The sequence below is a fragment of the Thermovirga sp. genome, assembly GCF_017656375.1.
Lineage (GTDB): Bacteria > Synergistota > Synergistia > Synergistales > Thermovirgaceae > Thermovirga.
In genome coordinates this window covers 1-56694 of sequence record NZ_JACDOB010000009.1, presented here as the reverse complement: position 1 = coordinate 56694, position 56694 = coordinate 1, and the positions used below count along the sequence as shown (strand labels likewise).

At 42.5% G+C, this 56694-nt stretch carries 60 protein-coding genes and 1 tRNA gene; 38 read left to right on the top strand and 23 right to left on the bottom strand.

Annotated elements, in window-relative coordinates; translation table 11 throughout:
- A partial coding sequence (locus H0Z23_RS04650; RefSeq protein ID WP_296867807.1) for an NAD(P)-binding domain-containing protein occupies window positions 1-422 on the bottom strand: 422 nt, incomplete at its 3' end.
- Between the two features lie 335 nt (window positions 423-757).
- Between H0Z23_RS04650 and H0Z23_RS04645 the strand changes: the two genes are divergently transcribed.
- Entirely contained in the window at window positions 758-1132 is a 375-nt protein-coding gene (locus H0Z23_RS04645; protein ID WP_296867806.1) for a hypothetical protein, read from the top strand.
- A gap of 126 nt (window positions 1133-1258) precedes the next feature.
- Here H0Z23_RS04645 and H0Z23_RS04640 read toward each other — a convergent pair whose 3' ends face one another.
- On the bottom strand, window positions 1259-2938 hold the full coding sequence (locus H0Z23_RS04640; RefSeq protein ID WP_296867805.1) for a glutamine--tRNA ligase/YqeY domain fusion protein: 1680 nt from the start codon (window positions 2936-2938) through the stop codon (window positions 1259-1261).
- Window positions 2939-3115: 177 nt separating this feature from the next.
- On the opposite strand from H0Z23_RS04640, the gene H0Z23_RS04635 reads away from it, so the two are divergent.
- Window positions 3116-3868, top strand: a complete 753-nt coding sequence (locus H0Z23_RS04635) for an IclR family transcriptional regulator (RefSeq protein ID WP_296867804.1) — start codon at window positions 3116-3118, stop codon at window positions 3866-3868.
- A 4-nt stretch (window positions 3869-3872) separates the two neighbouring features.
- Here H0Z23_RS04635 and H0Z23_RS04630 read toward each other — a convergent pair whose 3' ends face one another.
- Window positions 3873-4706 carry a HesA/MoeB/ThiF family protein gene (locus H0Z23_RS04630; protein WP_296867803.1) on the bottom strand — a complete coding sequence of 278 codons (834 nt, stop codon included), beginning with the start codon at window positions 4704-4706 and terminating at the stop codon, window positions 3873-3875.
- A gap of 102 nt (window positions 4707-4808) precedes the next feature.
- Here H0Z23_RS04630 and H0Z23_RS04625 point away from each other — a divergent pair, with 102 nt between their 5' ends.
- The 8 genes from H0Z23_RS04625 to H0Z23_RS04590 all read left to right on the top strand — a co-directional run bounded on the left by H0Z23_RS04625 (window position 4809) and on the right by H0Z23_RS04590 (window position 12818).
- Window positions 4809-5711 (top strand): hypothetical protein, encoded by a 903-nt coding sequence (locus tag H0Z23_RS04625; protein WP_296867802.1) that lies wholly within the window; start codon window positions 4809-4811, stop codon window positions 5709-5711.
- Window positions 5712-5747: 36 nt separating this feature from the next.
- Window positions 5748-6218 (top strand): CBS domain-containing protein, encoded by a 471-nt coding sequence (locus H0Z23_RS04620; RefSeq protein ID WP_296867801.1) that lies wholly within the window; start codon window positions 5748-5750, stop codon window positions 6216-6218.
- Between the two features lie 35 nt (window positions 6219-6253).
- Entirely contained in the window at window positions 6254-8095 is a 1842-nt protein-coding gene (locus H0Z23_RS04615; RefSeq protein ID WP_296867800.1) for an aldehyde ferredoxin oxidoreductase family protein, read from the top strand.
- Window positions 8096-8241: 146 nt separating this feature from the next.
- Window positions 8242-8502 (top strand): stage V sporulation protein S, encoded by a 261-nt coding sequence (locus H0Z23_RS04610; RefSeq protein WP_296867799.1) that lies wholly within the window; start codon window positions 8242-8244, stop codon window positions 8500-8502.
- A 191-nt stretch (window positions 8503-8693) separates the two neighbouring features.
- Entirely contained in the window at window positions 8694-9962 is a 1269-nt protein-coding gene (gene hisS, locus H0Z23_RS04605; protein WP_296867798.1) for a histidine--tRNA ligase, read from the top strand.
- Window positions 9963-9987: 25 nt separating this feature from the next.
- Window positions 9988-11802 carry an aspartate--tRNA ligase gene (gene aspS, locus H0Z23_RS04600; protein WP_296867797.1) on the top strand — a complete coding sequence of 605 codons (1815 nt, stop codon included), beginning with the start codon at window positions 9988-9990 and terminating at the stop codon, window positions 11800-11802.
- The gene (locus H0Z23_RS04595) at window positions 11796-12089 is read left to right on the top strand and encodes a hypothetical protein (RefSeq protein ID WP_296867796.1); all 294 of its coding nucleotides are present in this window, start codon (window positions 11796-11798) and stop codon (window positions 12087-12089) included. Before aspS ends, H0Z23_RS04595 begins: the two co-directional genes overlap by 7 nt.
- A 45-nt stretch (window positions 12090-12134) precedes the next feature.
- The gene (locus tag H0Z23_RS04590; RefSeq protein WP_296867795.1) at window positions 12135-12818 is read left to right on the top strand and encodes a metal-dependent hydrolase; all 684 of its coding nucleotides are present in this window, start codon (window positions 12135-12137) and stop codon (window positions 12816-12818) included.
- Between the two features lie 69 nt (window positions 12819-12887).
- Here H0Z23_RS04590 and H0Z23_RS04585 read toward each other — a convergent pair whose 3' ends face one another.
- The 5 genes from H0Z23_RS04585 to H0Z23_RS04565 all read right to left on the bottom strand — a co-directional run bounded on the left by H0Z23_RS04585 (window position 12888) and on the right by H0Z23_RS04565 (window position 17508).
- On the bottom strand, window positions 12888-13757 hold the full coding sequence (locus H0Z23_RS04585) for a MurR/RpiR family transcriptional regulator (protein ID WP_296867794.1): 870 nt from the start codon (window positions 13755-13757) through the stop codon (window positions 12888-12890).
- Window positions 13758-13847: 90 nt separating this feature from the next.
- Complete coding sequence (locus H0Z23_RS04580) at window positions 13848-15206, bottom strand: MATE family efflux transporter (protein ID WP_296867793.1); 1359 nt, start codon at window positions 15204-15206, stop codon at window positions 13848-13850.
- Between the two features lie 44 nt (window positions 15207-15250).
- The gene (locus H0Z23_RS04575; protein WP_296867792.1) at window positions 15251-16186 is read right to left on the bottom strand and encodes a radical SAM protein; all 936 of its coding nucleotides are present in this window, start codon (window positions 16184-16186) and stop codon (window positions 15251-15253) included.
- Between the two features lie 26 nt (window positions 16187-16212).
- Window positions 16213-16581: a helix-turn-helix transcriptional regulator gene (locus H0Z23_RS04570; RefSeq protein WP_296867791.1), complete on the bottom strand. Its 369-nt coding sequence runs from the start codon at window positions 16579-16581 to the stop codon at window positions 16213-16215.
- A 45-nt stretch (window positions 16582-16626) separates the two neighbouring features.
- Window positions 16627-17508: a triphosphoribosyl-dephospho-CoA synthase gene (locus H0Z23_RS04565; protein WP_296867790.1), complete on the bottom strand. Its 882-nt coding sequence runs from the start codon at window positions 17506-17508 to the stop codon at window positions 16627-16629.
- A 77-nt stretch (window positions 17509-17585) separates the two neighbouring features.
- Between H0Z23_RS04565 and H0Z23_RS04560 the strand changes: the two genes are divergently transcribed.
- A complete protein-coding gene (locus H0Z23_RS04560; RefSeq protein WP_296867789.1) occupies window positions 17586-18062 on the top strand; it encodes a metal-dependent transcriptional regulator in 477 nt (158 codons plus the stop codon).
- A gap of 42 nt (window positions 18063-18104) precedes the next feature.
- Here the strand turns inward: H0Z23_RS04560 and H0Z23_RS04555 are convergent, their stop codons facing one another.
- Genes H0Z23_RS04555 through H0Z23_RS04540 form a run of 4 tightly spaced genes read right to left on the bottom strand, consistent with a single transcriptional unit; the run spans window position 18105 to window position 22562 of the window.
- The gene (locus H0Z23_RS04555; RefSeq protein WP_296867788.1) at window positions 18105-19310 is read right to left on the bottom strand and encodes an HD domain-containing phosphohydrolase; all 1206 of its coding nucleotides are present in this window, start codon (window positions 19308-19310) and stop codon (window positions 18105-18107) included.
- A 49-nt stretch (window positions 19311-19359) separates the two neighbouring features.
- Window positions 19360-20772: a GGDEF domain-containing protein gene (locus tag H0Z23_RS04550; protein ID WP_296867787.1), complete on the bottom strand. Its 1413-nt coding sequence runs from the start codon at window positions 20770-20772 to the stop codon at window positions 19360-19362.
- Window positions 20773-20783: 11 nt separating this feature from the next.
- Window positions 20784-22190: an ATPase domain-containing protein gene (locus H0Z23_RS04545; protein WP_296867786.1), complete on the bottom strand. Its 1407-nt coding sequence runs from the start codon at window positions 22188-22190 to the stop codon at window positions 20784-20786.
- A 3-nt stretch (window positions 22191-22193) separates the two neighbouring features.
- Complete coding sequence (locus tag H0Z23_RS04540; RefSeq protein WP_296867785.1) at window positions 22194-22562, bottom strand: hypothetical protein; 369 nt, start codon at window positions 22560-22562, stop codon at window positions 22194-22196.
- Window positions 22563-22851: 289 nt separating this feature from the next.
- On the opposite strand from H0Z23_RS04540, the gene H0Z23_RS04535 reads away from it, so the two are divergent.
- Window positions 22852-23334 carry a YbaK/EbsC family protein gene (locus tag H0Z23_RS04535; protein ID WP_296867784.1) on the top strand — a complete coding sequence of 161 codons (483 nt, stop codon included), beginning with the start codon at window positions 22852-22854 and terminating at the stop codon, window positions 23332-23334.
- An 8-nt stretch (window positions 23335-23342) separates the two neighbouring features.
- Here H0Z23_RS04535 and H0Z23_RS04530 read toward each other — a convergent pair whose 3' ends face one another.
- The gene (locus H0Z23_RS04530; protein ID WP_296867783.1) at window positions 23343-23765 is read right to left on the bottom strand and encodes a DUF296 domain-containing protein; all 423 of its coding nucleotides are present in this window, start codon (window positions 23763-23765) and stop codon (window positions 23343-23345) included.
- A gap of 106 nt (window positions 23766-23871) precedes the next feature.
- Between H0Z23_RS04530 and H0Z23_RS04525 the strand changes: the two genes are divergently transcribed.
- Window positions 23872-24624, top strand: coding sequence for a sulfite exporter TauE/SafE family protein (locus H0Z23_RS04525; RefSeq protein WP_296867782.1), 753 nt, complete (start codon window positions 23872-23874; stop codon window positions 24622-24624).
- A gap of 9 nt (window positions 24625-24633) precedes the next feature.
- Here H0Z23_RS04525 and H0Z23_RS04520 read toward each other — a convergent pair whose 3' ends face one another.
- Window positions 24634-25623, bottom strand: coding sequence for an asparaginase (locus H0Z23_RS04520; RefSeq protein WP_296867781.1), 990 nt, complete (start codon window positions 25621-25623; stop codon window positions 24634-24636).
- A 104-nt stretch (window positions 25624-25727) separates the two neighbouring features.
- On the opposite strand from H0Z23_RS04520, the gene trkA reads away from it, so the two are divergent.
- Both trkA and H0Z23_RS04510 read left to right on the top strand, forming a co-directional pair.
- Entirely contained in the window at window positions 25728-27095 is a 1368-nt protein-coding gene (gene trkA, locus H0Z23_RS04515) for a Trk system potassium transporter TrkA (protein WP_366928871.1), read from the top strand.
- On the top strand, window positions 27092-28543 hold the full coding sequence (locus H0Z23_RS04510; protein ID WP_296867779.1) for a TrkH family potassium uptake protein: 1452 nt from the start codon (window positions 27092-27094) through the stop codon (window positions 28541-28543). The genes trkA and H0Z23_RS04510 overlap by 4 nt, the downstream gene beginning before the upstream one ends.
- Window positions 28544-28623: 80 nt before the next feature.
- Here the strand turns inward: H0Z23_RS04510 and H0Z23_RS04505 are convergent, their stop codons facing one another.
- Window positions 28624-29289, bottom strand: coding sequence for a lactate utilization protein (locus H0Z23_RS04505; protein WP_296867778.1), 666 nt, complete (start codon window positions 29287-29289; stop codon window positions 28624-28626).
- Between the two features lie 161 nt (window positions 29290-29450).
- Here H0Z23_RS04505 and H0Z23_RS04500 point away from each other — a divergent pair, with 161 nt between their 5' ends.
- The 10 genes from H0Z23_RS04500 (at window position 29451) to H0Z23_RS04455 (ending at window position 35536) form a co-directional block, all read left to right on the top strand.
- Window positions 29451-29753 carry a hypothetical protein gene (locus H0Z23_RS04500; RefSeq protein ID WP_296867777.1) on the top strand — a complete coding sequence of 101 codons (303 nt, stop codon included), beginning with the start codon at window positions 29451-29453 and terminating at the stop codon, window positions 29751-29753.
- 190 nt (window positions 29754-29943) lie between these two features.
- Window positions 29944-30309: a sigma factor-like helix-turn-helix DNA-binding protein gene (locus H0Z23_RS04495; protein WP_296867776.1), complete on the top strand. Its 366-nt coding sequence runs from the start codon at window positions 29944-29946 to the stop codon at window positions 30307-30309.
- Between the two features lie 4 nt (window positions 30310-30313).
- Window positions 30314-31654 carry a signal recognition particle protein gene (gene ffh / locus H0Z23_RS04490; protein ID WP_296867775.1) on the top strand — a complete coding sequence of 447 codons (1341 nt, stop codon included), beginning with the start codon at window positions 30314-30316 and terminating at the stop codon, window positions 31652-31654.
- 64 nt (window positions 31655-31718) lie between these two features.
- The gene (gene rpsP, locus H0Z23_RS04485) at window positions 31719-31988 is read left to right on the top strand and encodes a 30S ribosomal protein S16 (protein ID WP_296867774.1); all 270 of its coding nucleotides are present in this window, start codon (window positions 31719-31721) and stop codon (window positions 31986-31988) included.
- Between the two features lie 9 nt (window positions 31989-31997).
- Window positions 31998-32243 (top strand): KH domain-containing protein, encoded by a 246-nt coding sequence (locus H0Z23_RS04480; protein ID WP_296867773.1) that lies wholly within the window; start codon window positions 31998-32000, stop codon window positions 32241-32243.
- Between the two features lie 10 nt (window positions 32244-32253).
- Window positions 32254-32784, top strand: coding sequence for a ribosome maturation factor RimM (rimM, locus tag H0Z23_RS04475; RefSeq protein ID WP_296867772.1), 531 nt, complete (start codon window positions 32254-32256; stop codon window positions 32782-32784).
- On the top strand, window positions 32784-34031 hold the full coding sequence (trmD, locus tag H0Z23_RS04470) for a tRNA (guanosine(37)-N1)-methyltransferase TrmD (RefSeq protein ID WP_296867809.1): 1248 nt from the start codon (window positions 32784-32786) through the stop codon (window positions 34029-34031). Before rimM ends, trmD begins: the two co-directional genes overlap by 1 nt.
- Window positions 34031-34378, top strand: coding sequence for a 50S ribosomal protein L19 (gene rplS, locus H0Z23_RS04465; protein WP_296867808.1), 348 nt, complete (start codon window positions 34031-34033; stop codon window positions 34376-34378). The genes trmD and rplS overlap by 1 nt, the downstream gene beginning before the upstream one ends.
- Before the next feature lie 88 nt (window positions 34379-34466).
- A complete protein-coding gene (locus H0Z23_RS04460; RefSeq protein WP_296867771.1) occupies window positions 34467-35393 on the top strand; it encodes an AEC family transporter in 927 nt (308 codons plus the stop codon).
- Window positions 35394-35449: 56 nt separating this feature from the next.
- Window positions 35450-35536, top strand: a tRNA-Leu gene (locus tag H0Z23_RS04455).
- A gap of 65 nt (window positions 35537-35601) precedes the next feature.
- Here the strand turns inward: H0Z23_RS04455 and H0Z23_RS04450 are convergent.
- On the bottom strand, window positions 35602-36378 hold the full coding sequence (locus H0Z23_RS04450; protein WP_296867770.1) for a pseudouridine synthase: 777 nt from the start codon (window positions 36376-36378) through the stop codon (window positions 35602-35604).
- A 517-nt stretch (window positions 36379-36895) separates the two neighbouring features.
- On the opposite strand from H0Z23_RS04450, the gene H0Z23_RS04445 reads away from it, so the two are divergent.
- Window positions 36896-37546 carry a transglycosylase SLT domain-containing protein gene (locus H0Z23_RS04445; RefSeq protein WP_296867769.1) on the top strand — a complete coding sequence of 217 codons (651 nt, stop codon included), beginning with the start codon at window positions 36896-36898 and terminating at the stop codon, window positions 37544-37546.
- Window positions 37547-37621: 75 nt separating this feature from the next.
- Window positions 37622-38692, top strand: a complete 1071-nt coding sequence (locus tag H0Z23_RS04440) for a nitronate monooxygenase family protein (protein WP_296867768.1) — start codon at window positions 37622-37624, stop codon at window positions 38690-38692.
- Window positions 38693-38783: 91 nt separating this feature from the next.
- On the opposite strand, the gene pepF is transcribed toward H0Z23_RS04440, so the two are convergent.
- The gene (gene pepF / locus H0Z23_RS04435) at window positions 38784-40616 is read right to left on the bottom strand and encodes an oligoendopeptidase F (RefSeq protein WP_296867767.1); all 1833 of its coding nucleotides are present in this window, start codon (window positions 40614-40616) and stop codon (window positions 38784-38786) included.
- 32 nt (window positions 40617-40648) lie between these two features.
- A complete protein-coding gene (locus tag H0Z23_RS04430; RefSeq protein WP_296867766.1) occupies window positions 40649-40891 on the bottom strand; it encodes a hypothetical protein in 243 nt (80 codons plus the stop codon).
- Between the two features lie 141 nt (window positions 40892-41032).
- Here H0Z23_RS04430 and H0Z23_RS04425 point away from each other — a divergent pair, with 141 nt between their 5' ends.
- The 10 genes from H0Z23_RS04425 (at window position 41033) to H0Z23_RS04380 (ending at window position 52080) form a co-directional block, all read left to right on the top strand.
- A complete protein-coding gene (locus H0Z23_RS04425) occupies window positions 41033-41620 on the top strand; it encodes a L,D-transpeptidase (protein WP_296867765.1) in 588 nt (195 codons plus the stop codon).
- A 36-nt stretch (window positions 41621-41656) separates the two neighbouring features.
- On the top strand, window positions 41657-42835 hold the full coding sequence (locus tag H0Z23_RS04420) for an iron-containing alcohol dehydrogenase (RefSeq protein WP_296867764.1): 1179 nt from the start codon (window positions 41657-41659) through the stop codon (window positions 42833-42835).
- A gap of 38 nt (window positions 42836-42873) precedes the next feature.
- Window positions 42874-44985, top strand: coding sequence for an acetate--CoA ligase family protein (locus H0Z23_RS04415; protein ID WP_296867763.1), 2112 nt, complete (start codon window positions 42874-42876; stop codon window positions 44983-44985).
- Window positions 44979-45578 (top strand): glycerol-3-phosphate 1-O-acyltransferase PlsY, encoded by a 600-nt coding sequence (gene plsY, locus H0Z23_RS04410; protein WP_296867762.1) that lies wholly within the window; start codon window positions 44979-44981, stop codon window positions 45576-45578. The genes H0Z23_RS04415 and plsY overlap by 7 nt, the downstream gene beginning before the upstream one ends.
- A 72-nt stretch (window positions 45579-45650) precedes the next feature.
- Window positions 45651-46130 (top strand): CtsR family transcriptional regulator, encoded by a 480-nt coding sequence (locus H0Z23_RS04405; RefSeq protein ID WP_296867761.1) that lies wholly within the window; start codon window positions 45651-45653, stop codon window positions 46128-46130.
- 12 nt (window positions 46131-46142) lie between these two features.
- A complete protein-coding gene (locus tag H0Z23_RS04400) occupies window positions 46143-46676 on the top strand; it encodes a UvrB/UvrC motif-containing protein (protein ID WP_296867760.1) in 534 nt (177 codons plus the stop codon).
- A complete protein-coding gene (locus H0Z23_RS04395; RefSeq protein WP_296867759.1) occupies window positions 46663-47748 on the top strand; it encodes a protein arginine kinase in 1086 nt (361 codons plus the stop codon). Before H0Z23_RS04400 ends, H0Z23_RS04395 begins: the two co-directional genes overlap by 14 nt.
- 30 nt (window positions 47749-47778) lie before the next feature.
- Window positions 47779-50235, top strand: coding sequence for an ATP-dependent Clp protease ATP-binding subunit (locus H0Z23_RS04390; protein WP_296867758.1), 2457 nt, complete (start codon window positions 47779-47781; stop codon window positions 50233-50235).
- Between the two features lie 84 nt (window positions 50236-50319).
- Window positions 50320-51153 carry an ATP-dependent Clp protease proteolytic subunit gene (locus H0Z23_RS04385; protein WP_296867757.1) on the top strand — a complete coding sequence of 278 codons (834 nt, stop codon included), beginning with the start codon at window positions 50320-50322 and terminating at the stop codon, window positions 51151-51153.
- A 39-nt stretch (window positions 51154-51192) separates the two neighbouring features.
- Window positions 51193-52080 (top strand): peptidylprolyl isomerase, encoded by an 888-nt coding sequence (locus H0Z23_RS04380; RefSeq protein ID WP_296867756.1) that lies wholly within the window; start codon window positions 51193-51195, stop codon window positions 52078-52080.
- A gap of 59 nt (window positions 52081-52139) precedes the next feature.
- On the opposite strand, the gene H0Z23_RS04375 is transcribed toward H0Z23_RS04380, so the two are convergent.
- Complete coding sequence (locus H0Z23_RS04375) at window positions 52140-52985, bottom strand: PhzF family phenazine biosynthesis protein (protein WP_296867755.1); 846 nt, start codon at window positions 52983-52985, stop codon at window positions 52140-52142.
- A 101-nt stretch (window positions 52986-53086) separates the two neighbouring features.
- Between H0Z23_RS04375 and H0Z23_RS04370 the strand changes: the two genes are divergently transcribed.
- Complete coding sequence (locus tag H0Z23_RS04370) at window positions 53087-53743, top strand: class II aldolase/adducin family protein (protein WP_296867754.1); 657 nt, start codon at window positions 53087-53089, stop codon at window positions 53741-53743.
- A 30-nt stretch (window positions 53744-53773) separates the two neighbouring features.
- On the opposite strand, the gene H0Z23_RS04365 is transcribed toward H0Z23_RS04370, so the two are convergent.
- The 4 genes from H0Z23_RS04365 to H0Z23_RS04350 form a co-directional block, all read right to left on the bottom strand.
- The gene (locus H0Z23_RS04365; RefSeq protein WP_296867753.1) at window positions 53774-55216 is read right to left on the bottom strand and encodes a sodium:solute symporter family protein; all 1443 of its coding nucleotides are present in this window, start codon (window positions 55214-55216) and stop codon (window positions 53774-53776) included.
- The gene (locus H0Z23_RS04360) at window positions 55216-55407 is read right to left on the bottom strand and encodes a hypothetical protein (RefSeq protein WP_296867752.1); all 192 of its coding nucleotides are present in this window, start codon (window positions 55405-55407) and stop codon (window positions 55216-55218) included. The genes H0Z23_RS04365 and H0Z23_RS04360 overlap by 1 nt, the downstream gene beginning before the upstream one ends.
- A 24-nt stretch (window positions 55408-55431) precedes the next feature.
- Window positions 55432-55941, bottom strand: coding sequence for a transcription repressor NadR (locus H0Z23_RS04355; protein ID WP_296867751.1), 510 nt, complete (start codon window positions 55939-55941; stop codon window positions 55432-55434).
- 121 nt (window positions 55942-56062) lie between these two features.
- Complete coding sequence (locus H0Z23_RS04350; RefSeq protein ID WP_296867750.1) at window positions 56063-56473, bottom strand: hypothetical protein; 411 nt, start codon at window positions 56471-56473, stop codon at window positions 56063-56065.
- Window positions 56474-56694 lie beyond the last annotated feature (221 nt).

Here is a 56694-nt window from a genome sequence, read left to right as displayed (position 1 = left end):
AGGGCGACTTCTCTCTCCTCTAGCTCGTCGGAATGGGTGTAGAGGGTGTACCCTTTTCTCACTTTGACGGCGGTATTGGTCATGGCTCTTACTATCTTGCTATCCGATGCCACTTTCTTCATTAGTTCTGTAGGTATAGCTGCGGCAAAGGAGATGATGACCTTTCCCCTTGCCTCCTCTTTGATTTCCTTTAATACGCTGATAACTTGGGATGGTTTCACAGATAAAATTATTATGTCCCCTTTTTGTGCTGCTTCCTTGTTGTTTTGCGAGACCTCAACCCCTTTTTCCTCAAGGCCGTTCAGCTTATGGATCTTTCTTCTTGTCGCTATAACCTTGAAGTGGGGGGCTAGCGCTTCTGCTATGGCTCCTCCTATTATGCCCGCTCCGATGATAGTTACGGTGGTTTCTTTTTCTGGCATCTTCATCCCTCCTCTTTTTTTAAAAAAATAAAAAATGCCGCCGGTCTTCCGAGACCGGCGGCATTTGTCCTGCACCTGGATTTAGACAATCTGGCTCAAGACAAAACCAACCCTCCCCGGAAGATGCATCTTCCAGGCATGACGGTAGGGCAAGGACAAGGGTTGGTATTTCTGGTTACATAAGCCATTTTTTCACCTGCTATACTCATTAATATGGTTAGACTGTAGGATAAACTGTTTTTTATATTTCGTCAATTCTAGAAACCTAAATTGTTCCGTTGATTTATTTTTGGATAAAGTGGTAAACTAATAATAAGGTAGAGGGGGTGGTGAAGATGTTGAAGTTTTGGAGAGTAGAATGTCCCATATGTGGTGCTATTACCAGATATTCAGAGATTGAGGGGCTGGATAGAGGTTGCGATCATTTCGATAGATTCGTGAAATCTGAAAACATGGTTCTTTTTATAGATGATTTGGGTGAAGAAGTTCCAGTATCTTTGGATGATATAGCGGATAGCTGCTGTAATTTTGAGTGCCCTTTGTGTCATGAGCCAGTTGAGGGATGTTTTTCTAGTAGGACGGGGCATTACTCAATTGAGACTAAGTGTAAGCATTTTCTTACCATGTATAAAGATTCATCTGATCGTGTTATTGTTGAGTTTCAGGATGACATGGGAGAAGTTCATTCCATGGATGTTTCAGCCATATAAAAAGAGAAAAGAGCCTTGTGGATATTTAGATATGCTGAGTAGTAGGTGATTGCTCTGTGACGTCAGTATTTAAGAGGGAAGGCGATAAAGCTGAAGCTTTATCGCCTGAGGTGGTCTTATTATATATTATTTTTTTCCTGCTATTTTTGCCCAGGAATCCTTTAATGAAACTATGCGATTAAAGACAGGCCGTTCAGGGGTAGAGTCGTAATCTACACAGAAGTATCCATGGCGCAGGAACTGGAAGCGCTGAAGAGGTTTTAAGTCTTTCAACGTTGGCTCAATGAGTGCATTTGTAATCACTTTTAGGGAGTTGGGGTTTATGTAATCTTTATAGTCCTTTCCTTCTTCCATTTCGTCCATGTTGCGTAGAGTGAATAGATTGTCATATAAACGGACTTCAGCTTTTTGTGCGTGCCTTGCCGATACCCAGTGAATGGTTCCTTTAACTTTTCTTCCATCTGGAGATTCTCCACCTCTTGATGCAGGGTCGTAGGTACACCGCAATTCCACCACTTCTCCATTTTCGTCTTTGATTACTTCTTTGCATGTTATGAAATATGCATGTTTTAATCTAACCTCTCTGCCTGGGGCGAGGCGGAAGTACTTTTTGGGAGGATCTTCCATAAAATCTTCTTTTTCTATATATATTTCTTTACAGAAAGGGACCTTCCTCCATTCAGAATTGGGGTCCTCCGGGTTGTTTAAGGCATCAATCTCTTCCACTAAGTTATCAGGGTAATTTTCTATTACTACTTTCAGGGGATTGAGTACGGCCATTACCCTATTTGTAGTTTTGTTTAGTTCTTCTCTTATGCAATGGTAAAGAAATTCTATATCTACTAGGCTGTTAGTTTTTGATACTCCTATTTCTTCACAAAACTTCCTTATGGATGAAGGAGTGAAGCCCCTTCTCCTAAGGCCACTTAGAGTTGGCATTCGGGGGTCATCCCATCCATTTACATAACCTTTTTCCACCAACTCTAAAAGTTTTCGTTTACTCATTACGGTGTATGAAAGATTCAATCGCGCAAATTCATATTGCCTTGGCCTGTGGGGAACGCTGACATTGTCTAAAAACCAGTCATAAAGAGGCCTGTGGTCTTGAAATTCCAAGGTACATATAGAGTGTGTTACGCCTTCTATGGCATCCTCATATCCATGGGCGAAGTCGTACATTGGATAAATGCACCACTTGTCTTTTGTCCTGTGGTGTTTTTTCTTCAAAATACGGTACATTACGGGGTCACGCATGTTAAGATTGGGGTGCGACATGTCTATTTTTGCTCTCAGTACACACTCTCCCTCTTGAAATTCGCCTTTTCTCATTTTTTCAAAGAGCATTAGGTTTTCCTCTACAGATCTATTCCTGTAGGGAGATTCTATACCTGGTTCTGTTAAGGTACCTCTTGTACGGCGAATCTCCTCGGGCGATTGATGGTCTACGTATGCTTTGCCAGCCTTTATTAACTCTATGGCCCATTCATAGAACTGGTCGAAATAATCGGAGGCAAAACACAACTTTGCCCATTTAAAGCCTAACCACTCTACGTCCCTTATGATTGCATCTACATATTCTTGCTCTTCTTTTGTTGGGTTTGTGTCATCAAATCTCAGGTTACACTCTCCACCAAACTTTTCTGCAAGTCCAAAGTTGATGCATATGGACTTTGCGTGGCCTATATGGAGATACCCATTGGGTTCCGGAGGGAATCGGGTTATAATTTTGTCTACCTTTCCGGATTCAAGGTCGTCAATTATTATCTGCTCCAAGAAATTGTTGGCTTTTCGTGAAGAGTTTTTCATCTTAGAACATCATCCTCCATTCCTTAGAATGCCTCGATACTGAAGCTATTATTGTATTCTACCAAATAAAAAGAAAAACATGCGTAATATGTTATTTGTTGTAATAATAACATGTTGCAAAAAGACACCGGAGAGTTTATTCTAATAGATAAACTTAACTCCTAAGGAGGCAAATCAATGTCTAGTTTGGAAAAAGCATTGAAAATAATGAAAACCCTTGCAGAACCTCCATTTGAATATTCTCTCACGGAGCTTTCGGAGGAATTGTTGCTTGCTAAAAGTGGCCTTTATAAAATTCTTGTGGAGCTGCGCAAGGAGAGTTTTGTAGTGCAAAATCCTTCGACTAAGAAATACCATCTAGGTCCCATATGTCTTAGGTTAGGGAGGGTATACAACAAATATATCGGCTACGAAGAAATTGCTGGCCCCATATTGGATCACTTATTGCAGGTCATAAATGAGACAGTTTATTTGGCTATCTGGGAAGGGGACAGGCCAGTAGTCATATGTAAGAGAACCAGGCCAGGAGCCTTGTACGAATTTAATGATTTTATAGGGCAAGGCCTCCCTATTAATGGAGGGTCTACAGGTAGATTGTTAGCGGCATATCAGGATCCTCAGACCATTGAGAAAATTTTATCGGAAGCCAACTTGGAAAAGCGGACCCCATACACGATAGTGGACAAAGAAGAATTGCTCAAAGATTATGAGGCAATAAGGGTAAATGGATACTGTGTGGAGGACCAAACTTTCAGCTTAGGGGTGATGGGCGTATCGGTTCCCGTATTCGGTAAAGATGGAAAGGTGTTTGCTTGTCTTGCCATGAATGCCCCTAGGACTGACGAAAACATGGAAAAAGTTCCCTTGTGGATCCAGCTTCTTAAAGACGCTGCTAATGATTTTTCCTATAAACTACAGTTTAGGCACTAAATGCCTAGTTTGAAGTTTTTATTTTTTGAAAATCATAGATTTTAAGGTCACAAAAAAGAAGATCTCCAAGGGGGGGCTCAATGCCAGCAAGGTATTTTATTGCCTCCGCTGCTTCTATGGCTGCAATAAATGCTGGAGTAAAGGGCGGATTGCCAGTTTTTACCTCTACGCCCTTCTCTGTTTCTGATTCCATTAATTCCCATGGAGCAGTGTCCTTAGGAGTAATAAGCATTGCCTGCCCCCAAAAACCTCCTATAGCTCCATGTACCATTGGTATGTTCTTTTGCCTGCAGGCATTTAAAAGGGCTTTTCTTGCGCTCATATTGTCTAATGCATCTATTGCTATATCTGCGTCTTCAAGTAGGGCTAAGGCATTTTCCTCCGAAATGCGCGTCAAGTGGCATTTGGTCTCGACCGCTCCGTTTATTGCTTTTATCCTTTTTTGGGCAACTTCGGCCTTAAAGGCACCTAAGTGTTCTTCTGCACAAAGAAGTTGCCTATTTAGGTTGTTGTCATCGAATTTGTCGCCATCTGTTAAAATTATTTTGCCAACACCAGCTCTGGCCAGTAGTTCCACAATAAGGCCACCTAGCCCTCCGCATCCTGCCACGAAAGCGCATGATTTAAGCAATCTAGCTTGCCCCTCTAGCCCTAGAGTCCCAATGGATCGTTCGTATCTTGATGGACAAAGGCCGTTTTGGCAGGCCCACCTTTCCACATCGCGAGATAGGATGCCTTCTTTTACAGCAATTTGTCTACATAATTTCCACGACACCAGAAAATAGTCATCTTTTTTTTCAGCTTTTTCTAGGAGTAGTTTTTGCCAAGGTTTTTGCATTTAAATTCCCTCTCCACGCGTAGCTTTTTTTGTTAACCTTTTTAAAGTATACTAAAAGTATAGCCTAAAAACCATATTAAATAAATTGAAGGGGGATTTAGCGTGGGTATATTCCGTTTTTTGCTGTTTGCGCTGTTATTTTTCGTAGTATTTGTCATTTATGCTTTCATAGATCATAAAAGATTGAAAAACAAAGCTAAGAAATATCTGAGCAAGAAATTGGGCCTTTATAATACCCCTTTTGAGATGACTCGCTACGTGAGAATGGCTAGGATCGTACAGGAAGAAAATAGAACTTTCATGGGGGTGTTTCCAATCCATGATAGGCATATTTCCTTGAAGGATTTCATGCCTAAAAAGGTTTTTGATGTACCTCCAGATGGTGTGATTTTAGGGGATGATGACAAAAACAGCTCTTATATATTCCTTGATAGAGATGGAAAGTTGCATTACGGCAAGATAGAAGGTTTTCTGCCTGAGTTGGGGGGGTACGTAAGAAGGGGAGCAAGAAGTGTGGTGTTTGGGGTACCTGATTTGCCAGGTAGTATAAAAGATTGGTTTGTAGTGGACAGACAAAATGAGAAGACTCTTTTCCCTAGGCATGACGATGGGACAGGCTCTCTTCAATCGAGTTTCTTTTACCTTCTGAATGATTTTATTCCAAGTGTAGGTGATATAGTAAACGATAAAGGAGCTGTAATTTTGTTGGATCAATCTAGGGGGGCTTTCGCTATAAGAGAGAATTTTGGAGAAGATTTCAAGATTTACAGGGGAAAGGATATAGAAAGAGTAGAACTTTTGCCAGATGGGTACAATAATTCAAAGCCCCTTTTAGTTATAAGCTTAAGAGGGGCGAAAGATGCCTTAAGTGTTGGTTTTGATTATGAGAATGAGGCTCATGCATGGAGTGCTAAAATGAAAGAGTTGAAGGAGGAGTCAACGGGAGAAGGAAGTCCAAAAAGAGTTTTTTTGCGTTTGCTTCCTGTTCCTGTCTCTTCGTTATAATATTTTATATTCAATATTGTTTTTGGGGGCGAGTCCATGCGTATAGGCGAGTTAATGGATAGGGATTTAACAGCTTTGTTTCCTGATACAACTATAGCCGAGGCCGTGGAGGTTCTTTCTACTCATAGAGTTTCCGGGTTGCCCGTAGCAGATCAGGAAGGACATCTGGTTGGCTTCATAAGCGAGAAAGACATTATAAGGGCTGCTTTACCAGGATATTTTGATTTTTTGAAAGACCCTTCGTTTTTGCCGGATTTTGGCCAATTTGGCAAAAGGCTTTTGAAGATAAGTAATGACCCTGTAGAGAAATATATGGTAAAGAAAGTTATAGCCTTCGATGAAAATGACAGTGATTTTCAAGTGGCTATGATGATGATGAAATCCAATCTAAAGAGGGCTCCGATCCTTTCTGATGGAATCTTTGTAGGGATGGTTAGCAGGGCAGATTTGTTGGACCACATCCTGCGGAGTGCAAAGGAAGAGGTAGATAGCAACTTTTATAAATAAAAATCAATATAATCAATATAAAGGAGGAGCCCGTTGTGTACGGATACAATGGAAAGGTAGCCTTGGTAGACCTTACTAGTAGGGCTGTTAGGGTAATAAATTACGAGGAAGAATTCGCAAGAAAATTCATAGGCGGTTCTGGTATGGGGAGCTACTTTTTGCTGAAATATTGCACTCCCAAAACAGAGGCTCTTAGCCCGGAAAACCCTCTTATTTACATGGTTGGGCCTTACCAGGGTACGGGCATACCCACATCGGGCAGACATCAAGTAGTGACTAGGTCCCCATTGACAGGCGTTTTTTTAGAATCCGATGCAGGAGGCACCTTTGGATTCCACCTCAAGAGAGCAGGATTTGATGGGGTCATTATAATAGGCAAATCGAAGGAACCTGTATATGTATCTATTTTCAACGGTTCTATCTCTTTCAACGATGCAAATCCGTTGTGGGGATTGGATACTGTAGAGACAGAAGCGTTTTTGAAGAACCTATACGGAAAAACTATAGGGGTTTCCTGCATAGGGCCTGCCGGGGAAAACATGGTTCCACTAGCTGGTATTTTCCACGATGGGCCTGACGCAAGGGCCGCAGGCAGAGGTGGGGCTGGAGCTGTAATGGGTTCCAAAAAGCTGAAAGCCCTTGTAGTTGGTGGGGAGAAAACTGTAGAAGTTTTTGACAGAGACAAATTAATAGCCACCATCAAAGAAAAAGCTAGTATCCTAAAAGACAGGGGTTATGGCTTGAGCCTGTATGGGACAGCTGGGGGTACAGCATTGGCTGAGGAGCTAGGGGACCTGCCTGTCAAGAATTGGAGTTTGGGCTCCTTCAAGGAGAAGGTGTCTTCAATTACAGGGCAGCATATGGCTGAAACAATTTTAGCCGGAAATTATGGATGTATGGCGTGCCCTATAAGGTGTGGAAGGGTCGTCAACCTTAATGGAGATATTTGTGGAGGCCCTGAATATGAGACAGTGGCAATGTTGGGAAGCAACTGCATGGTGGATGACCTGAATGTAATAGCCGAAGCTAATGCCCTGTGCAACAGGTATGGATTGGATACTATATCTACAGGATCAGTTATTGCCTTTGCGATGGAACTTTATGAAAGAGGAATTTTAAAGGATTTCGATCTTCAGGGAACACTTAATTGGGGAGATGGGCAGGCTCTTTTGAGGCTTATTCGCATGATCGCTTTCAAAGAAGGCATAGGTGAGGTGTTAGGACAAGGCGCTAGGAAGGCTTCTGAGAAAATAGGAAAGGGATCGGAACACTTTGCCATTCATGTCAAGGGGTTGGAGCTTCCGGCACATGATCCTAGATGTTTTAAGAGCCTTGCTTCTGGATATGCTACTTCAGTGCGTGGGGCATGCCACCTCAACAGCTATTCTTATCCATGGGAGAGATCTGCTGTATTTCCAGAGCTTGGATATCCCCAGACAGTGGACAGAAAGGCAGATAAGGGAAAGGGAATAATGACTGCTAAATTCCAGAATCTCTGCTCCGTACTGGACTCATTAAAAATTTGCAAATTTGCGGTTCTTTTAGGCGTGGATATTTCAACCATGTGCGAGTGGCTTGAGTATGTTACAAGTTTCCGCCTCTCTAAGGATGATTTTCTAGAGGCTGGCGAAAGGATATATACCATGAAGAAAGTCTTCAATGTTGGGGTTGGTATGACGAGAAAAGATGACATCTTACCTGAAAGAATTCTTAAGGAGCCCAGGGATAGTGGAGGATCTGAAGGATTGCTACCAGATCTGGAAAGTCAGCTAGAAGAGTATTATAATTTCCGCGGTTGGGGAGAGAATGGTATCCCCAATATTGAAGTATTGAAGAAGCTTAAAGTAGAAGAATTTGCGCACTGGCTGCCGGTGTGAGTTTGAGAGAAATATGTTTTGCTAAATTTTCTGAACTTGCGTTACTATATAAAATCAAGGTATACTTAATTGTGCTTTTAGCGGTATTAACATAGAAAAAACCTAGCATGAATCTTGTTGGAATATTAAGAGGAGGGCGAAAAAACATGGAAGTTCTCAAGGTCTCTGCAAACTCTCAACCCAAGTCCGTCGCAGGAGCGATTGCAGCAGTGCTGCGTGAGAAGGGTGCAGTAGAGGTTCAGGCTGTTGGTGCTGGTGCTGTAAATCAGTCGGTGAAGTCTATTGCGATTGCGAGGGGGTATGTGGCTCCTAATGGCATAGACTTGATATGTATACCTGCTTTTGCGAAGATTGATATCGACGGTGAAGAGCGTACCGCAATCAAGTTCCAGTTGGAGAGCAGGTAGGTTAGAGGGTTCTCTGGCCATCAGCTAATATCAATAAAAAATTTATGTGGGCCTGCCGTTATGGCAGGCCTTTTTAACCATTAACAACTTTCCCTTCGGATGGTAGAATCAATCAGATATAGGGTAATAAATTAAAAGGAATAAAATAGAAGGGCCACTAGAGGCTTATGAAGATTTAAGGGGGTTTTTTTATGGTGAGCATTAAGGCTCCTCGTGGTGTGAGAGATATCCTTCCGGAAGAGTCGTGGAAATGGGCTTTTGTGCTTAAGACTGCATCAGAGGTGGCGCAGGATTTCAATTATAAGGAAGTCCATCTCCCCATCTTTGAGCAGACAGAGCTTTTTGCAAGAGGTGTGGGTAGTACCACCGACGTAGTAGAAAAAGAGATGTACATTTTTGAGGACAGGGGAGGCAGAAGCTTGACCTTGCGCCCAGAGCTATCTGCTTCAATGGTTAGGTCTTATCTGGAAAACAGGATGGATCAGAGGCCGCAGCCGGTAAAATTGTGGAGCGCTGGGCCCATGTTTCGTTATGAAAGGCCTCAAAAAGGGCGTTATCGCCAGTTTTGGCAGTTGGATTTTGAGGCTATAGGTTCACAGGACCCCTACGTGGATGTGGAGGTAATAGCCCTATCTGTGGAGTTATTTAAAAGGCTTGGAATGCGAGGTTTGGATGTGGTTATCAATTCTGTGGGGTGCCCGGTATGCAGGCCTGTTCACAAAGAAGCGCTGCAAAAGTTTTTAGAGCCTCATTTAGAAGAGTTGTGCCCTACATGCAGGAGTAGATATAACAGAAATCCTCTCCGTATATTGGATTGTAAGAATCCCACCTGTAGAGCCATAACAGAAAATGCTCCAAAGACGATAAGCTATCTATGTCCCGAATGTAAGGAGCATTTTGAAGGATTGAAGGTAGGGCTTGATGTTTTGGGGTTGCATTATTCCATAGATAATCGGCTTGTGAGGGGTTTGGATTACTATACTAAAACAGCTTATGAGGTTATTTCAGGTGATTTAGGAGCACAAAATGCTGTATGTGGTGGAGGAAGATATGACAACCTTGCGGAGGCAATAGGAGGCAAGCATACTCCTGGAGTGGGTTTTGCTGCGGGATTAGAAAGGATAGTTCTTACTATGGAGCAGCAAGGTTGCTCTTTTGGGAAAGAACCTTCCCTTGAAGTGTTCGTAGTTGCTTTAGGTGACTTTGAACGCAAGGAAGCCTTGAAGTTGATGCAGGAGTTTAGAATAGAAGGAATATCTTCAGATATGGATTTCAATGGAAAAAGCTTTAAAGGCCAGATGAAGCTAGCAAATCAGCTGGGGGCAGCTTGTGTTTGTATTTTAGGCGAAGAAGAAATAAAAGCTAAGAAGATTTCCATAAAGGATATGGTAACTGGCGAACAGGTTGAAGTGCCAAAAGAGGAAGCTGTAACGTTTATAAAGAAGAAATTAACGGAATAGCAAAGAACGTCGGGAGGAAATATGTATGAAAGAAGGCATTTTTGAGGAAAGATGGAGACGTACAAAATATTGTGGGCACGTGAGAGGAACTGATGAGGGAGAAAACATAGTCCTTAACGGTTGGGTGAGAAGGAGAAGGGACCTTGGAGGGCTAATATTCATAGAGTTATGGGATCACACAGGGCTGGTTCAGGTAGTTTTCAACCCCGAGGAAGACCCTAATCTTCATGAAGAAGCCAAATCTCTAAGAAGTGAATATGTTGTGGCAATAAAAGGGAAAGTACGAAGAAGGCCTGAGGGCACAGAGAACCCTTCTCTGGAGACTGGAGAGTGGGAAGTAATAGCAGAAGAGATGGTGATACTTTCGTCTGCAGAGCTACCCCCCTTCGATTTGTGGGATACTGATAAAGTTTACGAAAATTTGCGACTTCAATATCGTTATCTCGACATAAGGCGATCTCAAATGCAGGAGGCCCTGCGCTTGAGAAGTGCTGTTGCGTCCTTTACCAGAAATTTCCTTGGTGCTAGAGGGTTTATAGAGGTAGAAACACCTATGCTTACAAAGTCAACTCCCGAAGGGGCCAGGGATTTTCTTGTTCCAAGCAGGCTAGCGCCGGGGAAATTTTATGCACTGCCCCAGTCACCACAACTTTTCAAGCAGATACTCATGGTGGGTGGGGTGGACAGGTACTACCAAATTGCCAAGTGCTTCAGAGATGAAGATTTGAGAGCAGACAGGCAACCAGAGTTCACTCAGATAGACATAGAGATGAGCTTTATAACGGAAGAGGACGTAATAGAATTGATAGAAGAATATTTGGTTGGCCTTTTTGAGGCGGTGATAGGTGTGGCCTTGGAAAGGCCATTTGTGAGGCTTTCCTATAAGGAAGCTATAGAGCGTTTTGGCTCAGATAAGCCAGATTTAAGAATCCCTCTGGAAATAAAAGACTTAACCCCGATTTTCTCTAGCACTTCCTTTGTTCCTTTTGTTAAGGTCCTAGAGGGTGGTGGAACCATAAGAGGGCTTTTGGTTCCGGGTGGAGGAGAACTTTCGCGGAAAGAATTGGCTGAGCTGGAAGACTATGCAAAAGAATTGGGAGCGAAAGGTATGGTTCCATGTCCTTTTAAAGAGCAGAACATGAAAGGGCCCCTGGCTAAGAAGCTCAGCGACGAAGAAAAACACAATTTGGTAGAGCAGCTCCATATGAAAGATGGAGATTTATTGTTGATAGTGGCAGATACAGATTTTAAGAAAGCTTGCGAGATTCTTGGGCAAATTAGGATAAAAGTGGCTAATAGGCTAGGTTTAATAGAGGAAGACAGTTGGAAGGTCCTGTGGGTGACAGATTTCCCCTTGTTGGAGTGGGACGAGGAAGAAGGGCGATGGGTTTCTATTCACCATCCATTTACAGCTCCTAAAAACGAAGATCTAGAGCTTTTGCCAAAAGATCCTGGAAAGGTGCGATCAAGGGCGTACGATATAGTTTTGAATGGAAATGAGATAGGTGGGGGTTCTATAAGAATCCATGATGCAGGTGTCCAAAGGATGTTATTTGAGGCACTTTCCATAACTCCGGAGAAAGCAAAAGAACGATTTGGATTTCTTCTTGAAGCGTTATCCTATGGTACGCCTCCTCATGGGGGTATAGCTTTGGGGTTGGACAGGCTAGTGATGTTACTTGGCAAGAAGAAATCCATACGTGAAGTTATAGCCTTTCCAAAGACTCAGAGAGGACAGTGCCTTATGACTGGAGCACCTTCAGATGTAGAAGAGAGCCAGCTTGAGGAATTGTTCATAAAATTAAAAGAGGAAGCGAAGGACGGTGCAGATGTTTGTTAGTTGAAGGAAGGGGAGTAATTATCGAGCAGGCTCATTACAGACCTTGGAGATATGCCCTTACTTTGCTTGACAATAACATGGTAGAGGGTCACTTAGTGATGCAAGGTTGGGAAGAGACGCATGATATGAAGGCTTGGTACGAACAAAATAAAAATAAAGATGTAAGATTATTATTGCAAGGTGGCCGTACGTTGGAGGTAACCTTGAAGGGGCTTAGGATTCACGAATCTGGCCATTATTCGCAGGCAGAGATAGAGATTATGGGAACCATCTGTAAGGGGCGATAAAGAAGATAAAAGTTTCTATTGAAGATGTAAAAGGGGGGGATATTTGTGGTAAGCATCAGATTTTTGGGGCATGCGGCTTTTGCGGTTGATGGAGAAGGCCTGAAGGGGCTTATTGACCCCTTTATAACGGGTAGTGGCGTATTAAACGTCCCACTTTCCTCTTTTTATGACAGAAATTATATTTTTGTAACCCACGGACATGGTGACCATATAGGAGATACCATTGAAATTGCCCAAAAAAGTGGGGCTACTGTGGTATCTAACGTTGAAATCTGCCACTACTTGGCAAAAAAGGGAGTTAAGTGCCATTTTATGCAGGTTGGAGGAACCTTTACCTTTCCCTTTGGAAAGGTACGAATGACCCCAGCATGGCATGGTTCTGGAATCCAAGAAGGCGATACCATGCTATACGGCGGTACACCCGGAGGTTTCTTAATAGAAGTTGAAGGCAAGAAAATATATCACGCAGGTGATACGGGCCTTACATATGAGATGAAGTTGCTAGAAGAGGAAAAAGTTGATGTGGCCCTTTTGCCAATAGGTGGGAATTATACCATGGATATCGATGATGCAGTTAGGGCTGTTAGCTTTATAAGACCTCGTATTGTAGTTCCCATGCACTATAACACTTTTGAAGTCATAAAAGCGTCCCCTGAAGTTTTTGCGAAGAAAGCATCGACCCTTGCGGATGTTAAGGTTCTAGCAGTCGGGGAGACTTTAGAAATTTGAGGTTAACGAGCTGATGAGATTTTTGCTAGGGGGAAGGCTAGAAAGTTCTGGTCTTCCCCCTTTAGCTTATTAGGTGTATTTGAGTCCAAAGACGGGGTGGAATATCCTCTCATCGTGTAAAAATTGGGCCTGTTTTTCTAATGCTGATTGCACTTTTTCTCCCATGTTTACCGCGAGGACAGAAGATAGCAAGTGTACTAGAAACAGGGGGCCTAAAATGCTGCTTCCAAACATAGGGCTTGCTGCGCTCACGAAGAACTGCAAGTCGGAATATTTGCATATTGGAGCAGCGGGACTGTCCGTTATCGTTATAATTTTAGATCCCTGCTCTTTAGCTAACACTACTGATTCTGTAACTTCAAGGACGAAACTGGGAAGTTCGCATACTACCACAGCATCATCTGGACCAACGGAACGCGTTTGCTCTTGCAAGGTTAGGCTTGACCTTTTCAGCAAGATGGAACGTATGCCCATTACTCTAAGCCTCATATAAAGAGACTCAGCAACCAATGAGGATATGCCCCACCCCATGCAATAGGTTATAACGGAGTTGCTTATAATATCGCAAAAGGCGCTAACTTTTTCAGGCTCTAACTGCTTCCACGTCCCTTCCAGGTTGGCATGTTCCACTTGAAGCATCTGGTTGGGAAGGTCGTGGCGGTTTTTAAGGACTTTGGTAAGCATGACCGCAGGGTTTACCTGCTCAAGGATGGCCTGCTGCAATACTTCTTTCAGGTCAGAATAGCCTTCGAAACCAAGCATCCTGGCTACCCTTACAAGTTGTGCCTTTGACACAGCGAGTTCGTCGGCTACCTCCCCTATAGACTTGAAAGCAGCTTCTCTCATATTGGAAAGCAGGTATTCTACTACCCTTTTTGCCTTTTTAGGCATGCCGTCCATTTTTTCCCGTAGCAGTTCTTGTAAATCTTTGGGTTCCATATATTACACTCCTCATGTTGCTGATAAATAAACAATTGTTTACAAAATCTGCTTTCCAGTATAAATTGAATAGAAACTATAGTCAACAACCTATGCTTTTGAGTTTATATTTCCTTGGATTAAATTTAGCACTTTCTTTGCGAATAGTAATGACAAAAGAAGAGAGCCTAATGCAGATATGGGCTGGCACCACCAGAGAATTTTTATGCCAAAATATATGCCCATTAAATAACCTAAAGGAGCTCTAAAAAGTAAGGTTCTGGCTAGCTGAGAGATCATGCCAAAGTATGCATAACCACTTCCTTGAAAAAGGCCCCATAAGGTTATATCTATTGCGGCAAAGATATAACCTGTTGCAGATGCTCTTACAGAGTCTATGGCCATAGAAGCCATTTGTGGGGTTGGAGAGAAGGGAAGTAGGAAAACTTGGGGGAAACTGAAGAGTAAAAGCCCGATTGAGAGCATTAGAACTACTGCAGCCTTTGATGCTAACATCACAGCTTCTTTTACCTTCTGGAAATTTCCTTTTCCTATGTTGTAACTCAGAAAGGGTATCAATCCAGAATTGAGCCCGAATACAGGGAGGAAAGCGAACATTTCTATTCTATTGCCTAGCATCCAGGCACTTATAGCTGCTGGACCGAAGAGAGAAAGGATTTTATTCATTAAGGCTGCTCCTATTGCCATACTGGTTTGGGATAGGGCAACGGGGAAGCCGACGATAGATATGTCCTTCCAATATTTAGGGAAAGATTTATCGAACCTAAGTGTGGGTCTGAGGCGAGCTTCCTTTTTCAGTTTATAGGCCAAGTAAGCTAAAGAAACTATTCTTCCGATGAAGGTAGCAATTGACGCTCCAGCTATTCCCCACTTTAAGCCAAAAATAAGTATTGGGTCCAATAGAATATTCAGTAGGTTGCCTATAAGCATGCTCATCATAGGGGTGAATGTGTCGCCCTGGCTCCTGAAAAGGGATTCCCCGAGCAGAGCAAGCCCCATCAAGGGGGCCCCTAGGATCATCCAGGATGAATAAGCGTAGCATTCGGGTAATACTGCACCTTTTCCACCCAATATGAAGTAGAATTTATTAGATAAATCTGGGGTCAAAAGAGGAATGGGTAGTAGAGATAGCCCTAGAATAAGCAAAAGGGCTGCGTTAGCAAAGGTTTGTGCTTTTGCCGTATTGTTTGCCCCAAGTTCTCTTGTTGCGCATGTTGTAGTTCCTACGGCCATTCCGTTAACTACGGCAAAAATTACGAACAAAAGAGGAAAGGATAAGGACATTGCTGCTAGAGATATTTCCCCTAGCCATGACACGAAAATAGTGTCAATTAAGTGAAACAGCGTATGGAAAAACATTGAAAGCACCGAGGGAATGGCCAGTTTAAGTAGGGCTTTGCCTGTGCTTTCGGTGCCCATATCAACTTGTATTTTAGAAATTCTAAACATAGCCTAAGTACAAACCCCCTGTGGGAAATTTCTTTTTGGCGTTGTTACCACCAGATAATTCTTTTGAATAATTCAGATTCTGTCAGTCCGGTCTTGTTAGCCAAAACAGTTATGCCTCTTCTTGAATGACCGCTTAAGAGAGAACGGTGCCTTGTCGAAACAATCCATGGGCCTTTGGGGTTTGTTTTGATTAGCTTTTCTATGAGGGCCTCAGAGCGTACCAGTTCACCCAAAGCTGGATGAGCTGGTCCAGCTTTGACTGTTCCTCTTAAAGAATCAGTTTCGTGTAATCCTATTCGAAGGATTTCGAATCCCATGTTTTCAGCATGAAAGAGCACTTGAGCTGTTTGTTTTATGCAAAGCTCTTCAGTTAGAGGAGTATAGCTTCCTTTTTCCCATAAGGAGAACAGTTCTGTGCCAGGAAAGACTAAACAAGGGTAAAGTCTTATTTGCATTGAAGAGGGACCTTTTATTTTGCTAAGTTTTTTCAAGTCGTTTATGGTGCTTTCTGTTTGTTGGTAGGGCAAGCCTGTCATCAATTGAGCTCCTACCACGAAGCCCGCAGATAGAAGAGCTTTAAGTTTTTCTAGAGCTATTTCGGAGGTGTAGCCTCTTTTGCAGAAGGCAAGTACTTCGTCGTCCAACGAAGATACGCCTAATTCTACTGCACCAACGTTATATTGTTTTAGTTCATCTATTATTTCCTCAGTGATGCATAAAGGGTGGGTAGACATTCTTATGCGGCTACCCTTTGGAGCTCGTGCTGCAGCTTCAAGCAAGCTTGTGCGGATTTTTTGAGGAAGACAGGTGAAGCTTCCCCCAAAAAAGCATATTTCTACAGGCTGGTCAGTCTTTTCTATTTTTGCGAGCACCTTTTCTGCAGTTAGACCGTTTGACTGTCCTGTAATGGCCCATTGGTTGCAGTAAATACATCTATTGGGACATGATTGCATGGGTATAAAAAAAGGCAGTTTTTTCAATGTTTCATCTCCTTTGTACAGCTTGGCTAATTAGAGTTATTAATATTGCTTTTTTGGGTATAGTCCAAGACTGTTTCAATTAGCTTTTTTATCAAATCAAGTTCATACCTTGTAAGCTTTATGTCCTTATACCAGACTTCCATCTCAGATCTATAGTCTAAATATTCTTCTAACTGAGCACGTATAAGTTTTTTGTTTTGGTTGTCAGAAACTAAGTCAGAGAGATTTACATCTAAAGCTCGGGCTAGATTTTGGAGGAGCTTCATTGATGGAAGGCGTCTATTGCTCTCCAGTGTTTGTATGTACGTTCTGCTTACTCCCACCATCTCTGCTAATTTTTGTTGTGTAAAACCTCTGGCTTTTCTCATTGTTTTTATTCTTAATCCTAAACTCAACTTTTATCCTCCATGTTCGTTCTCTACAGCAAGGATATTATATTCTTACTGTGGATGATAGGGAAGAGAAGGCCTGGATTCCACCCAGTAAAGGAATAGCGTACAGCTTAGCAGGTCTGCGGCTCCTCCAGGGCTAACTCCTTGTTGGCTGAATATTTTATCGACTTGTTTAATCAGCTGCCTATCTTTTTTGGAGAAGGGGATAGGCAGCTTTAGAAGTTTGTCGACATATTTTGAATATATATTAGACCAGAAATAATAGCTTGTTCTAGAGACCACATTAGTGTCTTCGCAGCTTTTCATTATACGAAAGAGAGCGTAAAGGGCGCTATCATTCAATGAAGCTCCAGTGGATAAGGCATACCTCAGTGCGGGCAGTCCCCAGTTTATTACTGTAGGGAAGCCCTGTTCTGCTTCTCCCCTGATTCCAGTCAAACCATAATTAAGAAACAGTTTCTCTCCATTTGTCAGAGGCCTATTGGGTAACGATTCCCTAAGCACTTCAAGCTCTTTTTTACAGCATCCTTGAACTACTTGAGATGCGAAGGATGTGCAAAGCTTTGGGTCAATAGGTTTCTTCAAATGGATAATATATCCCGCAGCGTACACCAGAAGAGAGAGGGCAAAAATTAGGCCTTTGTGGGTGTTAATACCATCGGTGGCTTTCAGCATAGCTGACTCCATGGCTTTCCCTATACCTCTAAGATACGGCAGAGCATTGTGAGGGGCAACGCCAGAAAGTCCAACATTTGCCTGTTCTTGCCAGAAGGGAGCAAGGGTTAAGGCACTCAGTAAAAAAGTTGTGAAATCCATGTCTTTATGGGCTCCAGGGCCAAGCCTGTCGACTAAGCCAGGCTTTGGTGAGGTCATTACTTCTTGAATACATGCCGAGGTGGCGAGCTGGGCCAAATAAACAGAGTTATACATATAAGCCTCCTTGACTAATAAAATGTTTACGGTCATACTTTGTTTTATAAAAACTAACAAAGATAGGTGAAGCTAATATGGAACGACTAACTGCAAGAAACGAAGACTACCTTAAAACAATATATAAATTGGAGAAAGAAAACAAGGTAGTAAGAGTGAAAGACTTGGCACAGGCTTTAGGAGTCAAATCCCCAACGGTAGTAGGAAGCCTTTCGGGGCTTAAGGAAGCAGGTTTGGTCATTCAGGGAAGTTATGGATACGTTTCTCTTAGCGATGAGGGGAAAGCTTTGGCTGAGGTGCTGATTAATAGAGAGAAGATTTTGATGGATTTTTTTGAAAAGATATTGAATTTGGACATTGATGAAGCCAAAACAAATGCATGCCGCTTTGAACATTATATTACGCCTGCATGCAGAGAAAGGGTTGTCAGTTTCATAAAATTTCTAGCTCATTGCCAGTACGGCTCCCCGCGATGGTTAGAGCATTTTAAAGAGTTTATAGAAACCGGTGAAAAGCCTGTTTGTGACAATTGTCCCCAGCGCTCTCAAAGATAAGAGTTTCATTTACAATTCTAGCTAGTATGCTTCCGCTTGGCTTCACAAGGAGAATCCCAGTTCGCCTCGGCTAATTAATTTTTTGAATGCTTCTATAACTGTGGGGTCGAACTGTTTGCCTGCATTGCGGTCCAGTTCTTCTGTTGCCCAATTCTGGGTATAAGAACTACGATAGGGCCTATCAGATGTCATCGCATCGTAAGCATCTACTACATTGATAATGCGAGCTAATACGGGTATTTCCTCGCCGGTGAGGCCTTCAGGATAACCGCTCCCGTCATAATTCTCATGGTGGTACATAACTGCTTTAATTATATCTTCTGGTAAGTTACCTGGTTCCAAAATTTTTGCCCCTATTAGGGGATGTTTTTGTATTGCTTCTTTTTCCTCTGCCGTGAGCTTGTCGCCCTTCAACAATATTCGTTCACTTACGCCCACCTTCCCTATGTCATGCAAAAGGCCTCCAACGTAGATCATTTCTTGCTGTTTATCAGAGAGCCCCATTTCTTTAGCTACTGCTCTTGACCATGTTGCTACGCGCAATGAGTGGCCCTTTGTGTATGCGTCCTTTGCCTCTAATGTTGCTGCCAAAGCGTTTACTACGCTCACGTACTGCCTCTGTAGGGATTCATAAAGCTGGGCATTTTCAATAGCTAAGCCAATTTGATTTGCTATGATAGATAAATAATTAATCTTATTTGAGATCATAGCAGATGAATAATATGTTACAAGTATACCTAGTGTTTTGGTTCTTCCTTTGATGGGGATTATTGCCCCAGTATCGTTGCAATCAAGGTAACCGAGACATTTCGACATTAGGGAGCAACTTAAACTAGAATCGGCTATATTTGTTATTGTAAGCGGGCTTCCATTTTTCATTACTTTGCGTACACAATCTTCTTCTGCAGGTATTTCCGTGGAGCAAAATTGAGATTTCCCATCTTGTTTTATGTTTTCTCTTAATACAATCTTTCCGGTTTCCTCATCAAGAAGCCCAATGGCACACCATTTGCTATCTACGATTTCAAGTATATTCTCCAGCGAGGTTTTAATGATAGTATCAACCTCTAAACTGGAAGAGGCTTGCTGTCCTAGTTGAATGAGTTTACTTAGCATTTTTGTGTTTTGCTCCTGGCCTTTGGAGAGAGCCAAATCAAGACTAGATCTAAGGACCCTTAATAAGCGAAGGTCATTTTGGCCTAAATTGAAATTATGCTCCAAATTAGTGTTTTTAGTCTCGTTGTCCAACCTATATCTCTCCTTTGACATGACACTTGTCCAGGTTATTGTTAAGTTGCTATATCAAACAGCTACAATTTTTCCCTTGGCGCTTGGCTTTGTACAAGGCCCTGTCTGCCCTTTCCAGTAAAGAATGTGCAGAGTCTCCTTCTTGTGCCATTGTTACACCAGAGCTTACGGTGATATTGCGATGTGGGAAGGGGTGTTGCGCTATAGATTTTCGTATTCTTTCTGCAACTGCAAGGGCTCCTTCTTCCTGTGTGCCGGGAAGGATAAGCACAAACTCCTCGCCTCCATAGCGCCCTGCAATGTCGATTTTCCTTATAGAATTTTTTATCACTTCAGCTAACCTTTGTAACACTACATCGCCGGCTACATGGCCGAAGGCATCGTTGTAGGATTTGAAATCATCAATGTCGATAAAAATAACAGCTAGAGGGTTTTTATACCTAATAGTCCTTTCTCTTTCGCTGATTAGCAAGTTGATAATGCTTCGCTTGTTATAGAGTCCTGTCAGAAAATCTGTCTCTGCCTCTTTTTCTAACCGAGTGATAAGCCGTGCATTAGCTAGCGATATAGCAGCGAAGTTAACGTAAATTTGCAGGTTTTTTATTTCTTCTCCTGACATCGCATTTGTCGGAAAAGTTATACCCAATAACCCTACGCTTCCAACAGAAGTCCATAGAGGATAAAGCAAGATTTTGTCCTCTGGACTCATCTTCAAATCGGAAAAATCAATAAAATTTTGCAATTCCTGCATACTCAAAAAGGAGGGTTCAACTTTAGAGAAAACTTTTTCCATTAACGGATGTAGCATGGAAAATTCTTTGCCTGTCAAAAGCTCCCCCATTTTGCCCTTTGCTTTTGCTATTTTGATTTTGTCATCTTCACGAAGGCCAACAAAAGCCAAATTAGCCCTATATATTATGATCAGGGAGTTAGTTATGAGATCTATGACTTTTTCTAATTCTATTGTTGAAGTCATCAATCGGCTGATTTCGTAGATGCTGTTTAGTTCGAGACTGCGTAACCCCAAAAGGTTTTTTTCGAGAATAGCTTTAAGGACTTCGTTAACAGTTTGGCTAATGTTGTTCGCCTTAGCTATAAAGGATTTTTCTCCTTCACCTTCTGGCGTAATTTTTCCGTTTTTAGGAGCTACAACTAAGGACCCTATTTTATGTACACTACTCCCCAATGGATAGACATACAGTCTATTACCGTATGGGCAGGTGAGGATATTCTTATCTTTTAAAGACACTAATGCGCCTTTATAGAAATTTATGCATTCCTCATTAGACAATGTGTTGCCTTGGTTTATCTTTTTGCAGGGTGCCACATCCTTGCTGAAACTGGAAAAAATATTTCCCTTTGCGTCAAATACATAAATATTTGCGTCCACCACTTCTGCCAGCGTGTCTTGAAAATCCTGCCAATATCGTAGTGAAACGCTTAACAAGAGATCAGTTTGCATTCACCAATACCTCACTTTAATATGTCGGCTTTATCTAGCTTTCCAAGGATATTTATTCCATTTGACGTAATTTCATACTCTCTAAGGTCCTTATCATGGTTCGCGCCTCGTGCCTTCAGGACACCTAGAACTTTTTTGACTTTTGAGGTATCTTCCACATATCTTAGAACGATTATATTGTCTGATATTAGGGAGATTTGGGCTTTTGTAATTACTACAGGAGAAAAGAGGCTCTCGTTTAGTACAGTGAAAAGGGCAGTAGTGCGTTGCCTTTTAATGTTTTGCGTTAATGCCCATAAGTAGTCTTTGTACTTTTCCAGGTTGGCTACGCTAGTTTCAAAAGAGGATATGCTGTCTATGACGATCCTATCTATTCTTTCGTCTTTGATTACGTTTAATATATCAAAGCCATGTTTATCTATATCTAGCTCAATTGGAGAATAAAATCTAATATCAAGTAAACCGTTTGTTATATATTTATTCAAATCCCATCCTAATTCATCTGCATTCTCAATCAGCTGGTCAACTGGCTCTTCAAAGGATATAAACAACCCCTTTTCGCCTTTTTTAGCTCCCTCTAGCAAAAATTTAAGGCCAAACAACGTTTTGCCTGAGCCGGTTCCTCCTGAAATAAGTGTAACAGTCCCTTCTTTTAGGCCACCATCCAGCATTTCATCCAATCCTGTTATGCCGAATTCTTTTTTATCTGACGTGGCAACTTTATATGCAAGTTCTTTACCTTCTGGCTTCATGCGAGGGAATATTTTTATCCCCTCGGAAGTAATTTGAAATAGGTGTTCTCCTTGTTCGAAGTTGGTTCCCCGCATCTTCAATATGCGCAGAAACCTCTTTTGGAACCGCCGCTCCTCTTGCCCATAAAGATGGAAAATTCCGTCAGCTATGGCAAATTCGCTCAAGAGAGTCACGTCTTTTTCCTCATATTCCCCTACTAGAAATACAGTAACCTCCCATATAGATAAAGCAGTAGCTAATTCAAAGACGAAAGCCCTAAAGATCTTTTCATCGGAAAAGATATCCCTTATGGCCTTGAAGCTATCTATTACAAGCAAGTCAGGCTTATGTTGCCTTATCATGCTGTTAAGATAGTTCAGGGCGTTTTGGGCGCCATCTCTACGCAGTGTGGCTCCCAAGTCGCAGTAAACAAAATTATTTCCCAAAAAGTCGTCTGAGAAAAAATCGAACTCTTGTAGATGTCTTACCATTTTGAATTGTGATTCGGATATGGTGGTGAGGTATAAGGTTTTAAGGCCGCGCTTTGCACTGTTAAAGATAATATTTTGAATGAATATTGTCTTTCCACTCCCGGGTGCACCTGAGATGATATTTAATGAATACATAGGAATTCCGCCATCAGTGATATTGTCTAGCCCTTCGATGCCGGTTCTTAATTTATTCATTATTTATTCCTCCTTTGGATCAATTGGGAAATCGGGGAATTCTTCTTTGAGTTTGCTTGCTATTTTGTTTGTTTGTTCATAGCCCAACAACCTTGCCAGTATTTCTACATATTTCGAAATAAATTTCATAAACATATCGTCAATTGGGATGTCTGGGTTTATTTTCACTGCATTTGCGATTTCGGCACAAGATATTCCATTTTCATCAAAATATAGGAGCTCCATCTCTTTGTAGTCTTGAGAGATTTCCCATGCTACTCTTTCAACTAAAAGTTTTACAGAAAAAGCACCGAGGTACTGTGCGGAGGTTGTCCACATCTCTTGTAGCAAAGATTCGTAACGGCTTATTTTTTCTTCAGCTGGTGTGCTCAAAATACCACCTCCTTCTTTTCTTTTAACTTATTATAAAGCAATATAGTAAAAATGCACAGTTTTTAACAAAATAGGAAAATCGCTGATTCAGAAACAAGCCATTAAGATTTTGCGATATTAAGCCGTAATAATGCTAGAAGCATATTATGTATGATGCTGGTTGGATGAAGGAAATGGCTTTGTAAGCTTTAAATGCGTGTTAATGTGTGTTTAGCCCTTTTATTTATTTTGTTTTCTTGATAAAACAAGCTGATAAGGCCAAAGTTTTAAGAGGTGGTGCAGTGTGACAATGAGTAAAGTTATCCAAGATGCAACGGAAAGGGTTCGCCTATCATTAAGGGAACTGGGATATAGGGGGCAAATTGTGGAGAGCAAGATGACCATAAAGACTGTAGAAGATGCTGCTTCGGCGATAGGAGTTGAGCCGAGCAGGATTCTAAAGAGCTTGATCCTGATTACGGAGCAGAGAGCTGTATTGGCTTTGATGTCTGGGGTAAACAAAGTGGACCTTAAGAAGGTCAAGAAAGCCCTGAACGTCAAGAAGGTTAAATTTGCATCCCCGGATTATATAAGGGAAACCTTCGGTTATGAAGTGGGGGGAGTGCCTCCTGTAGGATATGATGAGCATCCCCCCACGTTACTAGACAAAGATCTATTGGAGTTTGACATTGTATGGGCTGCAGCAGGAACAGAATTTGCATACTTTCCTGTAGCGCCAAAAGACCTGGTTGTGTATACTTCTGCTGAAGTAAGGGATATAGCCAAACGCTAAGTTATAGTTTACCTTTTTTCTGGAACTATGGCTTCAAACCAGCCGTTATGTTCTCTTCGCAACTTTATGGAATTAAGGGGCATCAAGGTTATCTCAAGGTTGTGGTAGCATATGGCGCGTAATATATGGCCGCTGAAAGGTCTATGGTCGGATGTGTTTATGACTGCGTGCAAGTGAGGATAAAGAGAAGCACCTCTTATGCTTACATTGCCGCTTAAAGACGAGAGCTCGAACGGGCCTGTTAAATCTTCTTTGATGTAATCATTTCCAGTATACCATCCGAAGGTAACTTCTTTTAACATGCCTAGACCCGTTACCACTACAGCAGAGTCTATAGAATATTCTTCGCAGGCCGTAGAGATGCACCTAAGGAGTTCTTCGTCATCTCCTGGCCTTATGAAAATGCAGTCAGAACTGACAGCATAACGCATGATACCCACCTCCTATAGGGGATTATGTGTTATATTTTAGCACAATAATGCGGGAAATAAAGAGGTGGTCCTATTAACAAAAACAAAATAAATGTGAGGTGAAAAAATGACTTCTTTTACTATAGTTCTTACAATTCTAGTAGGTATAGTTGCAGGTTTTATCAATACTATTGCGGGTGGTGGAAGTTTGCTTTCTTTGCCTTTTTTAGTTTTTTTAGGTTTAGATGCTGCTGTGGCTAATGCCACTAATAGGGTTGCCATTCTTTTGCAGAATACTGTTGGGACCTTCAGGTTCAAAAAAAAGGGAGTTCTAGATGTAAAAGAGGCGCTGCCGTTGGCCTTTCCAGCTCTGATAGGAGCTGTATTGGGTACTTATATCGTAATAAACATTGATGAGAGATTTTTGAAGTTGGTAATAGCAGTTATCATTTCGATAATGGCAGCTCTATTGATATTAAAACCCAAGATGTGGGAAACTCAAAAGGACAAGCATTTCCCTATGTGGGCCAAGATCCCGATATTTTTTCTGATAGGTGTATACGGAGGCTTTATTCAGGCAGGAGTTGGGTTTATTTTGATATGGGCTCTAGTGGGAGTCTTGGGAAAGGACCTTGTCAGAGCGAATGCCCTGAAAGTAGCCATAGTCTTAACTTATACCACTGTGAGCTTGGCTCTTTTTGCTTCTAAAGGCATGGTGGATTTTGTGATTGGTTTTTCCCTAGCAGCAGGAAATATGTGTGGGGCCTACGTAGGGACGTGGTTTGCAGTGAACAAGGGCAATAGATGGATACGCTATATCTTAGCCGCAGCAGTTTTTGCCAGTGCTATAAGGATGGCCTCCAGTGCTTTGGGAGCTTAAGGGCGAGCATTAAAGCTCGTCCTTAAGGTATTTTTGTAGGTTTTCACCTTTCAGCCCAGCGCCTAAAGCTACAGCTAAGCGCAACCTTGCTTGGTGAGGTCTTAGCCACCCTCCGTCGTAGACCCCCATTTCAAGAAGTTTCTTTGTGCTTCCCTCATAAGCGTATTGAATGCTGGTGTGCCCTTTGTGGCAGCGAGATGTGATAACTATAGGGAGCCCTTTTTTTAGCAAAGGTTTAAGGTACTTTATCCACGAAGGGGATATGTTGCCTGCACCGAAACCGGCTAGTATTAACCCGTCCAGGTCACAATTTTCTGCAAGGCATGAAAGGGTTTCTTCTCCGCCTCCCAAGGTAGCCCAAAGGACTGCTATTTTGCTAGCGGGGTGGATGTCTTGTCCCAAGAATGGAGGGCGTTTGGGCTTGCGAATAATGTAAATTTGGCCGTCAACAAATTCCCCTACAGGTCCCCTGCCAGGTGCGTAGAATGCGTCTTTTCTGTGGCCTATTTCCTTAGCTACCTCTGACGCAGCGAATAATTGGTCCTGTAGACAGGTAAGAACACCCATTCCCCACAGGCGCTCACAAGAGGCCGCGGTCAATGATTGGATTAGGTTTGATGCGGCTTCAGAGCCGGGAGTACCGATGGGAAGCATAGCACCTGTGAAGATAATTGGTTGAGGATATGGCCATAAAAGATCAGTCAAGTAGGCCATTTCCTCTAGAGTGTCTGTGCCGCATGCTATAACTATGCCACTTATTCCGTCCTGTACCAGTTTATAGAGGAGCTGTACGAGATCGACAGTCATTCTTATCGTGTAATGACTGCTAGGCTGGTGACCCCAATCAATTATTTCCAGGTTTTCTTTATAGTTTTCTGGTACTGCTTCTAAAATGGAGCCAGCTGATTCGGTTGGGATAAGGCCACCTTGTCTATCGCTGTAGGTCATGCTGATGGTTCCTCCGGTGCCTACAAAGGCGACCTTGCCTCTTTTACTCATCTGAATCCCTCCTCTTCTATGAAAGTAAGTTTACCACTTTTCCTAATGCCTAAAAACGTGTAAGCTTTCATAGGTACAAATAAAAGGGGTTGATGCCATTGAAAGTGGTCGTTGTAGGAGCCGGAGAGGTGGGTTATAACGTTGCAAAAAACCTATCTCAACAAGGCCATGACGTCACATTAGTGGAAAAAGATGAGATGCGAGCCTCAAAGGTGGAAAACGAGCTGGATGTAATGGTAGTAAGAGGCAATGGGGCTCGACCTCCTATATTGGAAAAAGCAGGTATTGCACAGTCGAAAAGCGATGTGGATATTTTAATTGCATGCACTAACCACGATGAAGTAAATATTTTGGCTTGTTGGATAGCTAAGCGGGCCGGAGTTTCTAGAGTGATATCCAGGGCAAGGGGGCTAGAATATACCGATAGCCCCGGATGGGCTCGAGACTTGGGTATCGATGTCATGATCTCTCCTGAACGATCAGTAGCTAGGCAGATAGAAGAACTTCTATCTGTCAATGCCTCAGACTATACGGCTGAATTCTTTGGAGGGATGGCAGGACTTTACACTTTTAGAGTTTCCGATGAATCGCCCTTAATAGGCCAAAGCCTCAAAAATGTGAGGGAGAAGTATCCAAATATAATGGCTCTAATAGCGTACGTTGAAAGGGACGGAAGGGGATTTGTCCCCTTTGGGGAAACTGAACTGCAAGCGGGGGATTTGTGTTTTGTTATCACCTTGAAAGGGCAGTTGGCTGAACTTGAAGAACTTTTCAAAAGGCAGAAAAGCAGGAAACTTAGGAAAGTGATAATTGTAGGTGGCGGCAAAATAGGCTTTCGTGTTGCTAAAAGATTGGAAACTAGATATCCCCAGCTGGATATTAGACTTATAGATCAAGACAAGGATAAGTGCGATAAGCTTGCGAGGGAACTAGAAAGGACCATAGTCCTTGTAGGCGATGGAGCAGATGAAGAACTGCTTAGGAGCGAAGGAATAGAGGGAATAGATGGATTTGTCGCCACTACTGCGAACGATGAACGGAATATATTGATGGGCGTGATAGGAAAGGCCTTGGGAGCAAATAAAAGTATAGCCGTTGTAAGAAGGGGATTTTTTGAAAAATTAGATAAATATCTGCCTGTTGATGCGATGGTAAACCCTAATCAGGCCTTGGCTTCAGTTATAATGAGATACGTCCTTTATCCTTCTGCTGCCGGAGCATTGTCTATAATTGAAAGAATAGATGCCGAAATACTTGAGGTGACTGTTGGTAAAAATAGTGAAGTGTTAGGTGTGGTGCTAGCTGAAGCTGGATTACCGAAAGGGGTATTAGTAGCTTTGGTCTCTAGGCGGGGTAACGTATTTGTTCCTACAGGGGAGACTCAGTTGGAAGAGGGAGATCAAGTGGTCCTTTTTGCATCATCGGATAAAATGCAACAAGCACTGAATATCTTGGGGGTAAATGTCTCTTGAGGTTTATGGTAATTCTGAGGGTCCTAGGCGTTTTGGCAGCCATAATATCTGTGTTTATGCTCTGGCCTCTTGGATGGACTCTTGTTGATGGGTCTTCCGACATGCTGCCCTTTTTTAAGAGTATAGCGGTCGGATTGTCGGTTTCCGTGACTCTTCTGTTGATAAGTCGAAAGGCTAAGATCCGAGATATAGAAGTTAGGGAAGCTTTTGCTACTGTTACCCTTTCGTGGGTTGTAGCATCAATAATAGGTGGTTTGCCTTACCTCTTCAATGGAACGGTACCTACATTTACGGACGCCTTTTTTGAGGCCATGTCTGGTTTTACTACTACAGGAGCCTCTGTTTTGACTGATATACAATCCAACCCTAGAGGTATTCTGTTCTGGCGTGATTTAACCCACTGGTTGGGTGGTATGGGCATAATAGTTTTAAGTCTTGCTGTTTTACCTTTCTTGGGTGTTGGAGGAATGCAGCTTTACAAGGCGGAAGTCCCTGGGCCTGTTCCTGAAAAACTTACCCCCCGTATTCAACAGACGGCCCTTTTGCTTTGGGGCGTTTATGTGTTTCTCTCTGCTCTCGAAGTAGCTTTTTTGTGGGTGGGGGGGATGAATTTCTTCGAGTCCTTGACTCACACATTTGGAACTATGGCAACCGGGGGATTTTCTCCTCTCAATGGAAGCATCGGGCAGTACAAAAATCCGTATTTTGATTGGGTCATAACTGTATTTATGTTCCTTGCCGGAGCTAACTTTGCGCTGCATTATATGATGCTCAGGGGCAACCTGAAAGCTTGGTGGAAGGATGAGGAGTTTCGTTTTTATACGATTCTCACCTTTTTGGCTATAGTTACAGCTACCAGTTTTCTTTATATTAGCGGTACATATGGGTCTTTATTAAAATCTTTAAGATACGCAGCTTTCCAGGTGGTCAGCATTGTGACTACTACAGGTTATGTGACTGCAGATTACGAGAAATGGCCATTTTATGTGCAGTATATGTTGCTTTTTTTGATGTTTGTTGGAGGATGTGCAGGTTCAACTGGTGGCGGAATCAAGAACCTCAGAATAATGTTGCTGTTGAGACATGTTAGAAATGAACTTAAGCGCCTATTGCACCCTTCTGCTGTTTTGCATGTAAGGACGGGAGGTCAGGTAGTAGAGAGAGATGTCCTTGGGTCAATTACCGCCTTTTTTATATTATATATAACTCTTTTTGCCATTGCTGCTTTGGTTATGAGCGCTTTAGGTGTAGATGTTCTCACGTCTATAGCGAGTGTAGCTGCCACTATAGGTAACATAGGCCCAGGCTTAGGGACGGTGGGACCTGCAGAAAACTATGCCCACATTCCTCTATTAGGCAAATGGGTTCTTTCTTTCTGTATGCTTTTGGGCAGATTAGAAATATATACGGTCATGATTTTATTCATGCCTGAAGCTTGGAAAAAATAAATGCTTTCAAGATAGTGTAGTACATAAAACGGGAGGCTAAATAATCTGCCTCCCGTTTCTGATTATCTGATTGATGGAAACTAGTAGCCCAGGTTTTCCCCGATGAGAAAGACGTAAATGTCCCTTCCGAAAGGAGCCCGCTCTAGAATCAAAGTGGCCCTGCATACCCTGCTGGGGCTGTTGCAATCTACGCAGTAGCCCAACTTGGCGCAAGGTACATCATAGCCGCCAAGGCGAGTGACATTTGGAGGAGTTGCCACGTTATGAACTCTTTTAAGAGCGCTATCAAGATCAGGGCATATTTTATTTATGCCCACAACGAAGATCAGTTTGTTGGCTCCCCAAGCCATTCCAGCTATTCTGTTTCCTGTGCCGTCTATATTGACAAAAGTCCCATCAATAGTAAGGGCATTTGTGCTGGTTATGTAGTAATCACTCATCAGTTCTTCTTTAAATTTTGCTTTTCTTTCTTCAGGAGACAGATTGGGATCCCAATGGTGATGTGTTGTGCACCCTTTGTCCGACAGAAGTTCTATGAGGCCCATCTCCCTTACTGTGCAAGTGCCTGGAATTCCTACCGTAGAACCAGGCGGGATCATGTTGGCGATCTCTTTGGCTGCTTCTTCTGAAGAAGAGAAATAGTAGGCTTTATATCCCTTCGCATTAAGGGCCTTTACGACTGATTCTCCTAGTTTTTTGTGCACATCTTTCCATATTGATTTGTTTTTCTCTTGCATAGGATTCATTTGGAACACTACCCCCTATTGTGTTCTGTATTTTTATAAACACATTTTCATTATTCCAAAAACAGCTTGCCTTTTCAATCTTTTGAGGTATATTAACGATGTGTGATATTTTGAGCGAATAGTGTTATCTACTTCGCATTAAGCGTACAGGAGGGATATTTATGTGCAGAGTTATTACGCCGGATTCTGTGGGCCATGTGCATGAACATGTGGATGACCCTTTGTCTGTTGCAGAGTTATTGAGAGAGACTTTGGCTGAAGAGCTCAATTTGATGAACGATGTGGTAGCTAGATGGCATATGATTGATGATCATGAAGTGAAGCATGCTCTTTCCCATGTGATAGAGCAGAAACAGAAATCTATGAAATTGCTTTGGAATTCTTTAGAGAAGTTGGAGGAGAAAATATTGAGCACAGAGGGTGATGGGCACTCCCACGAACATCCTCACCATCATCACCATTAAGCTGAATGTGATGTTTTTAGTCTTGTTTGAAAAGTAAGAGGGATGGGGGAAGAGAGTAATATCCCCCATCTTTTTATGTTTGGTATCCAGAGAACAAAATACAAAAATGTTTTGCTGTCAAGGTGTATTGCTTGACACGGTATTGTCTCCCGCGTATAATCGCTCCGTTCTATAAGGAGATGGAGGTTGTATGACGACGAGTGACCTTGAGGAAAGAATAAAAGTGGAGAGGCTGTTTGACGTTTATGCCCCTCTTTTAACTGAAAAGCAAAGAGCTGCTTTCCAGATGCATCAAAGCGAGGATTTGTCATTGGCAGAATCGGCAGAGTTGCTTAATATGACTCGCCAAGGAGTTCACGATTTATATAACAGGGCCAAAACGAGGCTTGTAAAGTTTGAGAATCTGTTGGGTTTTGCCAGTATGGAACAAAGATATATGAATTGCCTTATGAGGCTTTGGGATATATGCAGAGAAGCTAACGTAAATTTGCCTGACGACTTGATCTTAGAGATAAAAAAGCTGGCTGAATTAGAAAGAGAAGAAAGGGACGGGTGAATCCATGTTAGATACTCTTAAGAAAAGATTTGAGAAGGCTCTGGGTCTTTTAAGAAACAAAGGCAAATTATCTGAACAGGATATAGCCGAGGCCGTAAGGGAGGTCAGGCGCGCCCTTCTTGAGGGTGATGTAAGTCTTAAAGTGGCCAAAGAGCTTGCGGAAAAGATAAAGGAGAGAGCGACCCAGAGGGAAGTTTTAGATTCTATAACCCCTGCTCAGCAGATACAGGCCATAGTATACGAAGAGCTTGTGAATTTAATGGGGGGTAAAACATCTAAAGGGATTTCTTTTGCTTCTAAGCCACCTACTATCTGTATGATGGTAGGGTTGCAAGGGGCAGGAAAGACTACTACTTGTGTGAAGATAGCCAAAAAGCTAAAGGGAAGTCATAAGCCATTGGTTGTGGCATGTGATCTGAAGAGGCCTGCCGCGGTGGAGCAGTTGGAAATTTTGGCAAATAGTGCTGGCGTTGGATTTTTCGGTCCCCAGAAAGGGGATGCAGACCTTAAGAAGCTTGTTGGGGATGCTATAGATTATGCTACATCCAGATTGTACGACGTACTTATCCTGGATACTGCAGGCCGATTGCATGTAAATGAAGAGCTTATGCAGGAGCTTGTGGATATAAAGGAGATGACCAATCCCACAGAAGTTTTGCTTGTGTTGGATGCAATGACAGGCCAAGAGGCTATAAGGGTGGCGGAGGCTTTTCATGGGGACTTGGATTTGACGGGCCTGATCCTAACAAAGATGGATGGAGATGCCAGAGGGGGAGCCCTACTGAGTGCCAAGGCCGTAGCGGATGTCCCTGTTAAATATATAGGTGTAGGCGAGAAGCTGGATGATATAGAGATTTTTGACCCCGAACAGATGGCCCAGAGAATTTTAGGCATGGGCGATCTTAAAGGGTTGGCCGAGAAGGTAAAACAGGTTTCTGACTTTATGGATGTAGAAAAGGTTACAAAGAATATTGCCAAAGGCAAGCTTACGATGGAAGACTTGCTCCAACAGATAAGACAGATAAAGCGTATGGGCCCGTTAGAAAAAATAGTAGAAATGCTGCCAGGTGGCGGGAAAATAAAAGAACTTGCTGGAGCACAAATGGATGACAGCAAGCTAAAGCATATTGAGGCTATAATTCTGTCCATGACTCCGGAGGAGAGGAAGAATCCCAAGATCATAAAAGGCAGCCGAAGGAGAAGAATTGCATATGGCTCAGGTACATCGGTCCAAATGGTCAATCAGGTTTTGAGTTATCATAAAAACATGAACGAGATATTTAAGCAATTTAAAGGACGCAAAGGCAGGGGGTTTAGGCTCCCACGAGGGCTTCCTTTCAAGTAAATTGGAGAATCAGGGGGAGTCTAGCTATAAATAGCAAATAGCAAAAAATCAGGAGGTGTATTAGATGGCAGTGAGGATTAGGTTGGCCCGTTTCGGGCGCAAAAAGAGACCGTTCTACCGTTTGGTAGTAACGGATCAAAGAGCACCAAGGGATGGGATGTGTATTGAGCAGATAGGGACGTATAATCCCATGACAGATCCTGCAGAAATCAATGTTAAGGAAGATAGGGCATTGTATTGGCTTTTCAATGGCGCTCAGCCGTCAGAGACAGCAAGAGCGCTATTTGTAAAAACTGGAGTTTGGGAGAAATTCCTTTCGGGTAAGAAGCAGTAGAGGTGTACGATGCCGGAATATGATGAGTTAATTGGTTTTCTGGTAAGGAATATAGTTGCCAAACCAGAGAGCGTTGAGATAACTTCGAAACGCTCAGAAAATGGTGTCGTGAAGGTGTTAATAACGACGGCTCCAGAAGATATTGGTAGGGTAATAGGAAAGCGCGGCACAACAATTAATGCTATAAGGCATATAGCCAAAGCGTCTTCAATTAAGCCTAATGAGAAAGTAGAAGTTGATATTTCGGAAGAATGAGGTGCTGGGTTTGAAAGATTTGGAATTGACAGCAGTAGGGAAAATTGTGGGGGCTCACGGGATTAGGGGTGAGTTTAAGATTCTGCCTTTGACTGATTTCCCTGAGAGATTCAAAAATATGGAGGAAATAAAGCTGTACGGAGCTTTAGGCTCCCACAAGTTGACGTTGCGCTTGCTGTCGGTCCGTTTCCAGGTCGATAAGGGCTTTGTGTTGGCCAGGGCAGAAAATGTCAATACTAGAGAAGAAGCAGAAGCTCTAAAGGGCCTGATAATTAAGATAAAGAAGGAAGAGCGGGTTTCCTTACCTGAAGGTCGCTATTGGATTGATGACCTCATTGGATTATCCGTGAAGGACAGTGAGACCCTTGAGGAGTTGGGACACATCAAGGATGTCCTTGTGACAGGGGGAGTTGATGTCTTTTTGGTTGAGACTCCTGCAGGTGAGGAAAAGATGATCCCTGCAGCCAAAGAAATGATAAGTTCAATTGACCTGGAAAAACAGGAAATGATAGTTTCGCTCTTGGAGGGGCTATGGGATTGATGAGGTTTTCTGTGGTTACGGCTTTTCCCGATTTCGTTGAAGCTTATTTTAAGACAAGCGTAATAGGAAAAGCCGTGCAGAAGGGGTTGATAGAATGTGATGTCGTAAACCCCAGAATGTTTGCAGAGCCTCCGCATAACCAGATAGATGATTATGCATACGGTGGCGGAGGTATGGTATTAAAGGCAGAACCTCTAGCAAGAGCTGTTGATTTTGTGAAAAGCCCAGCTGCAAAGGTTATATGCTTAAGTCCGCAAGGTAGATTGCTAAATCAAGCTTTAGTTGAATCGCTGGCTACAGAGCAACATTTGATATTGGTCTGCGGCCATTATGAAGGTGTTGATGAGCGCTTTATACAGGCATATGCCGACATGGAAGTGTCTGTTGGGGACTATGTTCTAACTGGAGGTGAGCTTCCTGCCCTTATAGTGGTTGACGCTGTCTCCAGGAGGGTAGAGGGAGTAGTAGGCAAATCTAGCGCCGTTGAAGATGATTCTTTTGCCAAGGGGATGCTCGATCACCCCCATTACACACGCCCGTCGGTGTGGAGGGGGTTGAAGGTGCCGGAGGTCCTCTTAAATGGAGACCATGGAGCCGTGGCTAGTTGGCGACGCCGAGAGTCCATAGCAAGGACATTATCCAGGAGGCCAGATATTGTAGGAAATGCTTTTCTAGCACCTTACATTGAAAAGGGTGTATACCTCATTTGGGGTGATGCCTCAAGAGTATTAGGTGATGAAGCGGGGCTACCTGAAGAGGTTGTAATTAAGTTTTTGAAGAATATAATAAGCGTATCTGAAAGAGCTGGCTGTAGAAAGGTAATTTTGTTGCTTAAGGAGGCTGCTATAAGGCAGAAAATAAGAATCTTGCTCTCGAGATTGGCAAAATTAGAAGCTGAGTGCGACGAGTATGCAGAAATGATAAAAGTAGTACCTAATATGGACAGGGCAGTTAGCTGGATAAAGGAAAAAGAAAAAAGTAGTCCATACATGGTAGCTATAACGAGCGAGAACAAGGCAAACAGAATTCATTGGGATGAATTAAAGATGAGAATCTTGGGTTTTTGTCGCCCTGTGGCCTTTTGTTATCAATGTAAAGCGGAAGATATGGTAGGCGTTTGTCTTAGAAATCCGCTAGGGGTTAACGATAGTGGAGATATTTTTTCAGGGATAATCAGTGTCGCTGTGACACTGGAAAGAATAATAGGATTGGAAAAAAAAGAAGTTCCCATCGGGAGGGATAGATGATGGATCAGAAAATTGCGCTTATTGAGAGAAAATACGCGAAAAAGGAGATTCCTGAATTCAGGCCAGGAGATACCGTTAAGGTCCATGTTAAGGTAAAAGAAGGAAACCGTGAAAGAATCCAGATATTTGAAGGAGTTGTAATAGCCAGAAAACATGGTGGAGCCAGAGAGACCTTCACCGTAAGAAAGGTCTCCGGGGGCGTGGGTGTGGAAAGAATTTTCCCGCTTCATACTCCTTCAATTGAGAAGATTGAGGTGTCGCGTTACGGAAAGGTAAGAAGAGCAAAGCTGTACTATTTGCGCAAATTGAGTGGTAAGGCTGCCAGGATCAAGGAAAGAAGATTTTAAGCAGTCAAAATGAAAACAACAATAGGGCCATGTAGCAATAGATTTGTGGCATGGCCCTAACTTATATCTTTCAAGGTGTTAAATTAAAATGCATAGTGCTTTTATAGTGTTGCCTTTGTTTATAGTTATATTTATTGGTTACTTAGTAAAGAAGCTAGGGATTCTCCAGAAAAGCTTAGTTTCTCAATTGAATGACTTACTGTATTGGGTTGTACTTCCTGTTTTGCTCTTTAGATCCACTCTAAAGGTTGGAGCAGGCATATTTGACAACCCCAATCTTTTCTGGGCTGTCCATGTACCTTTTGTAATTGTCCCACCACTGGCTTGGTTGCTGGCTAGATTGCGCCATAAGAGTAATGAGAAAAGAGCAGTTACAGTTCTAATATCAGTGAGGGCAAACAATATTTTTATGGGGATTCCAGCTGTAACTTTAGCACTGGGGCAAGATGGAGTAAACTCTTTGTCTTTATTTTTGGCTGTGGGAATGTTGGGATACAACATCATAAGTCTTACGTGGGCCCAAACAGCCCTCAGTGGGACTTTGTCATTTGAATCTCTTTTGGAAACAGGGAAGAAGCTACTGAAAAACCCGCTTATTTGGGGATGTTTTTTAGGTGTGGCGGGATCTGCTGCTGGTTTTAATGATCTACCAGAGTGGATGGACGGGGCCTTCAAAATAATAGGTAATACTGCTAGTGGTATAGCTCTTTTGAGTCTTGGGGCTTCTTTGGAACTAGAGAACTTATGGGATGCCTTTAAGCATACTTGGTTGGAGTCGGTTATAAAGTTAGCAATCCACCCAGCCATAGTTTTTGGAGCTTTTTGCATTTGGCCTGTAGAAAGCCCCCTCATGAAGACAATAGTACTGGTTTCGGCTATGCCTTCGGCAGTGAACAATTTTGTTTTAGCTAAAGGTATGCACATGGACTACAATTATTGTGCCCAGGTAGTTGTAGCGACTACGATATTTTCTATTTTTACTTTGCCAGCATGGATCAGTTTCCTTGGTTTGTGATAATTGTAGTTGACGATTTGAAACATCTTTTTTATAATTGCATTCGCGCTTGATGCGCGGGGGTGGCGGAACAGGTAGACGCGCCAGGTTGAGGGCCTGGTGGCCTCCGGGCTGTGGGAGTTCGAGTCTCCCCCTCCGCACCATGATGAATCAAGGCTCTGCTTATATAGCAGAGCCTTTTCTTTTATTGTTGCTTATATGCTGTTAGTTATTGGATTATAAGCCCATCAACTATTTCCTTCCATCCTAAGAGAGACAGGACATTTTGGAAGCCTGGATCCGGGGGAGCTGTTATGTTTAAAGAATGTCCATATACAGGATGCCTTAGCCTTATGCTCAGTGAATGGAGAAGTAGCCTGTTGGACTGGAAGTGGAGGCGAAAAAATTTATTGTGTTTTCCGTCTCCGTAAAGTACATCACCAACTATGGGATGAGAAATGTGCTTGAAATGCCTTCTTATTTGATGTCTTCTTCCTGTTATTGGGTTGACTAGGACCAATGAGTAACGGCTTGTTGAGTATCTTGAGACGGCAAAAGGAATTTCTGTTCTCGCAATAGTTTTGTACCTGGTTATAGCTTCTTGAGTTTTAGGCTGCGTAGGACAAGAGTCCTCTCCCTCTGTTATTTTAATTAGAGGTTTGTCTATTGTGTCTGAATCTTTAGTCCACCCTCGTACCACAGCGATGTAGGTCTTTGCTATCTTTTTTCTTTTAAAGGCTTCACCTAGGGATTTTGCTATTTGAGGATTGGTCGCGAATATAACCAATCCTGATGTGGGTCTATCTAGTCTGTGGACAGGGTATAGATGATTTCCAAAAAGATTTCTTGCCTCTTGCAGGAGAAAAGGGCCTTTTTCTCTGCTTAAAGCTGTCCTGTGGACAAAGATCCCAGCAGGCTTGGCCACAGCAAAGAGAAAGTCATCCCTATAGAGGACTTTTATTGGTTTGTTGCCCCTTGTATCTTTTTTTGAAGACCACATCATCATAGTAGGGCAATTTTAACACAAAATTGTTAGTCTTTCTCTTGATAAAATAACCCTATAGTGGTATAAAAAGCGCGGATATTTTTAAGACATAGAAGGAGGGTACTGATAGTGGATTTAAAGTTAGAGGTTTCAGATAAGGCTAAGGATGTTTTATCTTCCCAAGGGCTTGCAGGGCACTTGGTGGAGACTACTATAGGCAGTGGCTGATGCAGGATCCCTGTAGCTCTCGTCGAGAGCGGTGAGCCTGAAGCAGCTTCTGATTATTTTGCCTTAGAAGATCAGGAGCTTACTATTTGGATTCCTAAAGGAATGAAATTCTCTAAAGACACGGTTAAGGTGGAAGCTCAAAAGAGTTGGGATGGTTGGGTTTTATATGTACCAACAGCTCTAGTTTAATAAGCAATAAGAAAAGGGAAGGGGCAAGCTTTTAAATAAAAGCTTGCCCCTTCCCTTTTTTATAAGGTACACTTTGGTTCGTCCATTTCGTTGGTTTTATTTGAAAAAAGGAGTGGTTAACTTGGTTGAGGCTCGTAGAATTTCCGTTTGTGTCTTTATCTTCTTTGTGATAGCTTTAATACTTTTATTTTATCCTGGTGTGTCCTCAGCTGAAGGAGATTGCCTGGTTAGGTTAGAACACAAGAATACTGCGGCAGAAATAAGCCCCGGTGAAATTAGCACTGAAAGTGTAGTGAAAAGATCCATAATAGCTGAAAGTTTTCTGAGAGCGAATCATAAATTGAGAAAAGAAGAAGCATGGGAATATGCGAGCTATGTCATGGAGTCTTCAAAGCTCTTTGGGATAGATCCCTTTTTAATAGCTTCTTTGATAATAAAAGAATCTACAGTGAAGAGGAATGCGAGATCGAAATACGCGTATGGCTTGATGCAGATTAATTGGAAAGTTCATAAAAAGGGACTTAGATCTGCATTTAATCAGATAAAAAGCCTTAAAGACCTTATGGAGCCAAGAAACAATATAATGGCAGGTACTTATATTTTTTCTTGGTATATGAAATCCAGTAATTATGATGTTAAAAAAGCCCTTGCCAGATATTTAGGCAAAAATGGCAAAAAATATATTAGCAAAGTTCTGGGAGTATATAATAAAATGGGTAATAGCTATAAACTGGCGAAGGTCAAGGGAAACAAGGAAAATGCAGAATCGTAGCGCCGTTAATGAGAGCCAGAGATAATAAGAGAATAAAACTTTTGAATGGAGGTATATCTTTTGGGTGGGGGAAAAATGGATTTGATACCAGAACTAAAGATTGGGAAGCATAGGCCTAAATTTCCTTTGATACAAGGGGGGATGGGGGTAAGGATTTCTGGCCCAAACCTTGCAGGTGCGGTAGCTAAAGCGGGAGGCGTGGGTACTATAGCAACTGTGGGGCTCGCTGTTGCGTCCTCAGACTATGATGGCAGTAATTATTTTGAGGCAAACAAGAAGGAAATCATTAAATGTTTGCATCAGGCTAGGAACGAAGCTCCTGATGGTGTAATAGCTGTTAATATAATGGTTGCCTTAACAGATTACGAGGACCAGGTGAGGGCTTCTTGTGAAGGAGGCGCTGATGTCATTATCTCCGGCGCTGGATTGCCTTTGAGCCTTCCTGGGATAACGAAGGATTACCCTGATGTTGCATTAGTTCCCATAGTGAGTTCTTTAAAAGCAGTGAGAATAATTGTAAAGAGATGGGGAAAGCAGTACGGCAGGTTGCCCGACGGGTTTGTAGTGGAAACTCCACTATATGCCGGAGGACATTTAGGCGTAACCAAGGAAGAGCAAGTCTTCTCCGAGCAATTTTCTCCAGAAAAGGTCATTCCGGAAATAAAGGAGTATTTAGAGAAAGAACTGAAAGTAGATATTCCTATAGTTGCGGCAGGGGGTGTGTGGAATAGGTCTGACATGTTAAGAATGTTCGAACTCGGCGCAAGCGGGGTACAAATGGGTACTAGGTTCATGGTTGCTGTCGAGGGAGATGCGTCAGATGCGTATAAAGATATAATTTTGCGAGCGAAAGGTAACGATGTGGTAATAATAAAAAGCCCTGTAGGCATCCCTGGTAGGGTACTACGTTCTCCCTTTATAGATAGGTATTTAAAAGGCAATGTGGAAAGCAAACCTTGTTTTGCCAACTGTTTGCACCATTGTTCATACAGAAGAGGAGAAAAGACCTTTTGCATAGCTCAAGCATTGGTTGATGCGTTTTGGGGGAGATGGGAGGAAGGGTTATTCTTCTGCGGCACAAATGTCTCTAAGTTAACCAAGCAGGAGTCGGTAGAGGAGATATTTCAGGACCTTTTCGGGAATTAATGCTTAGGTCTTGTGACAACGAGGAAGAAACGCATTCAAAGGGGCTCTCTTTGAGAGCCCCTTTTTATATGGAGTGCTGTATGTTGCATATTTAATCACTAAGAATTTGTTCGAGATTTTCGACTTTCTCGGAGAAGAAATTCATAGCTTCTTTTATTGGTTCGCCAGTAGACATGTCCACCCCTGCTTTTTTGAGTAGATTTATAGGATAGTCAGATTTACCGCTTTTTAGGAATTGAATATATGCTTTTTGTGCTGGCGCGCCTTCATTGGCGATGGCATTTGCGATACTCAAAGCAGCAGCGAAACCTGTGGCGTATTGATATACGTAGAAAGGAGAGTAAAAATGAGGAATTCTTGCCCACTCAAAGGCAAGGTTTGCGTCAAGAGCTATCTCGGGTCCGTAATACTTTCTGTTTAGGTCCATCCACAATGAGCAAAGTGTTTCATGTGACGGAGCTTCACCTTTTTGGGTCATCTGATGGACATTAAGCTCAAATTCAGCGAATAAGGTTTGTCTGAACACCGTTGTTCTTATTTGTTCGGTCATTACGTGCATGAAGTATTTCTTCTCTTCATTTGTTGAGGCTTTCCCGGTTAGGGCTATGTTGAGGAGTATTTCGTTTACTATGGACGCAACTTCAGCCACGAATATGCTGTGGCCGGAATAAATGTACGGTTGGGTGGCATTTGTATATGCTTGATGGATCGCGTGCCCCATCTCATGGGCAAGGGTAAATACATCTTTTAATTTCCCATTGTAATTTAGAAGAACGTAGGGGTGCCCTCCATAACATCCCCAACAGTATGCCCCACCTCGCTTGCCCTTGTTCTCATATACATCTATCCATCGGGAAGAAAACCCTTCCTCAACAAGTTTTAGATATTCTGTCCCTAGAGGTTTTAGAGCATCAAGCACAATTTCTTGGGCTTCTTCAAAGGGAATGTGTTCGTAGGGCTCACCGGCTATGTTCACGTACATGTCATACATGTGGATTTCGTCCAATTTTAAAGCCTTTTTCTTGAGGGACACATATTTATGTAAGGCCTCAAGGTTTTTGTTGATTTGGTTTATTAACTGGTTGTATACAGAAACGGGTATAGAGTTATTAAAAAGTGAAGCTTCCAATGTGGAGTTGAAATTTCTTGCTCTAGCGAAAAATAGTGAACTCCTTATAGCGCTACTGTAAGTTGCAGATAAGGTGTTTTTAAAGCTACCGTAAGTATCAAAAAGGGCATGGAAAGCGTTCTTCCTCAATGTTCTGTCTGTGGAGGTTAGGAATGTGCTGAAACGCTCTTCAGATAAAGGTATTGCTTCTCCCTTACCGTTGGTTATGTTGGGAAACTGGATATCAGCGTTGGTTAATGCAGAAAATATGTCTTCAGGCCCTTGAGCTATTTCGCCGGCCCCAGCTAGAAGATATTCTTCGGAGGTCTCTAGAGTATGGGCTTTCCTTCTGAGGATATCTTTGAGAAAAAATTCATATTTAGCCAGGCGCTCTTCTGTCTCGATGTATTCTGTTATCTTTTCTTCGCCTATTTGGAGGATTTCAGGTGTAATAAATGAACAAGCTTTTTGTGCTTGGATGAAAAGAGAAGTGGCCTTATGGGCGTTTGATTGAGCTTTAGCGTCTCTGGTGTCTTCGTGGCTTTTCATATGAGCATATACAAGTATCTTGTCGCTTTTTTGTCCTATTTCATCGGCCAGTTTTAGGCATTCTAGCAGCGTTTGAGGATTTTGGCCCAGTTTATCCTTGTAGTTTTCGATTTGAGCCAATAATCTTTCGACTTCAATGATGGCCTTATTCCAATCATCGATTGTCTCGAAAAGGTCTTGTAGTTTCCACTTGTAATGTTCTGGTATGTCCTTCCTTTCGGGTATAGGCTTCATGTGTGGATTTTTGCTGTTTTTCATTGTTTTCATGTTTTGCTTCCTCCTGATCTGTTTTATTTAATTCATCTCATGTAAAAATAGAAAAAGAACATTATGGCTATTGCAACGCCGACCATGATTGATTTTAATATGTGGTTTCTTCGTTCTGACGATTGAGGGGTTTTGGGATCATAGAATCCTTCGGGCCTGGTCCTTTTGGCCTTTTTGGGTTTCCCCCATATTCGTTCCCCATGCGAATATGCTAAAAAATAAGCCCCAACTCCCATAAATATGGCACCAATCAAAGCTTGAATTTCCTTGCTCAATGTTTTTACAGCTCCTCTCTTAAACGTTTACACAGAAAGTATATACAAATTTTCGAGAAGGCGGGAAATTAATGTAAAAGTTTGCTATTCTTTATAGGTGATAAAGGAATAATGGATGGTAATTTGAGGAGGTACCTGTTGATGAAAGATGTGCGATGCAGCTTTGTAGTTTCCCTATGCTTCTTGCTTGTCCTATTGGTTTGCTTAGCAGAAATGTTTTTTCCCCATACAAGCACGTGGGGCATTAGAGAAGCTCTTGCTTCCTCTTTTGATGCCTTGGAAGAGTCTCAGGTAAAAGAGATAGTATACACTTATGGTTTGAAGGGAAAAGAATGGATTTTGGTGAGAAAACAAGATTTTACTTTGACCCTCTATAGGGGGGGATCGGCTATTGCCTCTTATCCCGTGGCTATAGGAAAAAATGATGGTGATAAACAAAAATCTGGAGACATGAGGACACCAGAGGGCGTGTTTTCAGTGGTATCTGTAGAAAACTCGAGCTATTGGGTCCATGATTTTGGGGATGGTAGGGGACCTATCTCTGGAGCGTATGGGCCTTATTTTATAAGATTAAAGACTCCCTACAGAGGGATAGGGATTCACGGAACCCATGATCCAAACTCTATTGGCACAAAAGCTACAGAAGGATGTATTCGCCTGAAAAACGAGGATTTGTTAGTGTTGGTTAAAGAAGTGAAAAAGGGCATGATTGTAGTTATTCTGCCGTAGAGTACGTATGGTTCGGTGGAAAGGAGAAGGTGTATGATGAGTAAAAAAGATATAGTGTTTAACTATCCATCTAAGGTTGTTTTTGGGGAAGGTAAAGCAAAGGAGCTACCTCATCGCATATTGGAATTAGGTGCAAAAAGGCCAGCTTTAATAACCGGTCCCACTATGCCTAAAACCCAAGCTTTCAGCCAAATTAAGAGTCTTCTCGAGGCAGCGGGAATTGAGCCTTTTTTATTTAATGGAGTAGAGCCAGAGCCCCCCATAGAATTATTGCAGGAAGTTTCAGATTTGATTAAGAAAGAAAGATGTGACGCCCTTATAGGTCTAGGGGGAGGTAGTACTATGGATTTTACTAAAGTTTTGGGGGTTTTGGCCGAGCTAGGGGACGTTACATTGGATCAAATTGTAGGAATAAATAAAATTCCACGAAAGGGCCTGCCTGTAATTTTAATGCCCACAACCGCTGGAAGCGGTTCAGAAGTTTCCCCTGTGGCAATATTCACTTTCAAGGAAGAGAATGTTAAAAAAGGGATAGTAAGCCCTCATCTAGTATGTGATGTAGCTATAGTAGATCCTGTGCTTACTTGGGAATTACCTCGACATATTACTGCTAGTACAGGCATGGATGCTTTGGTACATGCTATAGAGTCCTTTATCTCCATAAATGCGAACCCACTGAGCAAGGAATTATCTTTATCCGCAACCAAAAAGATATATGGGTTTCTCAAAAGGGCAGTACACGATGGAAAAGACAGAGAGGCTCGATACAATGTTGCTTTAGGCAGCCTGTTGGCAGGGATGGCGTTTTCTATGGCGGGAACGGCTGCTGTTCATGCTTTAGCTTACCCATTAGGAGGAGAATTTCACATACCGCACGGTGTGGCCAACACAGTAATGTTGAGACATGTTCTAGAGTATAATATGCCAGGAAACGAGAAGCTGTATAGGGAAATGGCTGAGGCTATGACGGTGGTAGGAGGAAATGGCAATGTGTCTTGCCAATCCGACTCAGTAGAACCTTTCAGGGTAATAGATTTTGTCATAGAGCTTGCAGAGGCAATAGATGTTCCTACTCAGCTGCGAGATCTTGAGATTCCTAAGGACGCTATACCTAGGATGGCTGAGGCAGCCTTCAAGGAAAAAAGGTTGTTGGGGAATAATCCTAAGAGATTGTCCGTAGATGACATTCGCATTATTTATGAAAAGGCGTGGTAAAAGGCGTAGCGGAATAGGGATAACTGGAGGTAAGAGAAATGGGGAATAGTGGTGCTGATATCAGGAAACTTATAGAACCTAGCTCAGTAGCTATAGTAGGGGCATCTGCCAACAAAGAAAGCATATCCGGGCGTCCATTGAAGCTTCTTAAAAGGTATGGTTTTAAGGGTAGAATTTATCCAGTAAATCCAAAATATAAGGAGATAGACGGTCTGGCGTGTTATCCAGATGTGGCATCATTACCAGAAACTCCTGATGTGGTCTTGGTAGGAGTAAGGGCAGAATTGGTACCTGCGGTTCTAAAGCAGAGTGCCCAACGAGGTGTGCCTTTTGCCGTGATTTTTTCTTCTGGTTTTGCGGAAAGCGATAACCAGCAAGCCCAGGACGAACTAGTGAAGATGGCTAAAGCAGGAGGCACAAGAATACTGGGCCCTAATTGCCAAGGGCTTGTGAATTTTGTTTCATCTATACCCTTGAGTTTTTCAGCCTCGTTGGATTCCGATGCCAGACCTAAAGGGCATGTAGCATATGTTTCCCAGAGTGGAGCTTTTGGATTTGCTTCCTTTGCTATGGCGGCAGAAAACGGGGTGGGATTCCGCTACGTTGTGACTACAGGAAACCAGGCGGATTTAGATGTAATTGATTTTGGCATGGCCTTTACAGATGACCCTGAGGTCAGACTTTTGGTCCTTTATTTAGAAGGTATAAGAGATGGAAATCGTTTTATAGATTTGCTTTCAAAGGCCAAAAGGAGAGATTTGCCTGTTGCGGTGCTTAAAGTAGGCAAAAGCCCTACGGGGCAGGAAGCGGTGAAAAGTCACACTGCAGCTCTTGCAGGAGACGAGGTTGTCTGGAAGACCATATTTAAACAATACGGTGCCATAGAAATAGAAGATGCCCAGGATATAGTTGACTTAGGCAAGATATTTGGTTCACCCAAACGCCCCAAGGGTAAAAGGCTTGGGATTTTAACTACCTCTGGGGGTGGGGGGATAATCATGGCTGACAGGGCCTATGATGTAGGGTTAAAGGTGCCCAGACTCCCTGATGACGCAAGAAAGAAGGTAGAAGAACATATTCCTCCCTTCGGTTCTTCAAGAAATCCTGTGGATCTTACTGCCCAAGTGATAAACCAACCTGAAGGGTTTTCTGCCTGTGTAGATGCTGTAATGAACAGCCCTAATATAGATATGGTCTCTGTGGTTGTTTCAATGATAACAGGAGAGTCGGGGCAGAAAGTAGCCCATGATATAAAAAGCATTTTTGATAAGAGCCCTAAACCTATGGCATGTTGTTGGTTAATCAACAGGGAACAAGGAGGAAAATTTTTGGATTATTTACGAAAGGAAGGAGTCCCCTTGTTCCAAAGCCCACGCAGATGTGCATGGGCATTATCCAAACTTTACGAAAGCTCCCAAAGGTTTGATGGGCAGGAAGAAGAAGTGAAGTTCATGAAACGGGAAAGCATACTGAAAGACTACCCTCTCAAATTGACGGAGTACGAAGCAAAACGAATATTAGGTGCCTATGGTGTGCCTGTTACAAGGGAAAGGCTGTGTGAGACGCTGAACGATGCTTTGGAAGCGGCCGAAGAGATAGGATACCCTGTGGCGCTCAAGGTTATGTCTACAGAGATACTTCACAAGACAGAAGCAGGGGTTGTGGCATTGAACCTGAGATCTCAGGAAGAATTGAGAAATGCTTATGGGCGTCTTATGGAGAGAGCAGCCAAAGAAGTACCAAAGGATAAGATACAAGGAGTTCTAATCCAAGAAATGGTGCCAAATGGCTTGGAATTTATGATAGGCGTAAAAAGAGACGAGCTTTTTGGGCCCATTGTAGCGGTAGGTTTGGGAGGCATATATGTTGAGGTATTGAAAGACGTATCTTTGAGAAGAGCTCCTATATCTAAAGGGGAAGCCAATAGGATGATTCAGGAGTTGAAGGGATATCCTTTATTGGTGGGAGCTAGAGGTAAAAGTAAGAAGGATGTGGATGCTCTTGCAGAAGCAATAGAAAAGATTTCTGTTCTTGCTTGCATTGAAGATGATCTAGAAGAGTTGGATGTAAACCCCATGTTTGTTTTTGACGAGGGGGAGGGGGTAAAGGCTGTCGATTCAATGATAATCAGGAGGGGAACCCCATGTTAGAAGGTTTTCTAGGGGCCATGATGGGATATTTGTTGGGATCTATCCCAGTGGGGTATCTGTTGGTTTTGTGGAAGAAAAAGATAGATATAAGAACTGTAGGTTCCGGTAATATAGGCGCTACTAACGTAACAAGAGTTTTAGGAAAACCCTGGGGAATAGCAGTGGCGATATTTGATATGGCCAAAGGAGGGGTGCTGGTCCTTTTGTGTAAGTTTTTCTTTGGGGTGGATCCGTTAACCTTAGCTGTTATTGGGATTGCATCGATTTTAGGCCATGATTTTCCTGTGTGGCTTCATTTCAGGGGAGGCAAGGGGGTATCCACAACATATGGAGTGATTTTTGCCCTTTGCCCTTTGGCAGCTTTGGTATCCGGGGCTGTGTGGTACGGTACTATGAGAGTAACCAAATACGTATCTTTAGCCTCTATAATATCAGTTTGCCTAGCTCCTATGTTCATGAAATTGATGGGAGCAAATCAATACTATGTTTATGCCGGAATTATCATGGCTATATTGGTCATAATAAGACACCATAAAAATATAGAAAATTTAATGAAAGGCAAGGAGCTAAAAGTCAAAGGAAGGGGCCAATAATTTAGTTTGACTTATGTTGACCATTTCTATATAATTTAGATGTCAAAATAAGTCAAAAAAGGGGGGTAAACTTTGGCAAGTCTCACTAAACTTATAGAAAGATACATAAACAAACTTTTGGAGGAACAGGAAAGTGAATCCATATTTTTAAGTAGAAAAGAGCTTGCCGAGAAATTTGGGTGTGTTCCTAGCCAAATAAATTACGTTATAAGAAGCAGGTTTACTCCTGAAAGAGGATATATTGTGGAAAGCCAAAGAGGAGGCCATGGCTACATAAGAATAATAAGGCTGTGTCTTTCTTTGCCGGAAGAAAAAGCAAATCACGTGGAGGAATTAGTAGGAGATCTAATTAGTGAACAGGAAGCAAAGAAACTTTTAGCGAACTTGCAGCATAGGAATTTTATCTCTCAGAGGGAGCGCCTGATTATAGAGATGGCCTTACGTTTTCAGGAAGAAATGGCACGAGATATTTTTGACCTTTCCCCATATAAGAGGGAGGCAATGCATGCTGAGTTGCTAAAAAGGATGTTAAAGGGGCTAGCCTATCAATAGAGGGGTTTTGATATGAAGTGTGAAAGGTGTAACGAAAATGAGGCTACCTTACATATTAAACATATGCAGGATGGTGTCATCACAGAATACCATCTATGCCAGAAATGTGCGCAAGCCTTGAGTAAAGAAGGCATAATACCTGACATTGGCTTGAACTTTAAGGTTGGTTCTTTGTTAGGAAAGATCCTTTTGCCAATGGGGCCTGAACATACTATAAGAAAATCCAGCACGGCAGAAGATGAGACGGTAGTTTGTGGAAAATGCGGGCTGGATTTGGCGACCTTCAGAAAAGAGGGGAAATTTGGATGTGCTGAGTGTTATAAGGCTTTTGAAAAATATATAGGATCAATATTGAGAAATATTCATGGTTGTGAAGTTCATAGGGGCTCAAGGCCTGGAGCTACGTCTAGACAGGAATTGAGTGAGGATCTTAAGTTGCTTAAGGATCAATTGAGAATGGCTGTAGAAAGAGAAGAATATGAAAGGGCGGCAGAGTTGCGTGATCGTATAAGGATGTTGGAGGAACGTGACTATGCAAGCTCTTGAACTTGCTTCCATGCCCCTTGAGTGGGTTTTTGGGCGAGGCGATGAAAGTTTCATAGTTTTGTCGAGTAGGATAAGGCTAGCAAGAAACCTCGCAAAGTTTCCCTTTCCTTGGAAGTGTGATAAAGATTCTTTAGTTGAGATAGAAAACCTTATATTAGATAAGGTTTCGACGTCTTATATGTTGAGGAATAGTCGTGCTTTAAAGTTAGAGCAAATGGATAAAATATCAAGAATGGTCTTGGTGGAGAATCATCTGATAAGCCCCAATTTTGCCCAGGGGGAAGATGTTGGTAGAGCTGTTGTGTTCGACGATAGAGGGATTGTTTCCTTGATGTTGAATGAAGAGGACCACTTGAGAATACAAGTGTTTTTGGGCGGACTTCAGCTCCATGATGCGTGGCATGTGGCTAAGAAAGTGGATAGTGAGTTGGAGAGCCTAGATTATGCTTTCAATTGCGAGCGAGGATATCTTTCCACATGTCCTACAAATACTGGAACAGGGCTAAGGGCTTCTGTTATGTTGCATATTCCTGGAATAGTGGCTTTGGGCCATATGGGGCAGATTGTAAGAGAGTGTAACAGAGTGGGTTTAACCGTGAGAGGTATGTATGGAGAGGGTACTCCTCCGGGAGGAAGCTTATTTCAAATATCCAATCAGATAACTTTGGGGCTTGCTGAGGAAGAGTTGGTTGAGAAGGTTAATAGCATAGCCCTTGGGGTAGTGGAGCAAGAACACTTTGCTCGGGAGCGGCTCATTAAGCAAAAAGGCATTGATTTTGCTGATAAAGTGTGGCGAAGTTTGGGGATAGTAAGTTGTGCCAGGAAGCTATCTATGAAAGAAGCAATGGAATTGCTCTCAAAAGTAAGAATGGGAACCGAAATGAAGATTTTGCCTGAAATATCTTCAGGGGAATTGAATCGCCTGATTCTTGATGCTCAGGCGGGGCATGTTATGGCCCTATCAGGATCAGGAGAGGGTAAAGGCAATAGAAGGAATGACATAAGGTACGTGGAGGCCAAGAGAGCAGAGATATTAAGAGACAGGTTGTTTAAGTTTTTACAACACAATTAAAACACGAAAAGATGTCAAGGAGGTAGCAATATGTGGCAGTTTTTTACTGAGAGAGGGAAAAAAGTTATACAGTTAGCTCATAAAGAAGCTCTTAAGATGGGGCACGATGTTATAGGTACGGAGCATATATTATTAGGGCTTTTGGCCGAAGGTGAAGGTATTGGCGCAAGGGTTTTAATATCCTTTGGTGTAGACCTTGATGATGTTAGAACTAGAATAGAGCAGATAGTTGGTAGAGGCGAACCTAAGGCCAAGCCAATAGACCTGCCACTCAGCCCGAGGGCCAAGAGAGTGCTTGACCTTGCTATGAGGGAAGCAAGAAATATGGGGGTTAATTATGTAGGGACAGAGCATATGCTCTTAGGCCTTATTTCTGAGGGGGAAGGGATAGCTTCTCAGATTTTGCAGTCTTTAGGGTTAGATCTTCAGAAGGTTAGAGCAGAGGTAAAAACCGTCTTATCCAATGTGGAACAAGGAGAAGATGGAGAATACAGAGAAGCTGGTGAGTTGCAGCAGAAGGGTTCTAGCCGCTCTAAAACGCCCACTCTTGATCAGCTGGGAATAGACCTTACAGAGATGGCTCAGAGGGGGGAACTTGACCCAGTTGTGGGCAGGGCTAAGGAAATCCAGAGGTTAATACAGATTCTTTCTAGGCGTAAAAAGAATAACCCCGTTCTCATTGGAGACCCAGGGGTTGGTAAAACGGCCATAGTGGAAGGATTGGCCCAAAAGGTTGTATCTGGCGATGTTCCGGAGGTGCTTAAAGGAAAGCGAGTAGTGCAGTTGAACGTGGGCAACCTTGTAGCTGGTACTAAATACAGGGGAGAATTTGAGGAGAGAATGAGAAAGCTTGTCAAGGAGCTTAGAGAAAGCCGAGATGTGGTTCTCTTTATAGATGAGATACATACCATTGTTGGTGCTGGAGGCGCTGAAGGAGCAGTAGATGCTGCCAATATTTTAAAACCTAGCCTCGCGAGAGGAGAATTTCAGGTTATAGGGGCTACAACTCTTGAGGAATATCGTAAACATATCGAAAAGGATCCTGCTTTAGAAAGAAGATTCCAGCCTGTTCAAGTTGATGAACCTTCAGTCGAGGATTCAATAAAGATACTAGAGGGACTTAGAGACAGATATGAAGCTCATCATAGAGCAAAGATAACTGATGAGGCTTTGGTAGCTGCGGCAAAGCTCTCTGAGAGGTACATAACAGAGCGCTTTTTGCCAGATAAGGCTATAGATTTAATTGATGAGGCAGCAGCTCGTGCCAGATTGAATACCATGGAACTCCCAGAGGACATAAGACAGTTGGAGAAAGAGCTTGAAGGCCTACGGAAAGAAAAAGAAGCAGCTGTAGCTTCCCAAGAGTTTGAGAAAGCCGCACATATTCGCGACAGGGAAAGGCAGCTTTCTAAAGTAATAGAAGCAAAAAGGCAGGAGTGGCAAGTTAGAAGGAATAATGAGGAGCCAGTGGTAGATGAGGAACAAATTGCTCAAATAGTCTCGGAGTGGACAGGAATTCCAGTTAAGCAGCTTACGGAAGAGGAGTCTACTCGTCTGCTGAGAATGGAAGAAGAAATACACAAGAGAATGGTGAATCAGTGTGAGGCGGTTAACGCTGTTGCTAGGGCAATTCGTAGGGCCAGAAGCGGGCTTAAGGATCCTAAGCGCCCTATAGGCAGTTTCCTTTTCCTTGGTCCAACAGGTGTAGGCAAAACCGAACTTGCTCGATCCGTAGCCGAATTTTTGTTCGGCAGCGATGACGCTATGGTTCGCTTTGACATGAGTGAGTACATGGAACGGCACGAAGTGGCTAAGTTGATCGGTGCTCCTCCTGGATATGTAGGGTATGAAGAAGGAGGAAAACTTACGGAGGCTATAAGGAGAAGGCCTTATTCGGTTGTCTTGTTTGATGAAATAGAAAAAGCTCATCCGGATGTTTTTAATGTTCTCCTTCAGATATTGGAGGATGGCAGACTTACCGATGGCCAGGGGCATACAGTGGATTTCAGAAACTGCGTTATAGTGATGACCAGCAATGTAGGAGCTCAAGATCTCATGAGGGGTCGTTCTCTTGGGTTTAGCGCTTCTGAGGAGCAGACTTTCGATATAAGCAAGATGAAAAGCTCCATTATGGAAGCTTTACGTAAGACATTCCGTCCCGAATTTCTGAACAGGGTGGACGATATTATAATATTTAAGCCCTTAGGGCGGGAAGAGCTGTTGCAAATATTGGACATAATGTTGAAGGAAGTCTCCAGCAGGCTAAAGGAACAAGGAATAGAGGTCGTAATTCCACAGGAAACTAAGGAGTTTCTTTTGGAACAAGGATATGATCCCAAGTATGGTGCAAGGCCCTTGAGGCGGACTCTACAGCGTATGGTTGAAGACACGTTGGCTGATATGCTGTTAGAAGGGAAAATTGCAAAGGGGACGAAAATAGAGATATCAGTAGTAGATGGAGAGCTTGAGTTTAAAAGCTCAAATTAGTAATGTTTTTTGGAGTTAGTTTTGGTATACTCATTTGATAAAGAGTAAAAATTTAATAGGTGTCTTTAGAAAGAAGGTGGAAATATGTATGGTATGGATTTTTTCTGGATATTTATGTTGTTCTTTTTTGTATTTCCCATGATAAAGCAATGGAACCTTGAGAGAATGAGGGTGGCAGCTCTAAGAACTCTTGAGAAGAAAAGGGGAAGCCGTGTAATAACCTTGATACATAGACAGGAAAGTGTTGGGTTTTTGGGTATGTTTGCCAGGAATTTTATCAACATAGAGGATTCAGAGGAGATATTGAGGGCGATAAGAATGACATCGGAGGATACTCCTATAGATCTTATAATACATACACCTGGCGGTTTGCTGCTAGCGGCTGAGCAGATTGCTGCGGCACTTAACAAACATCCAGCTAAGGTAACAGTTTTTGTCCCCCATTATGCTATGTCGGGTGGAACCCTAATAGCCCTTGCTGCTGACGAGATAGTGATGGATAAACATGCTGTTTTAGGGCCAGTAGATCCACAGATAGGCCAATTCCCTGCTGCATCTATAATTAAGGCAGTAGAGGAAAAACCAGTAGCAGAAGTTGATGATCAAACTCTCATCTTGGCTGATGTCTCCCGCAAAGCGATGGTCCAGACAAAAAAGTTTGTAAAAGACCTGCTTGTGGATAATATCTCGGAAGAAGAGGCAGAGCGAATTGCTACAATTCTAACTAAAGGTACGTGGACTCATGATTATCCAATAAGCAGTGAAGAGGCGGCGGAAATAGGGTTATTTGTGAATACTGATATGCCTGATGAAATAAGGAATGTCATGCATCTTTATCCGCAATCAGGACAAAGGCGCCCTTCAGTTCATTATGTGCCGGCTCCTTACTTTGGAGCACCCTCTAACAAAAAAGAATAAAGATAGGTCAATCTTTGTACGAAGGCTAGGAGGATGATGATGTTAAGTAATTTAGTTGGAAGTCGGAAATTGGTAGGTTTTTTATTGGCGGTTATGGTCTTAGCGGTGTTTGCAGGTTTTGCCACAGCTAAAGAGGATGAGCAGGTCATTTCAGTTGCTGGGGAGACAGTAGGTGAGGATGAATTAGTCCTATTATTGGTAAAGCAAGCAGGTGCCCAAAAGAATTTTGCGCCTTTTGTGTTGGCGCAAACGACTATGTCTCAGAGACAGGACTTTGCGGATAAGGTAGTTGCAGCACTGTTGCTTTCTCAAGCTGCACAAATGGAAGGATTGCAGTTGGATCCTGATACAGCATTGTCGCTGAGGTGGAATGCGATAAACGTCCTTGCGCAGTCATACATAAACAAAATTTCCAAGGGCTGGAGTTTCAAAGAAGAGGATTTGAAAAAATATTACGACAGCAACAGGGATAAATACGTGAAACCCGAAGCTGTACACGTCAGACACATATTGGTTGATTCCAAAGAAAAGGCAAATAGAGTGCTGTTGGAGCTTTTGGCAAAAGAAAAAAATTTTGGTGAGGCTGCTAGGGAGTATAGTAAAGATATAGGTAGCGCCAATAAGGGTGGAGACTTAGGTTGGATTCAAAAAGGACAAACTGTTAAGGAGTTTGATGATTTAATTTTTAGCCTCAAAGACAAGAAATTAGGTGGGCCTATCCAGACCCAGTATGGCTGGCATATAGTGGAAGTTCTGGAAAGGTCTCCAAGTAGGCAATTATCTTTTGAGGAGGCACTCCCAAAGATAAGAGAAGATATACAGCAGTGGTATTTAGATAAAGAGATCGAAAGGTTAAAGGAGAAGTTCCAAGTATCAGTAGATGAGTCTAAGCTCTCTACTTTAGGAGGTTTCCCTGCCGTACAATAAGAGGGATAATGAAGGTCGGTATGGCGGAAAAGTTGTGCTTAATTCCGCCATACCGTTTTCTACAAGAAAAGTTTCCCTTTTATAACTATCTTTCCCCCTCCAGTGATTTCAACCCGATCGTTTTCTTTTATTTTCAGTTTTAATTCTCCCCCCCTGCGAGATGCTTGAAAGGCATGAAAAGTTTCTTTATTTAATATTTGTTCCCAATATGGAGCTAATACAGTGTGAGCTGATCCGGTGACAGGGTCTTCGTTTAAGCCTTCCCAGGGCCCAAAATATCGGGAGATGAAATCGTAATCCCTAGCTTGTGCGGTCACTATGACTCCCTGAAAGTTTAGTCCGCTTTTATCAGCTTTAAGCATTAGGGGGAAATTGGGTTTTAAGGTTCTTACAGTTTCTTCGTCTGCAAGGTGTAACAAAAGCATTTCAGCACCCTCGGATATGGCACATTTCAAACAGTCCTTTATGTTCAAAGAAGTTAAGATATCTTTAGGCGGGTCCACCTCTTTGGGAGGATTAAGAGGAAAATCCAATGTTATCTGCCCTTTTTCGAATCGGGCTAGTAACTTTCCACTTTTGCTCTCAAAGATTATGGTTTTATCAGGGACTCCAATCTCTGAAAAAAGCACTAACGAAGACGCTAAAGTAGCGTGCCCACAGAGAGGGACCTCGACCTCTGGCGTGAACCAACGGATTGCAAAATGGCTAGTTTCACCAAAAATAGCTTTTACAGGCACGACAAATGCGGTTTCTGAGAGGTTCATTTCGGCTGCTATTTCTCGCATCAGGTTATCTCCTGGAAATTCTTCAAGTAAACATACAGCAGCTGGGTTTCCTCCAAAGGCCCTAGTAGTAAAAGCGTCTACCTGGTAAATGGGTATGTACGGGAGTTTCTGTTGAATCATATGCATCACCCCTTTGTGATTTTTATAAAGTATACCATTTTTAGTTTTTCAGTGTATGCCAAAAGCGTGTTAATATACATCTTGAGGTGGTGAATACTTAAATGATATATCAGTTTGAACGAGAAGCTGTGGCTTTCTACGGCAGGAAGATGTTCGAATTAGGGTTAATCAAGGGAACAGGTGGCAACTTAAGTTTATTAACGGGAGATGGGCAAAATATAGCTATCACTCCAAGTGCTGTGCCTTACAATGAAATAGAAGCCGGTGACGTAGTGATAATTTCAAAAAAAGGGGCTCTTATTGATGGGGCACGTAAAGCCTCAACAGAGCTTAGCTTACACCTTGCATTATACGAGTCGAGACCTGACATAAAGGCAGTGGTACATACTCATTCATTGTACTGTTCTATATTAGCTTGCCTGGGTTGGGAAATACCCCCAATTCATTACTATATAGCTTTTTGCGGAGATAAAGTTCCTGTGGCCCCTTACGCCACTTTTGGGACGAAAGAATTGGCTCGCAAAACCGTCTCAACTATAGGTACTAACAAGGCGGTTTTGCTGGCAAATCATGGCATGGTAGCAGTGGGCAGTTCTATAAAAAATGCTTTGATGGTGGCTGAAGTAGTCGAATTTTTGGCTGAAATCTATTACAAGGCAAGATGTGCCGGAAATCCTATGCAGCTAGAATTGGAAGAGATTGAAAGGCTTCGTAAGGCTTTTGGAGATTATTGTGGAGGTCAGCGTTCTGAAAAATAGTGCTGACCTCCGCTTTTTAAAAAATTTTCTTTAAAAGTTCTTCAATTCTTTTTTTAGGCGATCCATGAAGATGTCTGTACTGGGGGGAGGAGTTGTAAAGAGGCTCAGGGCTACAAAAACCAAGAAAGAGACCGCAATCCCCCACACGGGAGGCCAAATCCCCAAAGGTTTTGCACCGGTTATATACATGGCACCTACGGAAATTCCCCCGATTACAATGCTCCAAAATGCTCCTTCTGCGGTAGCTTTTTTCCAGAAAAAGGTTCCCCAGATTGATGGGAGTTGCATGAGTAGGCCGCCAGAAGCCATAGAGGACAGTATTGCTATCATACTGAACTTGTATTGGGCGAATACCAGGCAGATTCCAGTTATTACAGGAATTAATGTTTTGCTTAGGATAAGTTCCTTTTGTTCAGAAAGATGAGGGTTTAAGGCCTTTAAAATATCTCTGCCGAACATGGAACTAAGAGTTAATATTATAGAGTTCATTGTGGAGACTGCAGCAGCTATTATGCTAAGCGTTACAATTAATGCCAGAGGGTGTGGAACCATGGATAAAAGGCGTGGCATGGCTTTGTCTGCTGCAGGTATGCCTGGTAGCAATTTAGATGCGGAGATGCCGAAGAACACACATAAAAGAGTGTAGACGAACCCGAAAAAAGAGAAGCCCAATATCATGTTCCTTATGCTAGTGACATTTTTAGGTATATAAAGCCTTTGTACCACTTGTGGGTTGGTAACGGCGAAGAAAAACCATGGCAATGTTAAGCCCAAGAACATGTGGAAAGGCCAAGAAACTTTCATGTTATTGGGGTTTATGGTTGTTATGCTTTCTCCAGCCTCCGGCAATAGGGTAAAAGCTATAAAGAAAGCTAACATAATGCTTGCAATGAGCATAATGCTTGCTTGAAGGGCATCAGTTAAAGCTACTGATCGAATGCCTGCCCACCAGGAAAATACGAAGGACATAAGTGCTATTATTACTGTAGCGGTAGTAAAGGATATGGCCCCTTCGGATAATGTCTCAAGGAGGTATCCTGCTCCCATAAGCTGGACAGAGGCATAGGGGATAAGCATCACTAGGCAGAGTATCGCTGCAGCTACTCCTACCTTAGGTTTTTCGTATCGAACAGAAAGCATTTCTGATGGCGTTACTACGTTAAAGGCTTTACCTGCAGACCAATACCTAGGGGCAAATAGCATGAGCAGAAAAACAGTACCTATGAGGTAGGATAATTCAAATCCAAGGCTTGTTATACCGGTTTTATAGGTTATTCCTACGAGGCCCACCATCATGAAAGCACTGTATGTTGTGGCACTATATGTCATTGAAGAGAGAAAACCGCCTATACCCCTATTTCCTAGAAAATATTCAGCCATACTCAAGGCATTTTTTCTCTTTGCCTTCCACGACAAGAAGGCTCCTAAACCAAACCACACTAAAATTGAACATATGAGGATTGATGCGCTCATTAAAGGCCCCTCCTCGTTTCGTTCTTATTCCAGCTTTTCGTGAAGAAATATCCTAATGCCAGGGTTAAGAGGGTCAATCCAACCCAAAATACAAAGGCACCAGTCTCCTTAGCTATGGTATACGGTACTGTAAAATCAAGAGCCACTATTACTATTGCTGCTAAGATTAAATATTTCTCTTTTCTTCCCAATTCAATTCGCTCCTTTCAGTACTTTTACAAAACCAGAAAACCCTTGTCTTTAAGGGCCTTTTCAATCTTGTCCAAACATTCTTCAGAGTCTGCCTCAATAGTGTGAAGGTGAAATCCCTGAGAAAGGGAGAGTAGAGGGTTTTGCCCGCTGCTTTGCATCAATGTTACAAATTTCATGACTTCATCTCTTGTTGTTACGTTTATGTTGCCCCTTATTTCCCCATATATGGGATGCTCAACTATCACATCTATTACTCTTCCGCCTAGAGCAACTATGGCCATAAGCTCTGAGGTTATATCTTCAGGACCGTGTTTTACCGCTATGATTCTTTTAAATACCTTGGAATTTTTGGGCAAAACGTAACCTTGTGGTGTGGAGAGTATCTGAAGCCCCCTGTTTCTTAGTTTTGCAACGTCTTGCACTATTGCTTGTCTACTCACCCTGAAAATGGTGGAAAGATGCTCGCCGCTTAAGGGACTATCTGCTTCTTCAAGGAGAGTCTGAAGTTTTTTAAGTCGTTCCTCTCGTGCCATACTTAGTATCACCTCCATATCTGCTACTAGCAGATAGTAGCATAAAAATGCATTTTGTAAAGTTTGCTTGTTAGGAAAGAAAAATTTCTTGTTTGAAACGGGGAAGGTTACAGGATTGGCTTTATTCGGGGTTTTTCAAGAATACTTCCAGGGATTTGATGCGCAGTTCGGTCAAAGTCATATGTTCTATTTTGTTAAAGGTGTTTTGTATTTCCTTTTTGTAACGGACAGCCACACCTGGGTTGTTTTCCAGTAGGTGCTTTCCCTTTTTGCCCGGTACGATCCTGTATCCATGAGGTGTTTCTATGAAATTCAGTAGTCCTTCATATTTCATTTTTTCTAAAAAGATTTGTAGCTGGGGACTGACGGGCCTTCCTCTCTCTAGCTTGAAAGGAAAGCCAAGAGGTACACCTTCTTCTTTTTGGAGGAAGAAAATCGCTTTTCTCAAACGGGCATAGCCCCACAATTGAGGGTTCTCACTTTTGAGGCTCGTTAGAGCCAATATTATTACGTTTCTTTCTGTATCAGTCACTGAACAACGACCCCCAGAGGTTTATGTAAAAATATATTACTACATTACGAATTCTTAAGTAACCCCAAAAGTTGCACAGAAATTGACAAAAGCTATAATGTTGGAATATATTGGCGAGGAGTTAAAATGCATACAAATGTACAATTGGCTTAGCTGAAGAAATTTGTTTGGAGGTGGAGGAGTATGGCGGTCGAGATTCGCTCATGGAAGGAAGTGCCCTT

What these genes read in the sequence shown, in the direction of transcription:
- H0Z23_RS04645 (WP_296867806.1), top strand. Translation starts at nt 758, where the DNA reads ATGTTGAAGTTTTGGAGAGTAGAATGTCCCATATGTGGTGCTATTACC.
- H0Z23_RS04640 (WP_296867805.1), bottom strand. Translation starts at nt 2,938, where the DNA reads ATGAAAAACTCTTCACGAAAAGCCAACAATTTCTTGGAGCAGATAATA.
- H0Z23_RS04635 (WP_296867804.1), top strand. Translation starts at nt 3,116, where the DNA reads ATGTCTAGTTTGGAAAAAGCATTGAAAATAATGAAAACCCTTGCAGAA.
- H0Z23_RS04630 (WP_296867803.1), bottom strand. Translation starts at nt 4,706, where the DNA reads ATGCAAAAACCTTGGCAAAAACTACTCCTAGAAAAAGCTGAAAAAAAA.
- H0Z23_RS04620 (WP_296867801.1), top strand. Translation starts at nt 5,748, where the DNA reads ATGCGTATAGGCGAGTTAATGGATAGGGATTTAACAGCTTTGTTTCCT.
- H0Z23_RS04610 (WP_296867799.1), top strand. Translation starts at nt 8,242, where the DNA reads ATGGAAGTTCTCAAGGTCTCTGCAAACTCTCAACCCAAGTCCGTCGCA.
- hisS (WP_296867798.1), top strand. Translation starts at nt 8,694, where the DNA reads ATGGTGAGCATTAAGGCTCCTCGTGGTGTGAGAGATATCCTTCCGGAA.
- aspS (WP_296867797.1), top strand. Translation starts at nt 9,988, where the DNA reads ATGAAAGAAGGCATTTTTGAGGAAAGATGGAGACGTACAAAATATTGT.
- H0Z23_RS04585 (WP_296867794.1), bottom strand. Translation starts at nt 13,757, where the DNA reads ATGGAACCCAAAGATTTACAAGAACTGCTACGGGAAAAAATGGACGGC.
- H0Z23_RS04580 (WP_296867793.1), bottom strand. Translation starts at nt 15,206, where the DNA reads ATGTTTAGAATTTCTAAAATACAAGTTGATATGGGCACCGAAAGCACA.
- H0Z23_RS04565 (WP_296867790.1), bottom strand. Translation starts at nt 17,508, where the DNA reads ATGTATAACTCTGTTTATTTGGCCCAGCTCGCCACCTCGGCATGTATT.
- H0Z23_RS04560 (WP_296867789.1), top strand. Translation starts at nt 17,586, where the DNA reads ATGGAACGACTAACTGCAAGAAACGAAGACTACCTTAAAACAATATAT.
- H0Z23_RS04550 (WP_296867787.1), bottom strand. Translation starts at nt 20,772, where the DNA reads ATGCAAACTGATCTCTTGTTAAGCGTTTCACTACGATATTGGCAGGAT.
- H0Z23_RS04545 (WP_296867786.1), bottom strand. Translation starts at nt 22,190, where the DNA reads ATGAATAAATTAAGAACCGGCATCGAAGGGCTAGACAATATCACTGAT.
- H0Z23_RS04535 (WP_296867784.1), top strand. Translation starts at nt 22,852, where the DNA reads ATGAGTAAAGTTATCCAAGATGCAACGGAAAGGGTTCGCCTATCATTA.
- H0Z23_RS04530 (WP_296867783.1), bottom strand. Translation starts at nt 23,765, where the DNA reads ATGCGTTATGCTGTCAGTTCTGACTGCATTTTCATAAGGCCAGGAGAT.
- H0Z23_RS04525 (WP_296867782.1), top strand. Translation starts at nt 23,872, where the DNA reads ATGACTTCTTTTACTATAGTTCTTACAATTCTAGTAGGTATAGTTGCA.
- H0Z23_RS04520 (WP_296867781.1), bottom strand. Translation starts at nt 25,623, where the DNA reads ATGAGTAAAAGAGGCAAGGTCGCCTTTGTAGGCACCGGAGGAACCATC.
- H0Z23_RS04505 (WP_296867778.1), bottom strand. Translation starts at nt 29,289, where the DNA reads ATGAATCCTATGCAAGAGAAAAACAAATCAATATGGAAAGATGTGCAC.
- H0Z23_RS04500 (WP_296867777.1), top strand. Translation starts at nt 29,451, where the DNA reads ATGTGCAGAGTTATTACGCCGGATTCTGTGGGCCATGTGCATGAACAT.
- H0Z23_RS04495 (WP_296867776.1), top strand. Translation starts at nt 29,944, where the DNA reads ATGACGACGAGTGACCTTGAGGAAAGAATAAAAGTGGAGAGGCTGTTT.
- ffh (WP_296867775.1), top strand. Translation starts at nt 30,314, where the DNA reads ATGTTAGATACTCTTAAGAAAAGATTTGAGAAGGCTCTGGGTCTTTTA.
- rpsP (WP_296867774.1), top strand. Translation starts at nt 31,719, where the DNA reads ATGGCAGTGAGGATTAGGTTGGCCCGTTTCGGGCGCAAAAAGAGACCG.
- H0Z23_RS04480 (WP_296867773.1), top strand. Translation starts at nt 31,998, where the DNA reads ATGCCGGAATATGATGAGTTAATTGGTTTTCTGGTAAGGAATATAGTT.
- trmD (WP_296867809.1), top strand. Translation starts at nt 32,784, where the DNA reads ATGAGGTTTTCTGTGGTTACGGCTTTTCCCGATTTCGTTGAAGCTTAT.
- rplS (WP_296867808.1), top strand. Translation starts at nt 34,031, where the DNA reads ATGGATCAGAAAATTGCGCTTATTGAGAGAAAATACGCGAAAAAGGAG.
- H0Z23_RS04460 (WP_296867771.1), top strand. Translation starts at nt 34,467, where the DNA reads ATGCATAGTGCTTTTATAGTGTTGCCTTTGTTTATAGTTATATTTATT.
- H0Z23_RS04450 (WP_296867770.1), bottom strand. Translation starts at nt 36,378, where the DNA reads ATGATGATGTGGTCTTCAAAAAAAGATACAAGGGGCAACAAACCAATA.
- H0Z23_RS04440 (WP_296867768.1), top strand. Translation starts at nt 37,622, where the DNA reads ATGGATTTGATACCAGAACTAAAGATTGGGAAGCATAGGCCTAAATTT.
- pepF (WP_296867767.1), bottom strand. Translation starts at nt 40,616, where the DNA reads ATGAAAACAATGAAAAACAGCAAAAATCCACACATGAAGCCTATACCC.
- H0Z23_RS04425 (WP_296867765.1), top strand. Translation starts at nt 41,033, where the DNA reads ATGAAAGATGTGCGATGCAGCTTTGTAGTTTCCCTATGCTTCTTGCTT.
- H0Z23_RS04420 (WP_296867764.1), top strand. Translation starts at nt 41,657, where the DNA reads ATGAGTAAAAAAGATATAGTGTTTAACTATCCATCTAAGGTTGTTTTT.
- H0Z23_RS04415 (WP_296867763.1), top strand. Translation starts at nt 42,874, where the DNA reads ATGGGGAATAGTGGTGCTGATATCAGGAAACTTATAGAACCTAGCTCA.
- plsY (WP_296867762.1), top strand. Translation starts at nt 44,979, where the DNA reads ATGTTAGAAGGTTTTCTAGGGGCCATGATGGGATATTTGTTGGGATCT.
- H0Z23_RS04400 (WP_296867760.1), top strand. Translation starts at nt 46,143, where the DNA reads ATGAAGTGTGAAAGGTGTAACGAAAATGAGGCTACCTTACATATTAAA.
- H0Z23_RS04395 (WP_296867759.1), top strand. Translation starts at nt 46,663, where the DNA reads ATGCAAGCTCTTGAACTTGCTTCCATGCCCCTTGAGTGGGTTTTTGGG.
- H0Z23_RS04390 (WP_296867758.1), top strand. Translation starts at nt 47,779, where the DNA reads ATGTGGCAGTTTTTTACTGAGAGAGGGAAAAAAGTTATACAGTTAGCT.
- H0Z23_RS04385 (WP_296867757.1), top strand. Translation starts at nt 50,320, where the DNA reads ATGTATGGTATGGATTTTTTCTGGATATTTATGTTGTTCTTTTTTGTA.
- H0Z23_RS04380 (WP_296867756.1), top strand. Translation starts at nt 51,193, where the DNA reads ATGTTAAGTAATTTAGTTGGAAGTCGGAAATTGGTAGGTTTTTTATTG.
- H0Z23_RS04375 (WP_296867755.1), bottom strand. Translation starts at nt 52,985, where the DNA reads ATGATTCAACAGAAACTCCCGTACATACCCATTTACCAGGTAGACGCT.
- H0Z23_RS04370 (WP_296867754.1), top strand. Translation starts at nt 53,087, where the DNA reads ATGATATATCAGTTTGAACGAGAAGCTGTGGCTTTCTACGGCAGGAAG.
- H0Z23_RS04365 (WP_296867753.1), bottom strand. Translation starts at nt 55,216, where the DNA reads ATGAGCGCATCAATCCTCATATGTTCAATTTTAGTGTGGTTTGGTTTA.
- H0Z23_RS04355 (WP_296867751.1), bottom strand. Translation starts at nt 55,941, where the DNA reads ATGGCACGAGAGGAACGACTTAAAAAACTTCAGACTCTCCTTGAAGAA.